At 50.9% G+C, this 56,658-nt stretch carries 65 protein-coding genes, 2 pseudogenes and 1 riboswitch (1 of these 68 only partly in view); of the genes and pseudogenes, 57 read left to right on the top strand and 10 right to left on the bottom strand.

Annotated elements, in window-relative coordinates:
- From rpoB to GX147_07940, 42 genes are all read left to right on the top strand, one after another.
- Positions 1-1,919, top strand: partial view of a DNA-directed RNA polymerase subunit beta gene (rpoB, locus tag GX147_08145; GenBank protein ID NLN60661.1) — the final stretch only. 2,191 nt of this gene lie to the left of the window's left edge; 1,919 of the gene's 4,110 nt are visible here — the last part of the coding sequence; the start codon falls outside the window, past its left edge; its stop codon occupies positions 1,917-1,919.
- A 77-nt stretch (positions 1,920-1,996) separates the two neighbouring features.
- On the top strand, positions 1,997-6,130 hold the full coding sequence (gene rpoC / locus GX147_08140) for a DNA-directed RNA polymerase subunit beta' (GenBank protein NLN60660.1): 4,134 nt from the start codon (positions 1,997-1,999) through the stop codon (positions 6,128-6,130).
- 82 nt (positions 6,131-6,212) lie between these two features.
- Entirely contained in the window at positions 6,213-6,584 is a 372-nt protein-coding gene (locus GX147_08135; protein NLN60659.1) for a 30S ribosomal protein S12, read from the top strand.
- A 14-nt stretch (positions 6,585-6,598) separates the two neighbouring features.
- The gene (gene rpsG / locus GX147_08130; GenBank protein NLN60658.1) at positions 6,599-7,069 is read left to right on the top strand and encodes a 30S ribosomal protein S7; all 471 of its coding nucleotides are present in this window, start codon (positions 6,599-6,601) and stop codon (positions 7,067-7,069) included.
- A 109-nt stretch (positions 7,070-7,178) separates the two neighbouring features.
- Positions 7,179-8,372, top strand: a complete 1,194-nt coding sequence (tuf, locus tag GX147_08125) for an elongation factor Tu (GenBank protein NLN60657.1) — start codon at positions 7,179-7,181, stop codon at positions 8,370-8,372.
- A 28-nt stretch (positions 8,373-8,400) separates the two neighbouring features.
- Positions 8,401-8,709 (top strand): 30S ribosomal protein S10, encoded by a 309-nt coding sequence (gene rpsJ, locus GX147_08120; protein ID NLN60656.1) that lies wholly within the window; start codon positions 8,401-8,403, stop codon positions 8,707-8,709.
- Between the two features lie 71 nt (positions 8,710-8,780).
- Positions 8,781-9,416 carry a 50S ribosomal protein L3 gene (rplC, locus tag GX147_08115; protein NLN60655.1) on the top strand — a complete coding sequence of 212 codons (636 nt, stop codon included), beginning with the start codon at positions 8,781-8,783 and terminating at the stop codon, positions 9,414-9,416.
- A gap of 16 nt (positions 9,417-9,432) precedes the next feature.
- Entirely contained in the window at positions 9,433-10,056 is a 624-nt protein-coding gene (gene rplD, locus GX147_08110; protein ID NLN60654.1) for a 50S ribosomal protein L4, read from the top strand.
- On the top strand, positions 10,056-10,343 hold the full coding sequence (gene rplW, locus GX147_08105) for a 50S ribosomal protein L23 (GenBank protein ID NLN60653.1): 288 nt from the start codon (positions 10,056-10,058) through the stop codon (positions 10,341-10,343). Before rplD ends, rplW begins: the two co-directional genes overlap by 1 nt.
- Before the next feature lie 20 nt (positions 10,344-10,363).
- Positions 10,364-11,185 (top strand): 50S ribosomal protein L2, encoded by an 822-nt coding sequence (gene rplB / locus GX147_08100; GenBank protein NLN60652.1) that lies wholly within the window; start codon positions 10,364-10,366, stop codon positions 11,183-11,185.
- 3 nt (positions 11,186-11,188) lie between these two features.
- Positions 11,189-11,470 (top strand): 30S ribosomal protein S19, encoded by a 282-nt coding sequence (rpsS, locus tag GX147_08095; protein NLN60651.1) that lies wholly within the window; start codon positions 11,189-11,191, stop codon positions 11,468-11,470.
- Positions 11,471-11,515: 45 nt separating this feature from the next.
- The gene (gene rplV, locus GX147_08090) at positions 11,516-11,848 is read left to right on the top strand and encodes a 50S ribosomal protein L22 (GenBank protein NLN60650.1); all 333 of its coding nucleotides are present in this window, start codon (positions 11,516-11,518) and stop codon (positions 11,846-11,848) included.
- Between the two features lie 20 nt (positions 11,849-11,868).
- Positions 11,869-12,510 carry a 30S ribosomal protein S3 gene (rpsC, locus tag GX147_08085; protein ID NLN60649.1) on the top strand — a complete coding sequence of 214 codons (642 nt, stop codon included), beginning with the start codon at positions 11,869-11,871 and terminating at the stop codon, positions 12,508-12,510.
- Positions 12,511-12,570: 60 nt separating this feature from the next.
- Positions 12,571-12,993: a 50S ribosomal protein L16 gene (gene rplP / locus GX147_08080; protein ID NLN60648.1), complete on the top strand. Its 423-nt coding sequence runs from the start codon at positions 12,571-12,573 to the stop codon at positions 12,991-12,993.
- Positions 12,983-13,177, top strand: a complete 195-nt coding sequence (gene rpmC, locus GX147_08075; protein NLN60647.1) for a 50S ribosomal protein L29 — start codon at positions 12,983-12,985, stop codon at positions 13,175-13,177. The genes rplP and rpmC overlap by 11 nt, the downstream gene beginning before the upstream one ends.
- A complete protein-coding gene (gene rpsQ, locus GX147_08070; GenBank protein ID NLN60646.1) occupies positions 13,177-13,434 on the top strand; it encodes a 30S ribosomal protein S17 in 258 nt (85 codons plus the stop codon). Before rpmC ends, rpsQ begins: the two co-directional genes overlap by 1 nt.
- Before the next feature lie 35 nt (positions 13,435-13,469).
- On the top strand, positions 13,470-13,838 hold the full coding sequence (gene rplN / locus GX147_08065) for a 50S ribosomal protein L14 (GenBank protein NLN60645.1): 369 nt from the start codon (positions 13,470-13,472) through the stop codon (positions 13,836-13,838).
- Positions 13,839-13,908: 70 nt separating this feature from the next.
- Positions 13,909-14,229: a 50S ribosomal protein L24 gene (locus tag GX147_08060; GenBank protein NLN60644.1), complete on the top strand. Its 321-nt coding sequence runs from the start codon at positions 13,909-13,911 to the stop codon at positions 14,227-14,229.
- Positions 14,230-14,240: 11 nt separating this feature from the next.
- Complete coding sequence (gene rplE / locus GX147_08055; GenBank protein ID NLN60643.1) at positions 14,241-14,786, top strand: 50S ribosomal protein L5; 546 nt, start codon at positions 14,241-14,243, stop codon at positions 14,784-14,786.
- A gap of 45 nt (positions 14,787-14,831) precedes the next feature.
- A complete protein-coding gene (locus GX147_08050) occupies positions 14,832-15,017 on the top strand; it encodes a type Z 30S ribosomal protein S14 (protein ID NLN60642.1) in 186 nt (61 codons plus the stop codon).
- 35 nt (positions 15,018-15,052) lie between these two features.
- Entirely contained in the window at positions 15,053-15,454 is a 402-nt protein-coding gene (rpsH, locus tag GX147_08045; protein NLN60641.1) for a 30S ribosomal protein S8, read from the top strand.
- A gap of 39 nt (positions 15,455-15,493) precedes the next feature.
- Positions 15,494-16,036 carry a 50S ribosomal protein L6 gene (rplF, locus tag GX147_08040; protein ID NLN60640.1) on the top strand — a complete coding sequence of 181 codons (543 nt, stop codon included), beginning with the start codon at positions 15,494-15,496 and terminating at the stop codon, positions 16,034-16,036.
- Positions 16,037-16,069: 33 nt separating this feature from the next.
- Entirely contained in the window at positions 16,070-16,435 is a 366-nt protein-coding gene (locus tag GX147_08035) for a 50S ribosomal protein L18 (protein ID NLN60639.1), read from the top strand.
- A 28-nt stretch (positions 16,436-16,463) separates the two neighbouring features.
- Entirely contained in the window at positions 16,464-16,964 is a 501-nt protein-coding gene (rpsE, locus tag GX147_08030; GenBank protein NLN60638.1) for a 30S ribosomal protein S5, read from the top strand.
- A gap of 27 nt (positions 16,965-16,991) precedes the next feature.
- A complete protein-coding gene (gene rpmD, locus GX147_08025) occupies positions 16,992-17,180 on the top strand; it encodes a 50S ribosomal protein L30 (GenBank protein NLN60637.1) in 189 nt (62 codons plus the stop codon).
- A complete protein-coding gene (rplO, locus tag GX147_08020) occupies positions 17,177-17,620 on the top strand; it encodes a 50S ribosomal protein L15 (GenBank protein NLN60636.1) in 444 nt (147 codons plus the stop codon). The genes rpmD and rplO overlap by 4 nt, the downstream gene beginning before the upstream one ends.
- The gene (secY, locus tag GX147_08015; GenBank protein ID NLN60635.1) at positions 17,621-18,931 is read left to right on the top strand and encodes a preprotein translocase subunit SecY; all 1,311 of its coding nucleotides are present in this window, start codon (positions 17,621-17,623) and stop codon (positions 18,929-18,931) included.
- A 39-nt stretch (positions 18,932-18,970) separates the two neighbouring features.
- Positions 18,971-19,720 carry a type I methionyl aminopeptidase gene (gene map / locus GX147_08010; GenBank protein NLN60634.1) on the top strand — a complete coding sequence of 250 codons (750 nt, stop codon included), beginning with the start codon at positions 18,971-18,973 and terminating at the stop codon, positions 19,718-19,720.
- Positions 19,721-19,749: 29 nt separating this feature from the next.
- Entirely contained in the window at positions 19,750-19,968 is a 219-nt protein-coding gene (gene infA, locus GX147_08005; protein ID NLN60633.1) for a translation initiation factor IF-1, read from the top strand.
- A gap of 80 nt (positions 19,969-20,048) precedes the next feature.
- Complete coding sequence (gene rpmJ, locus GX147_08000; GenBank protein NLN60632.1) at positions 20,049-20,162, top strand: 50S ribosomal protein L36; 114 nt, start codon at positions 20,049-20,051, stop codon at positions 20,160-20,162.
- A gap of 27 nt (positions 20,163-20,189) precedes the next feature.
- Positions 20,190-20,558, top strand: coding sequence for a 30S ribosomal protein S13 (gene rpsM / locus GX147_07995; GenBank protein ID NLN60631.1), 369 nt, complete (start codon positions 20,190-20,192; stop codon positions 20,556-20,558).
- Between the two features lie 35 nt (positions 20,559-20,593).
- Complete coding sequence (gene rpsK / locus GX147_07990) at positions 20,594-20,986, top strand: 30S ribosomal protein S11 (GenBank protein NLN60630.1); 393 nt, start codon at positions 20,594-20,596, stop codon at positions 20,984-20,986.
- 74 nt (positions 20,987-21,060) lie between these two features.
- Positions 21,061-21,690, top strand: coding sequence for a 30S ribosomal protein S4 (gene rpsD, locus GX147_07985; protein NLN60629.1), 630 nt, complete (start codon positions 21,061-21,063; stop codon positions 21,688-21,690).
- A 58-nt stretch (positions 21,691-21,748) separates the two neighbouring features.
- Positions 21,749-22,750 (top strand): DNA-directed RNA polymerase subunit alpha, encoded by a 1,002-nt coding sequence (locus GX147_07980; GenBank protein NLN60628.1) that lies wholly within the window; start codon positions 21,749-21,751, stop codon positions 22,748-22,750.
- 47 nt (positions 22,751-22,797) lie between these two features.
- Positions 22,798-23,223, top strand: coding sequence for a 50S ribosomal protein L17 (rplQ, locus tag GX147_07975; GenBank protein ID NLN60627.1), 426 nt, complete (start codon positions 22,798-22,800; stop codon positions 23,221-23,223).
- Between the two features lie 167 nt (positions 23,224-23,390).
- Entirely contained in the window at positions 23,391-23,645 is a 255-nt protein-coding gene (locus GX147_07970; protein NLN60626.1) for a translation elongation factor-like protein, read from the top strand.
- 44 nt (positions 23,646-23,689) lie between these two features.
- On the top strand, positions 23,690-24,460 hold the full coding sequence (locus GX147_07965) for a 3',5'-cyclic-nucleotide phosphodiesterase (GenBank protein NLN60625.1): 771 nt from the start codon (positions 23,690-23,692) through the stop codon (positions 24,458-24,460).
- 9 nt (positions 24,461-24,469) lie between these two features.
- The gene (locus GX147_07960; GenBank protein ID NLN60624.1) at positions 24,470-25,750 is read left to right on the top strand and encodes a bifunctional folylpolyglutamate synthase/dihydrofolate synthase; all 1,281 of its coding nucleotides are present in this window, start codon (positions 24,470-24,472) and stop codon (positions 25,748-25,750) included.
- Between the two features lie 128 nt (positions 25,751-25,878).
- Positions 25,879-28,056 carry an LPS-assembly protein LptD gene (locus GX147_07955; protein ID NLN60623.1) on the top strand — a complete coding sequence of 726 codons (2,178 nt, stop codon included), beginning with the start codon at positions 25,879-25,881 and terminating at the stop codon, positions 28,054-28,056.
- Positions 28,057-28,221: 165 nt separating this feature from the next.
- On the top strand, positions 28,222-28,752 hold the full coding sequence (locus tag GX147_07950; protein ID NLN60622.1) for an AAA family ATPase: 531 nt from the start codon (positions 28,222-28,224) through the stop codon (positions 28,750-28,752).
- A 205-nt stretch (positions 28,753-28,957) separates the two neighbouring features.
- Entirely contained in the window at positions 28,958-29,767 is an 810-nt protein-coding gene (locus tag GX147_07945) for a matrixin family metalloprotease (GenBank protein NLN60621.1), read from the top strand.
- Between the two features lie 219 nt (positions 29,768-29,986).
- A complete protein-coding gene (locus GX147_07940) occupies positions 29,987-31,198 on the top strand; it encodes an MFS transporter (GenBank protein ID NLN60620.1) in 1,212 nt (403 codons plus the stop codon).
- 15 nt (positions 31,199-31,213) lie between these two features.
- Here the strand turns inward: GX147_07940 and lpdA are convergent, their stop codons facing one another.
- From lpdA to gcvT, 6 genes and pseudogenes are all read right to left on the bottom strand, one after another.
- Positions 31,214-32,563, bottom strand: coding sequence for a dihydrolipoyl dehydrogenase (gene lpdA, locus GX147_07935; protein NLN60619.1), 1,350 nt, complete (start codon positions 32,561-32,563; stop codon positions 31,214-31,216).
- Between the two features lie 12 nt (positions 32,564-32,575).
- On the bottom strand, positions 32,576-33,433 hold the full coding sequence (gene lipA / locus GX147_07930; protein ID NLN60618.1) for a lipoyl synthase: 858 nt from the start codon (positions 33,431-33,433) through the stop codon (positions 32,576-32,578).
- 15 nt (positions 33,434-33,448) lie between these two features.
- On the bottom strand, positions 33,449-34,888 hold the full coding sequence (locus GX147_07925) for an aminomethyl-transferring glycine dehydrogenase subunit GcvPB (GenBank protein NLN60617.1): 1,440 nt from the start codon (positions 34,886-34,888) through the stop codon (positions 33,449-33,451).
- Positions 34,889-34,903: 15 nt separating this feature from the next.
- Positions 34,904-36,238: pseudogene (locus GX147_07920) on the bottom strand (aminomethyl-transferring glycine dehydrogenase subunit GcvPA).
- Positions 36,239-36,264: 26 nt separating this feature from the next.
- On the bottom strand, positions 36,265-36,672 hold the full coding sequence (gcvH, locus tag GX147_07915) for a glycine cleavage system protein GcvH (GenBank protein ID NLN60616.1): 408 nt from the start codon (positions 36,670-36,672) through the stop codon (positions 36,265-36,267).
- Positions 36,673-36,741: 69 nt separating this feature from the next.
- The gene (gcvT, locus tag GX147_07910; GenBank protein NLN60615.1) at positions 36,742-37,896 is read right to left on the bottom strand and encodes a glycine cleavage system aminomethyltransferase GcvT; all 1,155 of its coding nucleotides are present in this window, start codon (positions 37,894-37,896) and stop codon (positions 36,742-36,744) included.
- A gap of 391 nt (positions 37,897-38,287) precedes the next feature.
- On the opposite strand from gcvT, the gene GX147_07905 reads away from it, so the two are divergent.
- The 9 genes from GX147_07905 to GX147_07865 all read left to right on the top strand — a co-directional run bounded on the left by GX147_07905 (position 38,288) and on the right by GX147_07865 (position 46,985).
- Positions 38,288-40,033 (top strand): PAS domain S-box protein, encoded by a 1,746-nt coding sequence (locus GX147_07905; protein NLN60614.1) that lies wholly within the window; start codon positions 38,288-38,290, stop codon positions 40,031-40,033.
- Positions 40,034-40,261: 228 nt separating this feature from the next.
- On the top strand, positions 40,262-40,447 hold the full coding sequence (locus tag GX147_07900) for a hypothetical protein (GenBank protein NLN60613.1): 186 nt from the start codon (positions 40,262-40,264) through the stop codon (positions 40,445-40,447).
- Between the two features lie 54 nt (positions 40,448-40,501).
- Positions 40,502-40,753, top strand: coding sequence for a hypothetical protein (locus tag GX147_07895; GenBank protein ID NLN60612.1), 252 nt, complete (start codon positions 40,502-40,504; stop codon positions 40,751-40,753).
- A 199-nt stretch (positions 40,754-40,952) separates the two neighbouring features.
- Positions 40,953-42,464, top strand: a complete 1,512-nt coding sequence (locus GX147_07890) for a glycosyltransferase (protein ID NLN60611.1) — start codon at positions 40,953-40,955, stop codon at positions 42,462-42,464.
- A gap of 219 nt (positions 42,465-42,683) precedes the next feature.
- Entirely contained in the window at positions 42,684-43,145 is a 462-nt protein-coding gene (locus tag GX147_07885; protein NLN60610.1) for a hypothetical protein, read from the top strand.
- A 325-nt stretch (positions 43,146-43,470) separates the two neighbouring features.
- Complete coding sequence (gene rplM / locus GX147_07880; protein NLN60609.1) at positions 43,471-43,902, top strand: 50S ribosomal protein L13; 432 nt, start codon at positions 43,471-43,473, stop codon at positions 43,900-43,902.
- 27 nt (positions 43,903-43,929) lie between these two features.
- Entirely contained in the window at positions 43,930-44,334 is a 405-nt protein-coding gene (gene rpsI / locus GX147_07875; protein ID NLN60608.1) for a 30S ribosomal protein S9, read from the top strand.
- A gap of 45 nt (positions 44,335-44,379) precedes the next feature.
- A complete protein-coding gene (locus tag GX147_07870) occupies positions 44,380-45,417 on the top strand; it encodes an N-acetyl-gamma-glutamyl-phosphate reductase (protein NLN60607.1) in 1,038 nt (345 codons plus the stop codon).
- A 77-nt stretch (positions 45,418-45,494) separates the two neighbouring features.
- A complete protein-coding gene (locus tag GX147_07865; GenBank protein ID NLN60606.1) occupies positions 45,495-46,985 on the top strand; it encodes a cysteine--tRNA ligase in 1,491 nt (496 codons plus the stop codon).
- Between the two features lie 70 nt (positions 46,986-47,055).
- On the opposite strand, the gene GX147_07860 is transcribed toward GX147_07865, so the two are convergent.
- Positions 47,056-47,484: a universal stress protein gene (locus GX147_07860; GenBank protein ID NLN60605.1), complete on the bottom strand. Its 429-nt coding sequence runs from the start codon at positions 47,482-47,484 to the stop codon at positions 47,056-47,058.
- A 227-nt stretch (positions 47,485-47,711) separates the two neighbouring features.
- Here GX147_07860 and GX147_07855 point away from each other — a divergent pair, with 227 nt between their 5' ends.
- The 6 genes from GX147_07855 to GX147_07830 are packed head-to-tail and all read left to right on the top strand — an operon-like array spanning position 47,712 to position 52,600.
- Complete coding sequence (locus tag GX147_07855; GenBank protein ID NLN60604.1) at positions 47,712-48,656, top strand: ATP-binding cassette domain-containing protein; 945 nt, start codon at positions 47,712-47,714, stop codon at positions 48,654-48,656.
- On the top strand, positions 48,653-49,363 hold the full coding sequence (locus tag GX147_07850) for an ABC transporter permease subunit (GenBank protein NLN60603.1): 711 nt from the start codon (positions 48,653-48,655) through the stop codon (positions 49,361-49,363). Before GX147_07855 ends, GX147_07850 begins: the two co-directional genes overlap by 4 nt.
- A 6-nt stretch (positions 49,364-49,369) precedes the next feature.
- Positions 49,370-50,968 (top strand): GldG family protein, encoded by a 1,599-nt coding sequence (locus GX147_07845; GenBank protein NLN60602.1) that lies wholly within the window; start codon positions 49,370-49,372, stop codon positions 50,966-50,968.
- The gene (locus tag GX147_07840) at positions 50,965-51,930 is read left to right on the top strand and encodes a DUF4340 domain-containing protein (protein ID NLN60601.1); all 966 of its coding nucleotides are present in this window, start codon (positions 50,965-50,967) and stop codon (positions 51,928-51,930) included. The genes GX147_07845 and GX147_07840 overlap by 4 nt, the downstream gene beginning before the upstream one ends.
- Before the next feature lie 48 nt (positions 51,931-51,978).
- Entirely contained in the window at positions 51,979-52,185 is a 207-nt protein-coding gene (locus GX147_07835) for a cytosolic protein (protein ID NLN60600.1), read from the top strand.
- 40 nt (positions 52,186-52,225) lie between these two features.
- Positions 52,226-52,600 carry a cyclic nucleotide-binding domain-containing protein gene (locus tag GX147_07830; protein NLN60599.1) on the top strand — a complete coding sequence of 125 codons (375 nt, stop codon included), beginning with the start codon at positions 52,226-52,228 and terminating at the stop codon, positions 52,598-52,600.
- A gap of 166 nt (positions 52,601-52,766) precedes the next feature.
- Here GX147_07830 and GX147_07825 read toward each other — a convergent pair whose 3' ends face one another.
- From GX147_07825 to GX147_07815, 3 genes and pseudogenes are all read right to left on the bottom strand, one after another.
- Positions 52,767-53,795, bottom strand: coding sequence for an energy transducer TonB (locus tag GX147_07825; protein NLN60598.1), 1,029 nt, complete (start codon positions 53,793-53,795; stop codon positions 52,767-52,769).
- Positions 53,738-55,843 carry a TonB-dependent receptor gene (locus tag GX147_07820; protein ID NLN60597.1) on the bottom strand — a complete coding sequence of 702 codons (2,106 nt, stop codon included), beginning with the start codon at positions 55,841-55,843 and terminating at the stop codon, positions 53,738-53,740. Before GX147_07820 ends, GX147_07825 begins: the two co-directional genes overlap by 58 nt.
- Positions 55,844-55,870: 27 nt before the next feature.
- A riboswitch (cobalamin riboswitch) is annotated at positions 55,871-56,071 on the bottom strand.
- Positions 56,072-56,307: 236 nt separating this feature from the next.
- Positions 56,308-56,658, bottom strand: a pseudogene (locus tag GX147_07815) (ABC transporter ATP-binding protein).

Below are 56,658 nucleotides of genomic sequence, written 5' to 3'. Positions count from 1 at the left end.
GGGTGGTGGAAAGCGTCGACGCCCTGCGCATTGTTATTCGCAGCGACGAGTCTGGCCGTGACAGCACCGATACGGGTGTGGATATTTATAATTTGGTCAAGTACCATCGTTCCAACCAGGATACCTGCTTCAACCAGAAACCTATCGTAGAGAAGGGAGCACGTGTGAAAACAGGCGATGTCATTGCCGATGGTCCGGCTGTCGACAATGGCGAACTGGCTCTGGGGCGTAATGTCATGGTTGCTTTCATGGCATGGGGTGGCTACAATTACGAGGACTCCATACTGGTCAGTGAGCGGATTGTCAAGGAGGATGTCTATACATCGATCCACATTGAAGAGTTCGAAACCATGGCCAGAGACACCAAATTGGGAAAGGAAGAAATTACCCGTGACATTCCCAATGTTGGTGAAGATGTTTTGCGGAACCTCGATGAAGACGGGATCATTCGCATGGGTACAGCGGTGAAAGCAGGTGATATTCTCGTCGGCAAGGTCACGCCGAAAGGCGAAACACAGCTTTCGGCGGAAGAGAAGCTCCTTCGCGCCATTTTCGGGGAAAAAGCGAGCGATGTGAGAGATACTTCCCTGCGTGTGCCGCCAGGAGTGGAAGGGACCGTTATTGATGCCAAGATCTTTACTCGGAAGGGGACGGAAAAGGATCGTCTTTCCCAGTTTATCGAAGAAGAAAGCATAGAACAACTGAGAAAAGATCGAGATGATGAAATCCGTATCGCTACAGAAACGGTCAAAAAGAAGATTTCAGAACTGTTGACCGGCAGGGTTGCCGCCGGGAAAATTATGGATGCAAAAAGACGAACCGTTCTGAAAAAAGGGGATACTATCACGGCCGAAATACTCAATGAGATTCCTCTGCCGTTCTTGCGAGAAATCTCTGTATCCGATGGGGATGAAATCGAGAAAGAGATAGACGTTCTGCTGTCGAATTTGGCGCGGAAGGAAGAGGTGGTACAAGACTACTTCGATCAGAAACTGGAAAAAATCAAGGCCAGTGATGAGTTACCTCCAGGTGTGATCAAGCTGGTAAAAATTTATGTCGCGATCAAGCGAAAATTATCAGTAGGCGACAAAATGGCCGGTCGTCACGGGAACAAAGGAGTCTTGTCGCGTGTTCTGCCGGAAGAAGACATGCCTTATTTCGCTGACGGGACGCCGGTAGATATCGTGTTGAATCCTTTGGGTGTACCATCTCGAATGAATGTGGGGCAGATTTTGGAGGCTTATCTTGGCTTGGCCGTCAAGGGAATGGGTGAACAGCTGACCCACTTGGTGGAAATGGAGACCGATTCTGACAAGATTCGAAAGGAGCTTAAGAATCTTTACGAGATGCCCGAGTTCAACGCATTTGTGGAACAGGCGCCGCCGGGGAAGATAATTGAATTTGTGGAAGATCTTAAAAAGGGCGTTCCTGTAGCATCCCCGGTTTTTGACGGTGTCGAAGAGGAAGAAATCAAAAAAATCATGAAGGCTGCAAACCTGCCCGAACGAGGCCAGACGATATTGTTTGATGGCAGAACGGGCGAGCCTTTCGATCAGCCTATTACCGTTGGAATGATTTACATGCTCAAGCTCCACCATCTGGTTGATAACAAAATTCATGCGCGATCCATTGGTCCCTATTCCCTGGTTACACAGCAACCGCTGGGCGGCAAGGCCCAATTCGGCGGACAGAGACTGGGGGAAATGGAGGTGTGGGCCATGGAGGCCTATGGTGCCGCCTACTCCTTACAGGAATTCCTTACTGTTAAAGCCGATGATGTGACGGGGAGAACCCGAATGTATGAAGCCATCGTCAAGGGTGAACACACGACTGAACCGGGTGTCCCCGAATCCTTTAACGTGTTGGTCAAGGAACTGCAAAGTCTCTGTCTTGACGTCGAATTAATTGAGGAGGAGTAATCAGCTTAGTGAGGACGACAGTGTGATCGACCATTCGCAAGTGATTGCGCGTAACGATGCATCAGGAGATATAATCCGTGGAAGACGTTTTTAGTTATTTTGAGAGACCGAAAGATCCAATTCGGTTCAATGCCATAAAAATAGCCATCGCTTCGCCCGATCAGGTACTGTCGTGGTCCTACGGTGAAGTGAAGAAACCGGAAACAATCAATTATAGGACATTCAAACCGGAACGGGACGGTTTGTTCTGTGCAAAGATCTTCGGTCCCGTGAAGGATTATGAGTGCCTTTGTGGTCGCTACAAGCGGATGAAACACAAGGGAGTGGTCTGCGAAAAGTGCGGTGTTGAGGTCATTCAGTCCAAGGTGCGTCGTGACCGCATGGGCCATATCACTCTGGCCACACCTGTGGCCCATATCTGGTTTTTGAAAAGCCTGCCCAGCCGTATTGGGAGCATTCTGGACCTGACCCTCAAAGAACTGGAAAAGGTCCTTTATTTTGAATCCTGGATTGTCCTGGACCCCAAGGATACGCCCCTCAAAAAAAAAGAGCTCCTTTCCGAGGAAGATTTCAACGACCTCCAGGACCAATACGGGGAAGACGCCTTTGAGGCCGGTGTCGGAGCCGAAGCGATTCGGAAACTGCTGGAGGAAGTTGATCTGATCCAGCTTGACATCGAAATTCGGGATGAATTGAGGGCCACCCCGTCGGATACGAAACGTAAGAAACTCATCAAGCGTTTGAAAGTTGTCGAGGCACTGAAAAAGTCGGGAAATCGACCCGAGTGGATGATTCTTACGACCTTACCTGTTATTCCACCCGATCTGCGTCCTCTGGTTCCGCTGGACGGCGGACGTTTTGCGACGTCGGATCTGAATGATCTTTACCGACGAGTGATCAACCGTAATAACCGTTTAAAACGATTACAAGAATTAAATGCCCCGGAGATCATCATTCGCAACGAGAAAAGGATGCTCCAGGAGGCGGTGGATGTACTCTTTGACAATGGACGGCGCGGTCGTGCCATAACGGGGACCAACAAAAGACCCCTCCGCTCTCTGTCGGATATGCTTAAGGGGAAACAGGGACGTTTCCGCCAGAATCTTCTGGGAAAACGTGTTGATTATTCAGGCCGTTCGGTCATTACGGTTGGGCCCGATCTGCGTCTTCACCAGTGTGGCCTGCCGAAAAAAATGGCCTTGGAGTTGTTCAAACCTTTCATTTACAACCGCCTGCAGGAGAAGGGATATGTGAATTCCGTCAAGAGTGCGAAAAAAATGGTGGAAAAAGAAACGGCGGAAGTATGGGATGCCCTGGATGAAGTGGTCCGGGAGTACCCCATTTTACTAAACCGGGCGCCTACGTTGCACCGGTTGGGGCTTCAGGCCTTCGAACCCATTCTGATCGAGGGCAAGGCGATTCAACTGCATCCACTGGTCTGCGCCGCGTTTAACGCTGACTTCGACGGCGACCAGATGGCCGTCCATGTGCCTCTCTCCATTGAAGCTCAGGCGGAAGCGCGTATTCTCATGATGTCGACGAATAATATCCTGTCGCCGGCCAATGGCAAACCCATCATTATTCCCAGCCAGGATATTGTCTTGGGGATTTATTATCTGACCCGGGAGCGTCCTTTCGCCAAAGGGGAGGGGATGATTTTTGCCGATCCGGAAGAAGTGCGACAGGCTTTGGATGCGGCCGTTGTCGAATTGGGAGCGAAAATCAGGGTGCGGATCAATGGCCTGTTCCATGACACGACAGTGGGGCGTGTGATCCTTTCTGAAATCGTACCCGAACAGATACCCTTCGATAGCATCAACAAAGTCATGAACAAGAAGGAACTCGCCAATTTGATAGGCGATTGCTATCGGACCTGTGGCGATAAAACAACGGTGCTTCTGGCGGATCGCCTGAAAGATCTGGGGTTTAAGTATGCGACATCTTCCGGTGCATCTTTTACGATTCATAACCTGATTATTCCAGAAAGTAAAAAAAATATTGTTAACGGGGCCGATCGAGATGTGCTGAAGATTCAGAAAAGGTATATGGATGGCTTGATCACGGATGGCGAACGTTACAATATGGTGATCGACATCTGGGCACAGGTGACGGAGAAAATCGCCTCCGACATGCTTGAAGGAATCGGGACGGAAGAGGTGGTCGATCTCGACGGTAAAACATTTAAAACACAGAGCTTCAATCCTGTTTACATGATGGCTGATTCCGGTGCCAGAGGGAGTAATGTTCAGATCAGACAACTGGCTGGAATGAGAGGGCTGATGGCCAAACCATCCGGAGAGATTATCGAAACCCCCATTACGGCAAATTTTCGGGAGGGCTTGACGGTACTTCAGTATTTTATCTCAACCCATGGGGCTCGTAAGGGGCTTGCCGATACGGCGCTGAAAACAGCGAATTCCGGCTATCTGACCCGGAGGTTGGTTGATGTAGCCCAAGACTGTATTATCACTGAACGCGACTGCGGCACCGTTGACGGTATTTATGTGAATGCTCTCATGGAAGGTGGAGAAATTATAGAGCCAGCCGGAGAAAGGGTATTGGGACGCGTTGCCTTGGAGGATATCCGGGATCCTTTTACCGGGGAGATCATTGTACACACCAACCAGGAGATCGATGAGGTATTGGCGGAAAAGATCGATTCCGCGGGGATTGAGAGCGTCAATATCCGGTCGGTTCTGACATGCAAGTCCAAGCATGGAGTCTGTGCCATGTGCTATGGGCGTGACCTGGCACACGGTCATCTTGTCAATATTGGCGAGGCAGTCGGCATTATTGCCGCCCAGTCCATTGGTGAACCGGGGACCCAGCTTACCATGCGCACTTTCCATATTGGTGGTACGGCAAAATTTGATGAACACTCTACACTCGATGCCCGTCACAACGGTGTGATCCGGATTATCAACCTTGAACGGGAAAGAGGCGATTTGGCTCTTACCAAAGACGGGTCCGAACTGGTTGTCATGAAAAGGAACGGCGAAGTTCACGTTCTGGATGAACAGGGGCGAAACCGGGGCAAATACACGGTGCCCTATGGCGCCCGCCTGAAATTGAAAGAGGGCGATACGGTCAAAAAAGGGGATCGGATTGCGGAGTGGGATCCATTTTCCATTCCGATCCTTGCCGAGGTTGACGGCGTGGTGAAATTCGGGGATATCACTGAAGGCAAAACCATGCAGGAACAGGTGGACGAGGTGACCGGCCTGTCCCGAAAAGTGATTGTCGAATTCAAGGGCGGCGATCTGCGGCCTCGCATTTCTCTCAAGGACGACAAGGGGAAAACGGCCAAGGTCCAGGGGACCAATGCCGTGGCCCGGCATTTCCTCTCGGTCGGTGTCAACATCGTTGTTTCCGAGGGAGATAACGTGGTGGCTGGGGACATTCTTGCGAAGATTCCCCGCGAGACCCAGAAAACCAAGGATATCACAGGTGGTCTGCCTCGTGTGGCCGAACTCGTCGAGGCGAGGAAGCCCAAGGACTATGCCGTGCTCAGCGAAATTGACGGGGTCGTATCTTATGGGAAGGATACCAAGGGAAAGCGCAAAGTTATGGTTATCCCAGACATCGGTGACGAAAAGGAATACCTCATCCCCAAGGGGAAACACATCAGTGTCCAGGAGGGTGATCGGGTGTCGGCCGGAGAACCCCTTATGGATGGGGTTCAGAACCCTCACGAGCTATTGAATATCAAAGGTGAAAAGGCTCTCGCACGGTATTTGGTTGATGAAATTCAGGAAGTATATCGACTCCAGGGCGTAAAGATCAGCGACAAACACTTGGAAGTCATTGTTCGCCAGATGCTCCGTCGCGTCAAAGTGACCAATCCCGGCGACACCAGCTTTATCAACGATGAACAGGTGGAGCGTTACCGTTTCCAGGAAGAGAACAGGGCGGTTATAGAGCGGGGGGGGAAACCAGCCATCGGCGAGCCGATGTTGCTTGGCATTACCAAAGCGTCTCTTTCCACTCAGAGCTTCATTTCTGCCGCCTCTTTTCAGGAGACCACGCGCGTACTCACCGAAGCAAGCCTTGCCGGCAAAGTGGATTATTTGAGAGGGCTCAAGGAGAACGTGATCATGGGTCGGTTGATTCCGGCGGGGACGGGTTTGGTTATGTATCGTAAACTTGGAATTCATATGGAAGACGATGCGCAGTACGTTGAGGATCTGCCTTTGGGTGAGAATAATGGTTAGAAAACGCTTGACATTCATTGAGTGAATTGATATTGACACGGGCTTCATTGCCTTGGGTAGAGATTGGGTTTCGGGAGGAAGAATGCCTACAGTTAATCAGTTGGTCAGAAAAGGACGGGAGAGGCTTGCAAAGAAGGCGGCAACGCCGGCGCTGGCTGGTTCGCCACAGCGCAGAGGCGTTTGTGTGAGGGTTTACACAACGACGCCCAAGAAGCCCAATTCGGCTTTAAGAAAAGTGGCGAGAGTACGTTTGACAAGCGGTTATGAGGTAAGCTCTTACATACCAGGGGTTGGACACAATCTCCAGGAGCACTCCGTGGAGCTGGTCAGAGGGGGGAGAGTCAAGGATTTGCCCGGTGTCCGCTATCATGTTGTTCGCGGCACTCTTGATTCCGTCGGTGTTGCGGATCGGAAGCAGGGTAGGTCCAAGTATGGAGCGAAAAAACCGAGCTAAGCGGAGACAGGATAATGCCCAGAAGAAGAGAAATTGCAAAACGGGAGATCCAAGCGGACCCTAAATACAATAGCAAATTGGTGGCCAAGTTCATCAACAACCTGATGAGATGCGGCAAGAAGAGTGTGGCGGAGTTCATCCTTTACGGCGCTTTCGATATCATCGAAAAGAAACTGAAGGAAGCGCCCCTTGAGGTATTCGAAAAGGCCGTCAACAATGTTAAACCGGTGATTGAGGTCAAATCTAGGAGGGTAGGTGGATCGACCTATCAGGTGCCGACCGAAGTCGTCCCCTCAAGAAGGGTTGCGTTGGGTATCCGCTGGCTGATCACCAACTCGCGGGAGCGTTCTGAGAAAACGATGAGAGAAAAGCTGGCGGCGGAATTTATCGATGCAGCCAACAATCGAGGCGCCTCTATCAAGAAGCGGGAAAGTGTACACAAGATGGCGGAGGCAAACAAAGCATTCGCTCATTATAGATTTTAATTTCTGTAATTTCCATGCGGATACAGTAAATTCAGGGATAAAGTAAGCTGGTTAAATCGACAACAAATCAATAAAAAAGAATCACTCAAACCTGAAGGAGGGGATTAAGATGGCTAAGAAAAAGTTTGAAAGGACGAAGCCGCATTTAAATATTGGAACAATTGGTCATGTCGATCACGGCAAGACGACCCTGACCGCCGCTATTACAAAAACCTTGGCGAAAAAGGGATTTGCGGAATTCAGGTCTTTCGATTCGATTGATAATGCCCCGGAAGAGAAGGAAAGGGGCGTTACCATCAACATCACCCATGTTGAATATGAAACGGCAAAACGGCATTATGCCCACGTCGACTGCCCCGGTCACGCCGACTACATCAAGAACATGATTTCGGGTGCCGCCCATATGGACGGGACGATTCTTGTCGTTGCTGCCTCCGATGGCCCCATGCCCCAGACCCGGGAGCACATTCTCTTGGCGAGACAGGTGCAGGTACCCTATATCGTCGTCTTCATGAATAAAGTCGATCTGGTTGATGACCCGGAATTGCTTGATCTGGTTGAACTGGAGCTTCGCGAGCTGCTGAATCAATACGAATTCCCCGGTGATGATATTCCCATCATCCGTGGATCGGCCCTGAAGGCTCTTGAAGCGGAAGATCCCGATTCTCCGAATGTGCAGTGCATTATGGATCTCATGGATGCCGTAGACAGCCACATTCCGGACCCCGTAAGGGATCTGGACAAACCCTTCTTGATGCCGGTCGGCGACGTTTTTACCATTTCCGGGCGCGGTACCGTTGTTACGGGCAGGGTGGACCGCGGTATCATTAAGACCGGTGATGAAGTGGAAATCGTTGGAATCCGCCCAACTGTCAAAACGGTCTGCACAGGTGTGGAGATGTTCCGTAAGACCTTGGATGAAGGACGAGCCGGGGACGATGTGGGGCTCCTCCTTAGAGGCACGAAGCGCGAGGAAGTGGAACGTGGACAGGTTGTGGCGAAGCCTGGTTCCATCACTCCCCACACGAAGTTCAAGGCTCAGGTTTACATTCTGACCAAGGAGGAAGGGGGACGTCATACCCCGTTCTTCACGGGTTACAGGCCCCAATTCTATTTTAGAACGACCGATGTGACCGGTGTCGCCAACCTGCCTGAGGGCGTTGAGATGGTGATGCCCGGTGACAACGTGGAAATGAGCGTTGAATTGATTACCCCGATTGCTATGGAGGAGAAGCTCCGTTTCGCTATCCGTGAAGGTGGCAGAACCGTGGGTGCGGGTGTGGTCAGTAAGATCATTGCATAAATTTATGAATGGGATGTAACGGAAATCAATGAAAGATCAGAAAATTAGAATTCGACTTAAGGCCTATGATTACAAACTGCTTGACCGCTCGGTTGAGGAGATTGTGGAGACAGCGAAAAGAACCGGTGCTGCGGTGGCGGGGCCGATTCCTCTGCCGACGGAGATTAACAAGTACTGTGTAAACCGCTCACCCCATGTGGACAAAAAGTCACGGGAACAGTTTGAAATTCGTACGCATAAGCGTTTGATAGACATCATTGAACCGACTCAATCTACGGTGGACGCCCTGATGAAGCTGGAATTGTCTGCTGGTGTGGATGTCGAGATCAAGGCGTGACGGCATTAAGCAAAGATCTTTCTTAATGGTGGTGTTTGGAATTTGTAACGAGAAAAATAAACGAGAGAGTGATGAAAAAGGGACTGATTGGCAGAAAGCTGGGTATGACGCAGGTGTTTGCAGAGGATGGAGAGGCAATACCTGTCACGATCATCGAGATGGAACCGTCTGTGGTCATCCAGAAAAAGACGGTGGCGAAGGATGGATATGATGCCATTCAGCTGGGATATGGGAGGATTAAACAATCCCATGTGACCAAGCCCCTTCAGGGGCATTTTAAAAACACCGGCAAGGGCACTTTCCGGTATTTAAGAGAAATGCCTGGGAATCCCGAAGAATACGAATTGGGTGAAGAGATCAAGGTGGACATATACAGTTCCGGTGAATATGTGGATATCACAGGAACTACGAAAGGTAAGGGATTTGCCGGTGTTATGAAAAGACACGGATTCGGGGGTGGTCGGGCTTCACATGGCTCGATGTTCCATCGTGCCCCGGGATCCATCGGCGCAAGTGCCGATCCAGCCAAGGTCTTCAAAGGGACACGCCTACCGGGCCAGATGGGTAATGTAAGGAGTACGGTCAAAAACCTTCAGGTATGTGCGATTCGGCCGGAAAAGAATATCATGCTGGTCAAAGGGGCCGTGCCCGGAGGTAAAAACGGCCTCCTGCTTGTCAAACAATCCATCAAATCGAGAAATAAGTAGAACTGGAGTAAAGAGCATGCCGACGGTTGAAGTGTATAATACTGACAGGCAGAAGGTGTCGGAAATTGAGCTGAGTGATGCGGTGTTCGGTGGTGACGTGAATCAGGATGTGATTTATGAAGTCGTCCGTATGCAACATGCATCACGAAGGAGAGGTACATCCAAGACAAAGGGAAGAAGCGAAGTAAGGGGCGGCGGGAGAAAACCGTGGCGACAAAAGGGAACCGGTCGGGCTCGTGCAGGAACGAGGCGCTCGCCTTTGTGGAGGGGAGGCGGTGTCGTTTTCGGGCCACAGCCTCGCACCTATGCGTTCAAAGTGCCCCGCAAAGTACGTAGGAGAGCGTTGATTTCTGCACTCAGCATGAAATATCGGGAAAATCTGATGTTCGTTTTGAAGGATTTCCCGATGGACGCGATCAAGACAAAAAAATTCAAGGAAGTCATGGACCGTTTTGGATGGGGGAAGACGCTGTTTGTGATTGATCAGTCATATCCCGTTCTCGAGATGTCTTCTCGGAATCTGAAAAATGTTAAGATGATCAGATCGGAAGGGATTAACGTGTACGATTTGTTGGACTATAGGGACATTGTCTTCTTGGAGCCCTCCGTTAAAAAGATAGAGGGGGTGTTATTAGCCTGATGGAACGGTATCGGAGTATAAAAAGGCCTCTCATTACGGAAAAGAGTACGCTCGAGAGAGACGAATTAGACAAGTATACATTTGAAGTGGATCGACGAGCGAATAAAATAGAAATCGGTCAGGCTGTTGAGAAGTTATTCAAAGTCAAGGTTCTGAATGTTCGTGTAATGAATATGCGGGGAAAGAGAAAGCGCGTTGGCAGGAACATAGGGAGAACGCAAGATTGGAAAAAAGCGATCGTCAAGCTTGTACCGGGGAGCAAGATTGAAATATTTGATGGCGTATAGTTCCGAGGAGAATATAACGGATGGCGATTGTAAAGTATAAACCCACATCACCGGGTAGACGGTTTCAAACCTGTTCGGATTTTAAAGAAATTACCAAGGCAGAGCCGGAAAAGGGTTTGCTGCGGCCTATTAAGAAGACAGGGGGGCGTAACTGTCATGGGCGCATTACCATGCGCCGCATGGGTGGCGGCCACAAACGACGTTACCGGGTCATCGATTTCCGGCGCGATAAGGATAGTGTTCCGGCCAAGGTCTTTTCGGTGGAGTACGATCCCAATCGAACCAGTCGCATTGCGTTGTTGCATTATGCCGATGGTGAAAAGAGATATATTATTGCACCGGCCAAGCTGTCGGTTGGAGATCGAATTATCAGTGACGAAAAAGCGGATATCAAGCCGGGGAATGCAATGCCCCTGAAGAACATTCCTTTGGGGTCGCTTATTCATAATCTGGAATTGAAAGTCGGCAAGGGCGGACAATTAATCCGCAGTGCCGGTTCATATGGACAGTTAATGGCCAAAGAAGGAGACTATGCTCAAGTGAGACTACCCTCTGGTGAGGTGCGTAAGGTTTTTATTGAATGCCGAGCCACGATAGGCCAGGTGGGTAATATCGAAAATGAAAATATAAGCATAGGCAAGGCGGGGAGATCACGCTGGCTTGGTGAACGTCCCAAGGTGAGAGGGGTGGTCATGAATCCAGTTGACCATCCGATGGGAGGCGGGGAAGGCAAGAGCTCGGGCGGCAGGCACCCCTGTACGCCTTGGGGTATCCCGACGAAAGGTCATAAGACGAGAAGAAATAAGAGGACCGACAAGTATATTGTAAAGAGAAGGGGATAAGAAGTGGCGCGCTCAATACGTAAAGGCCCGTACATAGAAGAGAAACTTATTGAAAAAGTTAGGAAAGTCGAAGGATCGGGAAGCAAGGCGGTTATCCAGACGTGGTCGCGCCGTTCAACCATTACGCCGGAATTGATCGGACATACTTTTGCGGTTCATAATGGAAAGAAGTTTATTCCGGTGTTCGTAACAGAAAATATGGTGGGGCACAAACTGGGTGAATTTGCACAGACCCGAACCTTCTATAGCCATGCGGGGGACCGGAAAACCAAGGTTAGGAAGTGAATGATTCACTGGCACATGGCCGATATGATTGGAGTCTTTAGGGATATGGAAGCAAGAGCCGTTGTTAGATATGTCCGGATCTCACCTCAAAAGGCGAGATTGGTTGTTGATTTGATCAGAGGGAAGCGTGTTGAGGAGGCCCTTAGAATACTGGATTTTACGCGAAAGAAAGCTTCGGGTATTGTGACGAAACTACTGAAATCGGCCGTGGCGAATGCGAGCCAGAATCCGGATATCGATGAAAATATTCTGTACATAAAGAAAATATTTGTTGACCAGGGGCCGGTCCTCAAGAGATGGCGGGCCCGTGCTCAGGGAAGAGCGGCTTCGATAAAGAAGAGAATGAGTCATATTACGATTGTATTGGATGAAGCGTAAGTATTTGAGGAGGTGGAGGTTTGGGGCAAAAGGTTAATCCGGTTGGGTTACGGCTAGGCGGGATCAAGACATGGAATTCTTCGTGGGATGCGGAAAAGAAGTATGCTGAGCTGCTTCACGAAGATCTGAAGGTCAGAAAGTATCTCAAGAAGAAACTTTACAACGCGGGTATATCCAGAATCGGAATAGAAAGGGCGGCCAACAGAGCTAAAGTCAATATCTATGCCGCTAGGCCCGGAGTGATTATCGGCAAGAAGGGCGCTGAGATTGAAAAGCTGAAAAAAGACCTCGAAAGAATTACGAACCGCGAAATTATTCTTAATGTGCTGGAAATCAGGAAACCGGAGATTGATGCCCAACTTGTTGCTGAAAACGTCGCTTTGCAACTTGAAAGAAGGGTGGCGTTTCGCAGAGCGATGAAAAAATGTGTAACATCCGCTCTGAAATTTGGCGCGAAAGGGATTCGGATCAATTGCGCCGGACGATTGGGAGGCGCGGAAATGTCCAGATCGGAGTGGTACCGGGAAGGCCGGGTCCCTCTGCATACGCTGAGGGCAGATATTGATTGCGGCTTCGCGGAGGCCCATACGGCGTACGGACAGATCGGTGTTAAAGTTTTGATTTTTCATGGAGAAGTATTGCCGAATCAAAAACCGGCATAATGGAAATACGGACCGGGTTTCCGGTTCTAAAACAGGCATTTCAGTTGCTGAGGGATAAACATGTTAGCTCCGAAAAGAGTAAAATACCGGAAGATGCAAAGAGGGCGTATGGGGGGCAAGTCGATCCGGGGTGGGACAATCGCTTTTGGCGAATTTGGACTGCAGGCGTCCGAGTGCGGCTGGATTACGGCACGACAAATCGAAGCGGCGCGTATTGCTATGACACGTTACGTTAAAAGGGGTGGTAAAATTTGGATTCGGGTGTTTCCGCAGAAACCCGTAACGAAAAAACCCGCGGAAACCCGTATGGGTAAGGGTAAAGGTGCTCCGGAAGAGTGGGTGGCCGTTGTCAGGCCGGGTGCTGTTCTCTATGAAATGCAGGGAGTAACGGAAGAGGTTGCCCGCGAGGCGTTCCGTTTGGCAGCACACAAACTTCCCATTACGACTAAATTTCTCGTTAGGGAGATCATGAATGAAAATTAGGGTGATAAAAGAGCTGAGTAAAGACGAATTAGATCAGAAGCTTGGCGAGTTAAAAGAAGAATATTTCAAGCTCAATTCGAGGCATGCGTCCGGCCAGCTGGAATCGACCGCCTCACTGGCAAGCATTCGTAAGGATATCGCAAGGGTCCATACTGTTCTCAGGCAAAGGGAGGCGCGAGGGTGATGACTGAGCGAGGGAACAATAGAACCATAAAGGGAGTTGTGGTCAGTGACAAAATGGATAAAACCATTGTTGTCTTGTCAGAAAGGCTCGTGAAACACCCTATTGTACATAAATATTTGAAAAGGCATAAAAAATACAAGGCCCACGATGAAGTAAATGCCTGTCGCATCGGTGATAAGGTGTTGATTATCGAATCAAGGCCTCTCAGTAGGGATAAGCGGTGGAGAGTGCGCGAGATCCTGGAAAAGGCGAAATAGCAGTTCAGAGAGAAAGACAGTAGAGAGGTTCGGCTATGATTCAGATGCAGACCATATTATCCGTTGCGGACAATTCCGGAGCGAAACGGGTTGCCTGTATCAAGGTACTCGGTGGATCAAAAAGAAGATATGCAAGCGTTGGTGATATAATAGTTGTCTCGGTCAAGGAGGCGTTGCCCAACTCCAGGGTTAAAAAAGGCGATGTCATGAGGGCGGTGATTGTGCGAACCGCAAAGGAAATAAAAAGGCCTGATGGCTCCTACCTAAAATTTGATGAAAACTCAGCGGTATTGATAACAAATCAGATGGAACCTATAGGAACACGAATATTCGGGCCTGTGGCAAGAGAACTACGGGCGAAGCAATTCATGAAAATCATATCGTTGGCTCCGGAAGTACTGTAGTGGGATGATCACAATGAGATCGAAACGAATATAAAAAATGGCGCAAGCAGATAAAAAATGAGGAAAAGGAATGCAAGAGACAGGTGTGAAGAAAGGTGACCTGGTAGAAGTAATAACGGGTAAGGAAAAAGGCAAAACCGGCAAGGTTCTTCAAATCATTAAGAAGAAAGATCGGATCATTGTCGAAAAGGTCAACTTGCTGAAGCACCACAAGAAGCCGGATGCCAAGGGAAAAGGGGGCATTCTTGAAAAAGAAGGTTCCATCCATACTTCCAATGTGATGCTTGTATGCGGTAAGTGCAACAAAGCGGTTCGCTATGGCCACAAGGTATTGGATGACAACAAGAAAGTTCGTTATTGCAGAAAATGTAACGAGATATTGGATGCATAGGTCGTGAAATTATGGCAAAGGCAAGGCTGAAAAAATACTACGAAGAAGAAGTCGTTCCGGCAATGATGAAGGAGTTTGGCTACAAGAGCATTATGGAAGTTCCCAGAATCCAAAAGATTGCGATCAATATGGGGCTGGGAGAGGCCATTCAGAACATCAAGTCGCTCGATAGCGCGATGGAGGAGATTGCTAAAATAACGGGTCAGAAGCCGGTAATTACCAAAGCGAGACGTTCCATTGCAACGTTTAAATTACGCCAGGGCATGTCTATTGGCTGTCGGGTTACGCTCAGACGGGATAGAATGTACGAATTTTTTGATCGCCTGGTTAGCGTGAGTTTGCCACGCGTACGTGATTTTCGGGGCATATCGCCGACATCTTTTGACGGGATGGGCAATTTCACGTTGGGGATTCGTGAACAGATTATATTTCCGGAAATCGAATACGATAAAATAGAAAAGGTCAGGGGGATGAATGTGGTCATCGTGACATCCGCCAAAACGGATGAGGAAGCCCGGTATCTCCTTAAATTATTGGGGGTTCCTTTTAAACATTGATAACGTGATTGTCAGAATCAAATGGATGGCTTAAGGAGCGTGGGAGTGGCGAAAAAATCATTGATCGCAAAAGCTAAAAAGGAAAAAAAATTTTCGGTCAGGGACTACAATCGTTGTCCTCTTTGCGGACGATCAAGGGCATATTACAGAAAATTCGATATGTGCAGACTTTGTTTAAGGGACCTTTCGTTAAAAGGCGAGATTCCCGGCGTTATTAAATCCAGTTGGTAGATGCAGATGAAACGGCGGAACAAAGGAGTATTCATATGGGTATGACGGATCCAATTGCAGATATGATTACGAGAATCAGAAATGCGGGTCGGGTACATTTTAAAAGCGTCGATGTATTTTCCTCACGGATGAATCAGAATATCGCCAGAGTGCTAGTCAACAGTGGTTACATCAGCGGCTTTGAGCAGAAAAAGGATGACAAAGGTCGTATCGTACTGAGGATATACTTGAAGTATACGGGAGACAAGAAACCGGTTTTTACTGACCTGCAACGTGTGAGTAAACCAGGACGCCGTGTTTATCTGGGTAAGGATGAGATACCCAAAGTCCTCAACGGCTATGGAATCAGCATTATTACCACGTCGAAGGGCGTCATGACGGATAAGGAAGCCCGAGCATTGCATGTCGGGGGCGAAGTTCTTTGTAATGTATGGTAACTGAATCAGTTCGAGTAAAAATAATGGGGTGATTTTTTCATGTCAAGAATTGGGAAAAAAATCATTGAAATACCGAGTGATGTTTCGATCAGACTGGATGGCTCCTTCGTTGAGGTGCAAGGTCCGAAGGGTACGTTGACGAGAATTCTCCCTGAAGGGGTTGAATTGGTTCTTGAGTCGGGAAACGCGGAAGTCAAAAAGTTGTCGGACACACGAAAAGCCGGTCAATATCAGGGATTGAGCAGGACGCTGGTAGCAAACATGGTAACCGGTGTCAGCGTCGGATATGAAAAAGCTCTCGAGATTTCGGGTGTTGGATATCGTGCTGAAATTGCAGATAATCTCCTGAAGCTGGCCGTTGGTTATTCTTCTCCAGTTGAGTACAGTGTGCCAGATGGTGTCAGTGTGAAAGTGGATAAACTGGTCAATATCGTGGTGTCCGGAATCGATAAAGAGTTGGTCGGTCGTGTTGCCTCAGAAATCCGCGGTGTTAAGAAACCCGAGCCCTACAAGGGTAAAGGGATTCGATATGTCGGCGAAGTGATTCGCAGAAAAGAGGGCAAGACCGTCGGTGCCAAGTAAGCGTTGCAGTACAGAGAAAGAGGGGTAAGGCAATTGTCGTCTAAGCGGATAAAAAAAATTGGGGATAAACGGGCGAAAAGAGTGCGGTCTAAAGTACAGGGGACGATGGAACGGCCGAGGCTCTCGGTTTTCCGAAGTGACCGGCACATATATGTCCAGGCAATTGCGGACGATGTCGGCAGGACGATTGTTCAAGCCTCCACCTTGTCCAACGAACTGGATCAGACAGTTCTTAAAGGGAAAAAAACCGATGCGGCCAAAGCTGTGGGAAAGGCGGTTTCCGCAAAACTGCTTGCAATGGGAATTACAAGGGTCGTCTTTGATCGAGGTAAATTCCTTTATCATGGACGCGTCAAAGCACTAGCGGAAGCTGCACGTGAGGGTGGATTGCAGTTTTAGTGGGCAAATCAATAATACGCTGAAGGGAATGGCCTTGAATAAAAGAGAAATTAGAGAAGATGAACTTCTTGACAGGGTGATTGCAATAAATCGTACGGCAAAAGTGGTCAAAGGCGGGAGGAGATTCAGGTTTAGCGCGATCGTGGTTGTAGGCGACGGCGATGGATCCGTTGGTTCGGGACTGGGCAAGGCTCAGGAAGTGCCTGAAGCGATTCGAAAAGGAATGGAGCAGGCCAAAAAAAGCATGACAAAGGTGGCTGTTCTGAATAAAACAGTTCCTTATGAGGTTCTCGGCCACTACGGTGGTGGTAAGGTTCTTCTGAAGCCCGCTTCGGAAGGAACCGGCTTGATAGCCGGAGGGGCCGTTCGGGCCGTACTTGAGGTTGCAGGCATACACAACATTCTGACAAAATGTCTGGGGTCCCATAATCCGCATAATTTGGTTAAAGCGACGATCAACGGCCTCCAACAGTTGAAAGGACCCGAAGTCATTGCAGCCCAGCGGGGCAAGGCCGTTGAAGAGCTCTAGAGGAGAAGGAGACAGGGTGTGGCAAAAATGCTCAAGATCACGCAGGTGAGAAGTTATATAGGGAGGCCGGAGAAACAGAGGAGGATGCTCCGGGGCCTTGGTTTAGGTAAAATGAATCGAACCGTGGTTCTCGAAGACAGACCTGAAGTGCGTGGTGTGATTGATAAAATACGACATCTGGTAAAATACGAGGAAGTTGAGGGGAAAGAGATATGAATTTGGGGACGCTGAGACCGCCGGATGGATCGCGAAAAAAAAGGAAAAGAGTTGGCAGGGGTTCAGGGTCCGGTTATGGCGGAACGGCGGGGAGAGGTACGAAGGGGCAAAAGTCCAGATCGGGGGGCAAGGTGCGTCCGGGGTTTGAGGGAGGGCAAATGCCTCTTGCTCGGAGACTCCCTAAGCGGGGGTTTCGGAACTTGTTCCGTAAGGAAATCATCGCCGTCAATATTGAGCAGTTGAATCGTTTTGAGGAAAACACAGTTGTGGATGCGGAACTCCTTTTAAGGAGCGGTTTGATCAAGAAAACAGGCGATGCAATCAAAATTCTGGGTAAAGGTGAAATAAAAGTCCCCCTGACCGTGAAGGTTGACATGATCAGCAAGGGAGCACGAGAGAAAATCGAAGCAATCGGCGGATCTGTGGCAGAGGTCGGGTAATTGTTAGACGGCTTTAAGAATATATCGAAGATACCGGAACTGCAAAAGAGGATTCTAATCACTTTTTCTCTTCTGGCCGTCTACAGGGTCGGTGCTCATGTACCGACGCCGGGAATCGATACGGTTGCATTGGCCGCGTTTTTCGAGCAGGCCAAAGGATCGCTTCTGGGACTCTTTGATATGTTTGCCGGGGGCGCCCTGAGCAATCTGTCTGTTTTTGCCCTCGGGATCATGCCTTACATCAGCGCCTCGATTATTCTGCAACTACTCACGATTGCCGTACCTCACCTGGAAAAACTCTCCAAAGAAGGGGAGGCAGGGCGAAAGAAGATCGTTCAGTACACACGGTACGGAACAGTTATATTGAGTATCATTCAAGGGTTCGGTATTGCCGTTGGTCTGGAAAATATGGCGGGTCCGACGGGTGCATCCATCGTGATAACGCCCGGGTGGGGATTCCGTTTGATGACGATGCTTACCCTGACTGCAGGGACCGCATTCATCATGTGGCTGGGTGAACAGATTACAGAGAGAGGCATCGGAAACGGCATATCCTTGATTATTTTCGCCGGTATTGTTTGCCGGGGACCGGAAGCCATTCTGAATACATTTCGTCTTTTATCGACCGGCGAAATGGGAATATTTATCATCCTGTTCCTTTTGATTATGATGATCAGTGTTGTCGGTTTTATCGTTTTTATGGAAACCGGTCAGCGGCGGGTTCCCGTTCAGTATGCGAAGCGGGTGGTGGGGCGGAAAATGTACGGAGGGCAATCAACTCATCTGCCCTTGAAAATAAATACATCAGGTGTCATACCGCCTATTTTTGCGTCATCAATCATCATGTTTCCGGCAACCATCGCAAATTTTATTCCCCATCCCTGGATGAAAACGGTGGCGGATACCCTGGTGCCGGGGCGGGCGTTCTACGAACTGATGTACGTAGCTTTTATTATCTTCTTCTGTTACTTCTATACGGCGGTTACATATAACCCGGTGGATGTTGCGGAAAATTTGAAAAAGTACGGTGGTTTCATACCTGGAATCAGGCCAGGTAAGAAAACGGCGGATTATATTGACGATGTGCTGACGAGACTAACATTCAGTGGGGCGCTCTATGTTTCGGCGGTTTGTGTGCTGCCGAGCATCTTGATCAGTTACTTCAACGTACCTTTTTACTTTGGTGGTACGGCGCTTTTGATTGTCGTTGGTGTCGCCTTGGATACGGCTGGACAAATAGAAACCCACCTTTTGACCAGGCAGTACGAAGGGTTTATGAGGAAGGGGCGAATCGCCTCCAGAAGGCGTTGATTTGAGAAGAGAATACAACGAGGTCGCATGGTGGGTCATATGGTAATATTGAAGCGGCCTGAAGAAATTGAAAAGATGCGGGCCAGCAATCGTATCGTTGCCGTAATTCTGAACGAGTTAAAGGCACGGGTAAAACCGAGAATCACCACAGGAGAGTTGGACCGGTACTCGGAAGAACTCGCCAAGAACAAAAAAGCGAGTCCCGCGTTTAAAGGCTATCGTGGATATCCCTTCTCGTTATGTGCTTCCGTGAATTGCGTCGTCGTGCATGGGATGCCTTCGGAGCAGGTTCTTGTTGATGGCGATATTTTGAGCATGGATTTTGGAATTTACTACGGGGGTTATTACGGCGATGCGGCGATTACAGTTCCAGTCGGGAAGGTTTCTGCCGACGCAATAAAGTTGATGCGTTGCACCGAGGAAGCTCTTTACAGAGCTATTGAGCAAGCTGTGCCGGGTAACAGGTTGGGAGATGTGTCAGCAGCTTGCCAGGAAAAGGTGGAAGCTTCGGGTTATTCGGTTGTGCGGGATTATGTTGGTCATGGGATTGGTAGACAGCTCCATGAAGAGCCGCAAGTTCCGAATTATGGTACGAGGGGCCGAGGCTTGAAGTTGAAAGCTGGCATGGTTTTGGCGATTGAACCGATGGTGAACCAGGGGACCCATAAAGTAAAGCTCCTGCAGGATGGCTGGACCGTGGTTACGGAAGACGGGGCTTTGTCTGCCCATTTCGAACACACTGTTGCCATTACCGAAAAAGGTCCCGATATTCTAAGCCAGTTACAGTAAGATGATCGTAGAAAGATGACGGAAACGGGATGGCCAAAGAAGATGCAATAGAAGTCGAGGGCAGAGTGATCGAGCCACTTCCAAATGCTATGTTCCGCGTGGAACTGGAAAACGGACACAGAGTCCTTGCTCACATTTCGGGTAAGATGCGGATGCATTTTATCAAGATCCTTCCAGGAGACAAGGTGACGGTGGAACTTTCACCTTATGATTTGACGAGAGGGAGAATAACCTACCGTTCCAAATGAGTAATAAAGAAATGTTGTTTTGTAACGCATAAGACTTTATGGTTCGTAATGCTTAAGAACCCGGGCAAAGGAGTGAGATCATGAAAGTAAGGTCATCTGTAAAGAAAATATGTGATAAATGTGTCATCGTGAAAAGACATGGTGTTTTGCGTGTTATCTGTGAGATTCCAAAGCATAAGCAGCGTCAAGGTTGATTTGCCGAAATAGGAGGAGGTTATCAGGTGGCAAGAATTGCAGGAGTCGATTTACCAAGAAATAAAAATATGGAAATTGCATTGACCTACATTTATGGTATCGGCAGGTCAAAAGCGCGGGAGATACTTGATAAAGCGGGGGTCAGTTATTATACCAAGACGGACAACCTGGCGGATTCAGAGGTGAGTTCCATTCGAGGTATCATTGACAAGGAACATAAAGTAGAAGGTGATCTCCGGCGTGATGTGTCCATGTCAATCAAGCGGTTGATGGACATCGGGACATATCGTGGTCTGCGTCATCGAAAAGGTCTTCCTGCAAGGGGTCAGAGGACGAGAACAAATGCTCGGACAAGGAAGGGTCCCAGAAGGGCCATTGCCGGAAAGAAGAGATAACAAAACTGATTCAACGAGATTGATCTGGAGGCAGTATGGCGAAGCCGGTTAGAAAAACGGGAAAAAAGAAAGAAAAACAGAACATTCCGGAAGGAATTGCCCATATTCAATCTAGCTTTCACAATACGATTGTGACGATTACGGATTTGGGAGGCAATGTTATTTCTTGGGCCTCTGCGGGGATGCAGGGTTTCAAAGGTTCCCGAAAAAGCACCCCCTTCGCGGCCCAGATGGCGGCAGAAGATGCGGTCAAAAAAGCTAAAGAACATGGTGTGCGACGGGTTCAAGTCTATGTCAAAGGACCTGGGTCTGGCAGGGAGTCTGCGTTAAGGTCCCTGCAGTTGGCGGGATTGACAATCAGTCTAATTAGAGACGTGACGCCCATCCCCCATAACGGCTGTCGTCCGCCAAAGCGAAGAAGGGTTTGATAGTTTTTAATATATTAAATAATATCATAAACATATACAGCGGATATTTCAATTAATGTGTGAGGGAGGCGGTCTTGGCAAGATATTGCGAGTCTGTGTGTAGGCTATGCCGTAGGGAAGGGTTGAAGCTATTTCTCAAGGGAGATCGTTGTTACGGTGAAAAATGTGCGTTCGAGCGCAGAGGCTATGCCCCTGGAGAGCATGGCGAACGCAGGAGAAAACAGTATTCGGATTATGGATTGCAACTACGGGAAAAACAGAAACTTAAAAGAATGTACGCAGTCCTGGAGAAACAGTTTGCCGGTTATTTTGAAAAGGCGGACCGACAGAAGGGTATCACCGGTACAAATCTGCTTCTATTGTTGGAGAGAAGATTGGATAACATGGTGTTCAGGATGGGATTAGCAAATTCCAGGGCGGAAGCGCGCCAGCTTGTGAGGCACAATCACTTTCTCGTGAACGGGAAAAAGGTTAATATTCCTTCTTATCTGGTAAGAGTTGGTGATGAACTCTCGGTTAAGGAGAGCAGCAGAACCGTTGTCCGGATACTGGAAGCGTTGAACACTGTGGATCGCAGGGGTGTCCCTCAATGGCTGGAACTGGATAAAGAGAACTTCAAGGGAACGGTAAAGATGTTGCCGGAACGTGAAGAATTGGTCATGCCGATTCAGGAACAACTCATTGTAGAACTTTGCTCGAAATAACAACAATTGAATGTGAACTAAACGGTTTCGAAAACCCAAAGGCCAGAGGAAGTAAACCATGCTAAAAAACTGGTACAATTTGATCAGACCCAAGCGGATTGAAATCGATGGGTCCACCCATTCGGAATCCTATGGCGAATTTACGGTTCAGCCGTTGGAGAGAGGGTTCGGTACGACGCTTGGGAATGCCCTAAGAAGGGTTCTTTTATCATCCATTGGTGGGGCCGCGATTGTCTCAGTTAAAATCGATGGCGTCCTTCATGAGTTTTCAACGGTACCTGGGGTGAAAGAAGATGTAACGGATATTGTGCTGAATCTCAAGGGCGTTCGCCTGAAAATGCATCAAGAAGAGCCCAGAACGATCTATATTGACGCCTCCGGTGACAAGATCATTCGGGCAGGCGATATCATCACAGACGGCACGGTAGAGGTGCTTAATCCGGACCATCATATTGCGACCTTGTCGGAGGGTGCCACAATGAAGGCCGAAATGGTCGTTAATATCGGTCGTGGCTATGTCCCCGCAAAAAAAGAAAGGGACCCGGACCAGTCTGAGGGCACCATTAATGTCGATGCGATATATTCCCCCATCAGGAAGGTCAAATATACGGTGACCTATGCCCGGGTTGGACAAGTTGCGGATTATGACAAGCTGATTCTTGAAATCTGGACGGACGGTAGTGTCATTCCCGAAGATGCCATGGCTTATGCGGCAAAAATTCTAAAGGATCAGTTGGATGTATTCATTAACTTTGATGAAACTGAAAGCGAAGTCGAGGAAGAGGAAGTCGAAGAAGAACAGGATATGAACGAATATCTCCTGAGGCCGTTCGACGATCTCGAGTTATCCGTGCGTTCGTCAAATTGCCTTAAAAACGCTGGAATACACCTCATCGGTGAACTGGTTCAGAGGACGGAGCCGGAAATGCTGAAAACGAAGAACTTTGGGCGGAAGTCCCTCAATGAAATCAAGGAGATTCTTGCGGAAATGGGGCTTTCATTTGGAATGAAACTTGATTTCCCACCCTGGAATCAGCCGAAAAATGACCAAGTAGATTAGGGCGGGCAGAGAATATCATTACGTATATCTGAGAAAGGGAGTTTCTCATGCGTCACGGATACCAAAAGAAGAAAATGGGTCGCCCCACTGCTCACCGGGAGGCCATGCTAAGAAATATGGTTACGTCCCTGCTGAAGCATGAAAAGATAACGACGACGGATTCTAGGGCGAAGGAATTAAAAAAACTCGCGGAGAAAATGATTACTCTGGGGAAGAGGGGTGAGCTGCATGCCCGGCGTCAGGCCTTGACGGTTGTCCGTGAGCGGGATGTTGTGGAGAAGGTATTCTCCGAGTATGCGGAACGCTATCGTGAACGTAAGGGTGGCTATACCAGGATTATAAAGCTGGGATTTAGAGCAGGAGACAATGCCCCCGTGTCGGTTGTGGAATTTGTCAAGGACCCGGAAGAGGTTAAAACAAAAACGGAAGCAAAGACCAAATCCAAGGCAAAGGTTCCGGTGGAAAAAACCTGAGATTGCCGACCGCCTTGCCGGCCGCAATAATGCAATGCGAAAAAGGCAAGTAGCGCTACTTGCCTTTTTTCTTGTCATTGAAATAAAGATGTTTATACTGCGGGGGCAGACATCACGAAATCGTTTCTGTATATCGTGGGATGATGAAAAATAGAAGGAGGCTGGTTATGGCGGAAGAAAAAATTGGCGAAGTAGTGAAGTTTTTCTCCAAGCCGAGCGTTGCTGCGATTAAAATCACCGCGGGAACCCTTTGTATCGGAGATACCCTGAAGTTTATCGGCCACACCACGGATTTTACGGAAGCCGTCGAATCTATGGAAGTGAATAACCAGAAGATTGAGAAGGCCGTAGCCGGTGATTTTATCGGTTTAAAAGTCAAGGATCGGGTTCGCGAAGGAGACGAAGTCTTCAAAGTGACTTGATTTTTGTTTTCGTCGGTAAAATCAAATAAATTGTGGAGCGCAAGATGGAAATCAGGGTATTGGGGTGTTACGGGTCCCACCTGCCCGGTTTTGGCACAACTTGTTTCCAATTGGACACCAAGACGCTGGTTGACGGCGGTACGATTACGTCCGTCCTCACCCTTGAAGAGCAGTTGCAGATCGAGTATGTATTCTTAACACATGCCCATCTCGATCATATCAGAGACATCATGTTCCTCGTGGATAACATCTTCTATTTGCGGCGTCCTTTTCCCCTGGTTTTGGTAAGCACCCCGGGTATACTCGAAACGGTTCATAACCACTTGTTCAATGGGCAGATATGGCCCGATTTTTCCTTAATACCTTCCCCGGCCAATCCGGTCTTGAGACTGCAACCCATCCAGGCCGGAGAACCCTTGGCCGCCGGATCTTGGATGATATCGGCTACACCGGTCAACCATACGGTCGAAACCGTGGCATATACGGCGGTGTCAAGAGAGGGGGCAGTCATATTCATTGGTGACACTGGTCCGACAGAGGCTATCTGGCAGGAGGCCAACAGATGTGACAATCTCAAGGGGATTTTTATTGAAGTATCATTTCCCAACAGGATGGAGGAACTGGCTGCTCTTACCCGTCATTTAACTCCCCGCACTCTGAGCCGGGAGTTGGAGAAACTCCGTCACAAGGAGGCGGGGGTCTATGTTTTTCACCTCAAACTCCAACACGATGCGGAAATCACCAGGGAACTTCTCGAACTTCCCCAGAAGAAAAAGATTCACATCCTTCGGGACGGTGAAAAAATTCGTCCTTAGGATTCCCCAATGCCACATCACATCATGAACGATGAGGATACCAGGACTTATTTAATCGGCCTTGGGGGTAACGGGATTCGCTATGACTTGGTACCTTTCAAGCATCTGCTCTCCAAGCTGAATCGTCCCCACAAAGCATACGATACGATCCTCGTGGGCGGTACGAATGGGAAGGGATCCATCGCTTCCATGATCGCCTCCATTTTGATAAGGGCGGGGTATAAGGTTGGCCTTTATACATCACCGCATCTTGTCGATGCCCGGGAAAGAATCCAGGTTAATGGTGACATGATCTCCCCAAAGGAGCTGAATCGATGCGTGGCGGAGATCAGGGCGGTAGAAGAACCGGGGACGACGTACTTTGAATGCCTGACCGCCGCCGCTTTTGTATATTTTTGTGCGAAACAGGTTGATTTGGCGGTGCTCGAGGTCGGTATGGGTGGCAGACTGGATGCCACCAATGTTGTCGATCCCCTTATCTCCGTCATTTCCAATGTCGGGTTGGAACATACGAATTATCTGGGCAGGACTCTTCAGGATATTGCCCGTGAAAAAGCGGGTATCATCAGGGAGAAGGGTTTGTGTTTGACTGGAGCGAGACAAAAAATCGTCCGGCAGACTTTGCTGAGGCGGTGTCAGGATCTCGGGGCCACGCTCCTTGAACTTGGCAAAGATTTCAAAATACGCCGCACGACAGGCGGTACGTTTTCTTATCAAAGTCTGAAATGGCACATGCGGAACTTGAGAACCGTCTTGACCGGGGACCACCAAATTCGGAATGCCGCCTTGGCTATCGCTTCGGTTGAAGCCTTGACCACTCGAGGCTATGTTTTAAAAAAGGAACACATCCCGGCGGGTCTTGGGTCCGTTAAATGGCCCGGTCGTTTGGAGATGGTCCAGAGCAGGCCCACCGTACTTCTTGACGGCGCACATAATCCGGCGGCAATCTCTGCTCTTGTCTGTGCTCTGCGACAATCTTATTCATGGCGCAGGCTGATCGTTGTTTTTGCTGTGCTAAGCGACAAAAAATACCGTGAGATGATCAGGCGTCTCTGTGTTTTGGCTGATGAAATGATCATTACGCTTCCGAATGCGGAACGGGCCGTATCGCCGATACAGCTTTTGCCGATTGCCGCCTTGCATTGTCCGCAAGTGAAAATCGTCTTGCCGGCCGGGGAAGCGCTGCGAAAAGCGGTCGCAAATGCGGGAGAGGATGATCTGGTCTGTGTATGCGGATCGCTTTACCTGATAGGAGAAATGAAGGGATGGCTCGCCTCTTGTTTGTCATAGCAAAGCACCGATTTTCTCCGGTTCATTTTGACTAAATTAAGCAAACCAAAATCCGAGAGAGACGCCTGATCATGACGAGTGGAACGCTGAGGATTTGGAAAAAGAGCATAGAGAGAATGGGAGCAAGCTTGCTTACAAGACTGTTGTCTATCATGATTGCGTGGCTTCTCCTGGTTCCTTCATATTCTTTTTCTGCATTTGACGACGGCCTGAAAATCAAGGAAGGTCCGGTCAACATCCAGGCCGACCGCCTGATTTATGAGGAAAATGATGAAAGTTATCATGCCGAAGGTGATGTACTGATCACGTATCCTGGAGGAACCCTGAAGGCCGACCGGATCATCATGCGAAGGGCAACCCATACGGTTTACGCTGAAGGCAATGTGGTCCTGAGAACTGATCAGGATATCCTCGAGGGCGAAAGCGTTACGTTTAATATCGAAGCCAAAACGGGAACCGTTGACAACGGAAGGATGTTCATCGACAAGAATCATTTCTACATTTCCGGTCGGCAGTTTGAGAAAAACGGGGAAGCAACTTATCAGGCAAGGGATGCCGCGGCCACGACGTGTGATGGCCCAAACCCGGCGTGGTCCCTAAGGGGGCAGGAACTCAATGTGACCATCGACGGATACGGCACGCTGAAAAAAGGCACCCTTTGTGTCGGGAAAGCGCCCATTTTCTATTTCCCATACCTTTTATTTCCGGTAAAAACCACTCGGCAGACAGGCTTCCTCCTTCCTTACCTCTCCCATTCGAAAAACAAAAATGGCGTCGATGTGGAAATCCCGTTCTATTGGGCTATTTCCGAGAGTACGGATGCAACATTCTACCAGCGTTATATGAGCAAACGTGGATTCAAGGAAGGGATCGAGTTTCGATATTTCCCGACGACGGAGAGCTCCGGTGTGATTTACGGGGATTATCTTTATCGGGATCGCCTGAGGAAAGATGAAGCGAACGGCGTCATGTCCAGAAACTGGAATAAGGATCATGATCGCTGGTCTCTGTATTTGCAACATGAAACCGCGTTTGACAGCGAAGGGTATTATCTGCGGGCGGATGTCGCCCGTGTGTCCGATCACTGGTACTTCAAAGACTTTTCTTCCCGCAATTACTATCGGTCGCACTATGATGAAGGCGATGAGAATCGTTTCAAAAAAGTCTCATTCGAGGCGGATAAGTCCCTTCGTTCCCTGGATTCAAAGGTCCGTTTAGTCAAGGACTGGTCCCTTTTTAATCTGACGGCTTTGGCGCGCTATACGGATGACTTTACCAGTTCCTCAAATGAAAACACCCTGCAGCAGTACCCCGAGGTGACGCTCACGGCAGTGAATCAGCCTCTGCCCGCGACGCCCCTGCGTTTCGATATGGTGACTTCATACGATAACTATTACCGTAGCGAAGGGCACAGGGGATCCCTTTTCGATTTGCGGCCCGCTCTGACGGTGCCCCTCAGTTTGGGACCCTATGCCCATATTCTGCCGAGATTTGAGTGGCGTAGCAGCTTGTGGGATGCGAGAGGAGACGGCCTGGCCGGTATTGATAAAACCGGGAATCACAGCGGCTACGTCGCCGGGGCTCTCGTGACCACGGAAATTCAGCGCGTTTATTCCATGGACAGCAAGTCTGTTCAAAAGCTTCGCCATGGGATCAGGGCGGAATTGGGTTACGCCTACAGTCCCCATGTCAACCTGAAAGACATGCCCGATTATGTGGATTGGATGGATGAGCAAAACGCTGTTTCCTGTGCTCTGATCAACACCTTCATGGTTAAAATGAGGGAAGGAAGCACGGGGCCAAAGTACAGGGAAATCATGAGATTGAAATTGGGCCAGACGTACGATATTGATGGGGTGAAACGGGAGTGGGATGATCCCGGCGCCAAAAAGCGTCATTTCGGGACTGCGGACATTGAACTCGATTTCAACCCGTATCCCTACCTGTCTCTGAAAAGCCGAAGTCACTATGATGTCAACAAGGGATCGTGGTTGCGTACCAACAACGACCTGAATGTTTCCACCCCCCGAGGTGACAAGGTTTCTCTTGGCTACCATTATACCCGGAACCTGCTTGAAGAAATTAATCTGTCCCTGACAGCCAAGATCAACAGGAAAATGAGCATGTCCGTGACGTTCAAGGAAAACTTGCTGGCGAGCAGAACCGTTGAACAGACCTACTCGTTGCTGTATCGGCATCAATGCTGGGGTGTGAGGATCGGATTTACCAAAAGCCACGAAGATCAACAGATTTTTGCGGGACTTTCATTATTCGGACTTGGAGGAGACGGGATGGGCTTGAACTAGGTATTGCGGTGTATCCCCGATTTCCAAGAGGTCTTCCCCATTCGTCCGTGACCGCCACATCTCCATATCACTATCCCCTCGACGTAACCATAGGGTGGGTAAAGATTTCCGGTTTCATCGAGAGAAACCCCAGCGTACACCGATTTGATTCGGATCGAGGGTAATATGATGAAAATATTTGTGATTGTTGGAATGCCTGCGGCGGGTAAGAATTTGGCCCGGGACTATGCGGCATTCCGGGGGATTCCCTATTTCGCTACAGGGGATTTGGTTAGAGCTGAACTTGTATCCCGTGGAATTGAGGCGACAGCGGAAAATATAGCATATATTTCCAATGAGTTACGCGGGAAAGACGGGATGGGGGTAACCCGGTTGGCCTTGGAAACAGCGCTGCAAATCAGTGCACCCGTTGTGATGCTGGAGGGGATGCGTTCCTGGCCGGAGATTACTCTGATCCGCCAGAAAGCCACCGCCGTCGTCATCGCTTTCCTGGCACCGATGGATCTACGCCGTCAGCGGATTTGTTTGCGTGGTCGGAGCGATGATTCTCCCGATGCCTTCCATGAGAGGGATCAGCGGGAAATCGATTACGGCGCGGCGATTCCCATTGCTCTGGCGGATGAATACATTCTCAATACAGATACGATGGATGCGGCCACTCAAAGATTGCATGATATCATCGAGAAATATCGTTAGCCGGTTCAGTGGCGTGATGGTGGATTGGGCAAGGAGGGATCGGGAGGAGTTTTCTAAGAACGGGCGCTGGTTCCGTTGTTCAGGGAAACGTTCGATTTTACGGTTTGAAAAGGGATCGTTTCGTTTGTTGCCCATCATTTTTCTTATGATTTTGGCCGCTGTGTTTCTGTTTCTTTTCAGAACAACGGGTCCCTGTAAGGAACCTTTGACCTATCGCATTGGCACGGTCGACGAGCGTTTTGGTTTCAGCCGACAGGAATTCTCCCGTCTGGTCGCAAAGGCGGCTTCCGTTTGGGGAACGCCGCTGTCACGTGAGCTGTTCCGCGAGGAGGCGAATGGAAAAATCGTGATCAGCCTCGTGTACGACTACCGGCAGGAAGCAATGGAAAAATTGAAGAAATTGCGTTCCGACATCCAAGATACCCGGGATTGCTATGAGGATTTGAGGGTGCGCTTCGAGGCATTAAAAGCGGAATTTGAGGAGAAAAAAAAGAATTTGGAAGAAGACTTGAGTAAATACAATGCTCAAGTAGGAGAATTTAATGATAAACATGAGTCCAGGCGGCGTCGTGGGGGGATATCGGACGGCGATGAGCAGGATTTCATGCGGGGAAAAGAATATCTGTATGCGCTTCGTACGCATCTGCAAGCAAGGCGGGCTGAACTGAGGCGCATGGCGGAGACCCTTGAAAGCATGACCGTTTCCATGGGGGAGATTGTCTCGGAGCATAATCTCGGCGCGATGTCCTACCGTGAGGAGGGTAATAGACTGGGCGAAGAATTTCAGAAGGGGCGATATGCCAAAGAGGGCATGAAAGAACACATCACCATTTATCAGTTCGATGGAGAAAAAGGCCTGATCCGGGTTCTGGTGCATGAGTTAGGTCATGCTCTGGGACTTGACCACAACGACTATCCTTATGCCGTGATGCACCGCCTCGTTCCTGATGGCGCATCCTTTGATCTGACTCCCGCCGATATTGCCGCTTTAAAAGATCACTGCCGTGAAAAGTAATCCGTCCGGAAACCTTGTCGGGTGTCGTTCTGTCATAAAAACACCTGATAAGCAAATGAATTCAGATACTTACGTATGAATTCCTTCCTGGATCGTTGTGATTGCTATCGCCGCGTTCGTTTTGTTTGTCCCCCTGACATCGTGTCTGTAACATGGCATTAAATAAATAATAGAGTTCGATGAGTCCATAATTGAACAACCCCTGAGTCCTCATACCCTATGTTGATATTTCGCGCCCTGTACTATCGAAACTACCGTCTCTTCTTTTTCGGTCAATGCGTTTCCCTGACCGGAATATGGATGCAGCATGTTGCGGTGACCTGGCTGGTCTATCGTTTGACCCATTCCGCTGTGCTCTTGGGAACGGTCGGGTTTCTGGGAATGATCCCTTCCTTTTTTCTAACACCTTTTGCCGGCGTCCTGTCAGATCGATGGAGCCGCTATCGTATTCTTCTTTTTACCCAGGTCGTTTCCATGGCGCAGGCCTTGGCGCTTGCTACGTTCGTTCTGGCCGGTTTTGAGCAGATCTGGCCTATCCTGTTTTTAGCCCTTGTCCTGGGTTGTGTCGGTGCCGTGGATATGCCGGTTCGGCACGCCTTCGTATCCGATATGGTGGAGCGGCGGGAAGACCTGGCCTATGTGATCGCTATGAACTCTGCCATTTTCAACTTTGCCCGCCTGATTGGGCCTCCCGTAGCGGGCTTTTTGATTGCATGGTCCGGTGAGGGGGTTTGTTTTCTGTTAAACGGTTTGGGGTATATCGCCGTGATCGCCGCCCTTTGCAGTATGCGCATGGCACACAATCCCCTGCCAAGGATAACGCATGGCATCATTCGGGAGTTATGGAACGGGCTGGTGTATGCTTACCATGACAAGAGAATCCGGGCGATTCTCCTGTTAATGGCCTTGGGGGGGATTCTGGGTATCCCTTATGTGAGCATTATGCCCGTTTATGCGACTGAGGTTCTCCACGGAGGCCCCCGAACCTTGGGACTCCTGATGTCCGCCATGGGCGCCGGCGCCCTGGTCGGGGCACTTTACTTTGCCGCAAAACCTCCGAAAAGAGACCTGATGAAAGTCATTCCTCTGGCAATAGCGGGTGTCGGTGCCGGTTTTATTGGGTTGGCCGCCTGTCGTTCTGTCACCTTGGCGCTTGGTTGCATGTTTTTAGCGGGTCTGAGCATGGCCTTCCATTTCGCCGCGAGCAATACCGAAGTCCAGATGGTTGTCGAGGAAAGCAAGCGGGGAAGGGTGGTGAGCCTGCTCATCTTTTCAATTATGGGGTTCCTGCCTTTCGGCAATCTTCTTGCGGGTGTTTTGACCGATCTCCTCAATATCCAGTTGGTCTTTCTGGCCGGTGGTATGGGATGCATGCTTGGGGCAGCTGCTTTCGCAATCAAAATGAAGCGAGGCAATCCATCTGTTCACTGATGTATTTTGGACGGCCTAGTTGTGACAACCAAGCAACTCGGAAAGTGTTGGATGCGGTATAATCCAGTTTTTCAGTTCACGCTCGGTCATTTTGTTGCCCACAGCGAGACTCAGGGATGAAATGAGATCGGGTGCCTGTTCGCCGGCTATGGCGGCACCGATGAGACGGCTTTCGTGAAAGATTGTCTTGACGAATCCCCTACCAAGCAGTTCGGTCCGTGCGATCATATTGGCACCGTAATCTTTTTTTCTGACTTCGGCGTTGATGCCCAGCTCACGGGCTCTTCTCTCCGTGAGGCCGACCCGGGCCACGGGAGGATGTGAATAGACGACAACGGGAACGGCATCATCCGTGTAATGTGTGTCTGATTCGCCGAAGAGGCTCCGAACGACGGACCTTCCCTGGGCTACGGCCCGGTGAGCCAGCAGGATGCCCCCCGTGACATCGCCGACGGCATAAATTCCCGGCACAGACGTTTCCAGACGAGAATCGATTCCTATCCCCCTGCTGCTGTAGGCGATGCCCAATCGTTTCAGTTCCGTCTCCCTCAGGTGAGGGAGACGGCCCGTGCAGACGAGGACATACTCTGCTGAAAGCTGCAAAGTCCGCTCTCCTTGGTGCGTCTCCAACGTCACATGTCCAGGCGCTTCAACGATCTCCTTGACAGATGTGGCCGTATGAATTTCGATCCCCTTTTTTTTCATCTCCCCTGTCAGGTAGTCAGCGACGTCGGGATCCTCGTAAGGCAGGATCTGTGCAAGACATTCGATCAAGGTTACTTGCGTTCCGACCTCGGCCAAAAATGTCGCAAATTCTACGCCGATGGCGCCGCCGCCGATCGCGATCAGACTTTTCGGCAGGGTGTCCATCTGCAGGAGGGTGTCCGAGTTGATGACACGGGTGCTGAAAGGGATATGCGGCAGAGGGGAGGCCTTGGATCCCCAGGAAATAACCACGTTACTCCCTTTCGCGTGGACCGTTTTGCCCAGTGAATCGGTTACGGCAACTTCGCCGGGTGCCACAATCACGGCCTCTCCTTCCAAGGTTGTAACCCCCTGGTCCTGAAGGGATTTACGGATACCCAGGGTCGATAGTTGGATCATTTGGCGCTGATGACGCCGGGCGGCGCTGAAGTCAAACCGGACATTTTCCACGGTGATTCCGAGCCTTTTCCAGGACTCGGTTTCCAGGTAACGACGGCTGCAGGCCAAGAGGGCTTTTGTGGGAATGCAGCCCCTGTGCGTGCAGGTCCCCCCCCATTCTCCGTTTTCGATGATCAGGACCTTCCGGCCCAGGTGCGCCGCCTCCAGAGCGGTGGCATGTCCTCCCGGACCCGCGCCGATGACGATCAGATCGTAGCTCATGGTTTTTCCCTTTCACATACCCGCCGCATGGTAAGAACTTCGGACGAGGGGACCCGCCATGACGGATTCGAATTTCATGTCCAGCGCAATCTGCCGGAAATCGGCGAATTCGTCGGGATGATAGTATTTTCGGACCGGCCAGTGGTTTCGTGTCGGTTGCAGATACTGGCCGATGGTCAACCGCTGACAGCCTGTTGCCCGTAGCTCTTCCATGAGCCGGATGATCTGGTCCTTATTCTCGCCAAGACCGACCATAATGCCGCTTTTGGTGATAATGTCCTGGGTGTGTTCACGTACACACTGCAGGAGTTCCAGTGATCGGCGGTAATTGCCTGCCGGTCTCAATGTACTGAAAAGACTTTCACAGACCTCCATGTTGTGGTTGATCACTGCTGGGGCTGCTTCCATAACAGTCTGAAGCGCCGAAAATGAACCCTGGAAATCAGGAATCAATACCTCGACAGTGCAGGCGGGATAGGCCTCCCCGATCCGCCGGATGCAATGCGCGAACTGAGATGCGCCGCCGTCCGACAGATCATCCCGGCTGACCGATGTCATAACAACGTAAGAAAGGCCAAGATGTCCAACGGCCGAGACAAGACGCTCCGGTTCCTCCGTGTCCACTGTTTCCGGATTGCCGTAACGCACGTTGCAGTAGCCGCAATTACGGGTGCAGCAATCTCCCAGGATAAGGAATGTGGCCGTTCCCGACTGGAAACATTCCGCCATGTTGGGACAGCGTGCTTCCTGACAGATCGTATAAAGACGGCAGGCGGAAAGCAGACGGCTTATTTCCCTCATCTCACCTGCCTGTGGCAGACGGGTTTTCAGCCACGGTGGTTTTTTCACGATTGGAGCGGCAACGGTCATCCAGCCTGTCTCCCGTTATTCAGACCAGCAGATGTTCGGTTTCCGTGCGGCCAGAACATCATCCAGGCGTTTGACTGCTGTTGTATACGGAGCCCCCCTGACCAGACCCGGATTTTCTCGTACCTCCTTCGCGATGGCGATCATGGCGTCGCAGAAGGCGTCCAGGGTCTCTTTGCTCTCTGTCTCTGTGGGTTCGATCATAATCGCTTCCGGCACGATCAGGGGGAAATAGATCGTCGGCGGATGAAAACCGTAGTCCAGGATCCGTTTGGCAATATCCAGGGTGTGGACTCCGTGGCCTTTGGCCTGGCGGCTTCCGGAAAAAACACATTCGTGCATACACGTCCGTTCATAAGGGAGGTCATAATACGGAGTCAGGCGCGCCTTGATGTAATTAGCGTTCAGGACGGCCATGTCGCTCGTCTGCTTCAGGCCCGCTGCGCCGAGGAGGCGCAGGTAGGTGTAGGCTTTCACCATGACGTTGAAGTTTCCGTGGAAAGCCTTCATGCGGCCTATCGTGTCGGGATAGTCTTCCCGCAGGGTATAGCGGTCGCCATCCCTGACGATGCGGGGCACAGGAAGGAAGGGCGTCAGTTTCGCGCCGACCCCGATGGGACCGCTGCCAGGTCCCCCGCCGCCGTGAGGGGACGAAAAGGTTTTGTGGAGGTTGATCTGGATCAGATCAAAACCGGTGTCACCGGGACGGGTTCTCCCGAGGAAGGCGTTGGCATTGGCCCCATCGCAGTAGAGGAGTCCTCCCCGTCTGTGGACGATTCGGGCCACATCGACGATGTTATTTTCAAAAAGGCCCAGGGTATTCGGATTGGTCAGCATCAAGCCTGCCGCGTCTTCCGTCATGGCCGACTCGAGTGCATTCAGATCTACTCCGCCGTCCGAACCGGAGGGGATGGTTACGGTTTCAAAACCGCAGAGGGCGCCGGATGCGGGGTTGGTGCCGTGGGCGGTGTCGGGAATGAGGAGGCGGTTCCGCTTTTCACCCTTTTTCTCGAAATATTTGCGACAGATCATGATGCCCGTCAGCTCCCCCTGCGCCCCGGCGGAGGGCTGGAGGGCAAAATCGGCCATGCCGAAGAGTTCGCAGAGCATCGAACGGAGCTCATCCATGAGAGCAAGGTTCCCTTGGCAGAAGGTCTCCGGAGCGTACGGATGGAGCCCAGTAAATCCGGGTAGTTTTGCCACCTCCTCCGTAATCTTGGGGTTGTACTTCATGGTACAGGAACCCAAGGGGTAAAATCCCAGATCCACGCCAAAATTCCGCCGGGAAAGGGCCGTGTAGTGCCGAACCAGGTCTAGTTCGCTCACTTCCGGCAGATCGACATCTTCCCGGAGGAATCCCTCGCCGATTGCCTCGTTCAGAGACACCGGGGGGACGTCGTTGTCGGGAATTTCCGAGGCTCTGCGACCGGGTTGACTTTTTTCGAAGATCAGATCCATTTCCGTTTTCTTTCCCTAAGAGAGTTGCGCCGCGATACCCACGGCCCGGTCGATGTCTTTTTTGCTGAGCATTTCCGTTCCACAGAGTACGAGACCGTTTGGCAGTTCGGGATAGTCATGAGCCAGAGCATAGCCACCGATGATACCCGCCTTCCGCCAGGCGGTGTTGACCTGATCGGGATCCCGGCAGTTTAGGACGAATTCGTTATAGCAAGGGCTGGGAAAAGGCGTCTCCCAGCCGGGGAGGGCGGCAAGTCTCCCCTTGAGATACATGGCCTTGTAAACGTTCAACTCCGAAAGCTTTTTGAGGTTTTTCCCCAGACTGACCAGGTAGACGGAAGCCGCCAAGGCGCACAAAGCTTCGTTCGTGCAGATGTTGGAGGTGGCTTTTTCACGCCGGATATGCTGTTCTCTGCCTTGGAGGGTCAGGACGAAGCCCCGGTTGCCGTCTTGATCAACGGTCATGCCGGAGAGCCGACCGGGAATCTTACGCAGCAGTTTGCCCGATGCGGCAAAAATGCCCAGATAGGGGCCGCCGTAGTTTAGGGGATTGCCGAAGCTCTGGCCTTCACCGCAGACGATATCCGCGCCCCATGCCCCGGCGGGTTTCAGAAGCCCCAGGGATGTCGCGTCGGTGAAAGCGGCTATCAGGAGAGCCCCGGTGCTGTGTGTAACCGGTTCGATTGCCTGAAAATCCTCGATAATGCCAAAAAAATTCGGACTCTGGACACAGACGGCGGCGGTCCTCTCGTCGATGGTGTCCGTGAGCGCATGCGTATCGACCCTGCCGGAGACGTCGTAGGGGATCTCCACCAATGTGTAATCGTTCGCGGCGCAATAGGTGGCGACGACTTGGCGGTATTCGGGGTGAACAGTCCGGCTGATGAGGATGTTGTCACGGTTTGTGGTTTTCCCGGCGAGGACAACCCCTTCCGCCATAGCGGATGCCCCGTCTTACATGGAGGCGTTCGACACGGGCAGGCCCGTGAGACGGGCGATCATTGTTTGGTATTCATAAATGGCCTGGAGTATCCCCTGGCTTATTTCCGCTTGATAGGGGGTGTAGGCCGTGTAGAACTCGGCGCGACCGATGATGTGGCCGACGACGGCCGGGATATAGTGGTGATAGGCCCCGGCTCCCATGAGGGTCATGGTGGGAACTGTGTTTTGCCCGCTCAAGTCCAGCATGTGCCGCCAGGCTTCCTGTTCGGAGAGAGCGCGAGGGAGATCGGGCAGTTCGGAGAGCCTGCAGGTCTCCGGGATGTCCTGAAAAAGATCATCAACACTGGCAACCCCGATCGTTTTGAGCATGTCCGCGGTATCGCCCGGTGTGTGCGGCGTATAAATCATGAGTTCACCTTGATTGATGGTTGTCGTTAATGGTCCGCGTCTTTTCCCGTTGCGGTCAGAGCAGTGTAAGCCGCCGCGTTCATGAGGCTATCCAGTTCCGCCGGATCGGACATGGTGATTTTGACGATCCAGCCAACGCCAAAGGCATCCTCGTTGACCAGCTCCGGTTTGTCCTGCAAAACGTCGTTGACGGCGGCAACTTCACCGCTCACGGGGGAGTAGATATCGGAGACGGATTTTACCGATTCGATGACCGCGACCGGATCCATCTGTTTGACCTTTTTTCCCACATCCGGCAGTTCCACGTAAACGATGTCCGTCAAGAGATGCTGGGCGTGGTCGGTGATGCCCATGGTGATGGTGCCGTCCCCGTTATCGAGGGCCCACTCGTGTTCTTTTGTGTAACGCCGGTCGTCCGGGTTGGATTTGGTCATACAATCCTCCTTGCCAAATGCTGAAATCGTTTCCCTTTATACGGTAAACGGGACTCGTTCAAGACTAAGTTATGTCGGACGCCTGTAAAAGGGAAGTCTGACCACTTGGGCGCGGGTCGGCCGGTTCCGGATCTCGATATCGATTTCCGTGCCGGGCTCCTTCATGCTCGGAGGCACGTAGGCAAGACCGATAGCCCGGTTAAGTGTTGGAGTGAAGGTGCCGGAGGTGACGACACCAACATCTTGTCCCTCCTTGAGAACCCGGTAGCCGTGGCGGGCGATTCCCTTGTCCACCATTTCAAAGCCGATGAGTTTTTTCCCGATGCCCTCAACCTGTTGGCGTTGCAGGGCGTCGCGACCGATGAAGGGCTTGTTCAGGTCCACGACCCAGCCGTAAAGCGCCTCGAAGGGGGTGCTGCCCTCGTCAATGTCACTTCCGTAGAGCATCATGCCGCATTCAAGTCGCAGGGTGTCCCGGGCGCCCAGTCCGGCAGGAAGGAGACCATGGTCCGTTCCGGTTTTGAGCAGCAGATCCCATATTACAGTGACGTGGCCGGCTTCGGTATAGATTTCAAAACCGTCTTCGCCGGTATAGCCGCTTCGTGAAATGAGGGTCTCGATGCCGGCAATATTGGAGAAAACGAAATGGTAGAACTTCACCGTTGAAAGATCAGCGGGAACGTGAGGCTGTAAAATAGCCGCTGCTTTCGGCCCCTGGAGATCGATTTTGCCAATGGTATTGGAACGATCGGTCACCGAAATGTTGGTGAATCCGTATTCTTTTTTGACTTTCAGAATCCAGGTCAGATCCTTTTCCCTGCTTCCGGCATTGGTCACAAGACGGTAGTGCTGATCCCCCAAGAGATAAAAAGTCAGGTCGTCCAGAATGCCTCCCCGTTCGTTTGTCATGACGCTGAGTTTCAACTGACCGATCTGCTGTCCCTCCAGATTTCTGGACAGAATGAGCTGGAGAAAATCAAAAGCGCCCGGGCCGGTGATATCGATTTCACCCATGTGGCAGATGTCGAACAGGCCGGCCCCTTCCCGGGTTCTTTTGTGTTCCTCGATTATGCCCGTGTAATAGACCGGCATGGTCCAGCCGGCGAAGTCGATCATGGTCGCCCCCAGGGCGAGATGACGTTCATGAAGGGGAGTTTTTTTCACGGGTTTGACGGTATCTCCTTGTGTGGTCGATGCCGAGGTTGTGGGCTTTGTGCAAACCAGGTGAAACAATGGCGGTTAAAAAAGCCGTCTCCGGGAAAAATCACGTCCGTGCTCCTTTTCGGATCAACAAAATAAGTCTGGATCGCCCCTATTAAGTTAGTGTATTAAATGATGTGCCGCACGGCGCGCCAGTTACGGTTTGTGGCGCATGAAAATCCGCCCGACAGGTTGGAATTACTATAAGGAGTGGCATATTTCAAGACCTAAAATGTGGGTTAACCCAGGGTTGTTTACATTTTCGGGGGAACCAGACGGGGCAAATGCCTCAGAAGGAGATGACCCCGATGGTGATACAAAAGAACACAGGCCTGCCCCCGTTTCAGAGACAGGAGCTCTACCGCTATCAACGGGATTATTTGTCCGGTTGGCGAAGGGGATACCCGATGCAGCCATGAGGACGGGAATCATGCGGGATGAAAAGAAAACGAAAGCCCAGTTGATCAGGGAATTGCAAGAGGCAAAGAGCCTGTTGGCCGAAGCACTGGCTTCAGGGCAATCTCATCAGAAGTCCGATTTTTTACAAATTCTCGTCGATACAATCCCCATTTCGATTTTCTACAAAGACACCAACGGGATCTATCTGGGCTGCAACAGGGCGTACGAAACCTTTCTTGGGATGGGAAAAGAGGCGATTGTCGGCAAAACCCTTCATGAGATCTTTCCATCGGATTTGGCGGATAAATACACGGAGATGGATACAAACCTGTTCCATGATCCAGGAGAGCAGGTTTATGAATGGCAGATATCTGATGCCGACGGCAGGCTGCGGGATGTCATTTTCAGCAAGGCGACCTTCTATGATGAGCGAGGTGTTCTGGCCGGACTTGTTGGGGTCATGGTTGACATCACGGAGCGGAAAAAAGCCGAAAAAAACCTGGCGGAGGCGGAGGAACGATATCGCAGTATCGTTGAAAATGCCGTAGAGGGTATTTTTCAGTCTTCGCCGGGGGGACGTATCCTCAAGGTTAATCCGGCCCATGCCCGCATGTTTGGATACGAGACTCCGCAGGAGATGATCGACGCCATTGACGATATCGGACAGGGACATTATGTTCATTCTGAAGATCGTGATAAATTTCGGAATATTTGCGATACGGAAGGCTTTATTCACGGTTTCGAAGTGGGGTTTAATACCAAAAACAAAGAGGTGATATGGGTTTCTTTAAATGCGCGGGCCGTCAGGAACACCGCTGGCAATATTCTCTATTATGAGGGTTTTTCGCAAGATATTACCACACGGGTTTTAGCCGAAAAGGCCCTCAGGGATTCAGAACGCCTGCTGTCAGAAATCATCGACTTTTTGCCTGATCCCACTTATGCCATCGATCGGTCGGGCCGTGTTTTGGTCTGGAATAAAGCCATCGAAGACATGACCGGGGTGAAGGCGGCCGATATGGTCGGACAGGGCGACCACGCGTATGCCGTCCCTTTTTATGGTTTGCCGCGGCCCATGTTGATTGATCTGCTGTTCAAACCGGACGATGCCGTTGAAGGTCTGTATGACGAATTTATAAGAGAAGGTGACGTCATCCTGGCGGAAAGCAGAGGCGTGTTTGCCGGAAATCTCCGTGTTCTGTGGGGCAAGGCCGCTTTTCTCTACGATACTGCAGGGGAGATTGTCGGAGGGATTGAATCCATTCGTGATATTACGGAGCGGAGGATGACGGAGGAACAATTAAAACAGAGGGGGCGGGAATTGCTTACAAAAACAATCACTCTCGAAGAAATAAACGTTGCCCTGAAAGTCCTCCTCGATCAACGGGAAAAGGATAAAAGCGATATGGAAGATGACATCACCCTGAACGTGCAAAAACTGGTGAAACCCTACATCGAAAAGCTCAGGAACTCCTCACTTCCTCCCAGGGAAGCGGCTTATATCAGAATTCTGGAAATGTCTCTGAATGATATCGTTTCTCCTTTTGCCAACAAGTTAACAACGAAACTGGGCGCGTTAACGCCGAAAGAGATTGAGATTGCCAAACTTGTAAAGGAAGGCAAAACAACTAAGGAAATCGCAGAACTGCTCGGCAGTTCGATTCGTGCCATCGAGTTTCACCGGCACAATATCCGCAGAAAGCTGGATTTGAAAAAAACCAACAAGAACCTGAGATCTTACCTGATGTCCCTGACATCGTAGCAGGATATACCTGATATTAACCCGTTGATTATCCCGTATTGTCAATCTTACATTGAGGAAATAATATATAAACGACTCATTTATTCTTTGGTACTCTTTACGGCCATGTGTTCAGAATGTTTTGTTACAGGGCTTGCAATGAGGTGAAGAATAACGCGTATGCGAGCGGAGTCATGGGGTTAAGGGAGAATTGTAATTTGATGGTTCGCGAGAAGGGAGGGGAATGACATGAAAGTGGGCATTGGCGAAAAAATGACTGTCACCGCGACCAGAACGGCTGATCCCGCTAAATTGGATAAAGGTGTTGATGTTTCAGCAACTGAGACCGTTTTGCACACCGAAGACAGACAAAGGAATATTCCGGAAGACCAAGTCGGCCAATGCGATAACCTGACTGCATCCTATTGGGGTTAATTCAATTGGTTCCCATTTCTACTCGCTTCCATTCTGTTGAGGAGGTTTGTGCCGATGCGAAAGATAAGGTGCGCATACTGTGGAAGAGACGGGAAAATAGATGCATGGGATCAGGGCGAAACGAATGAATCCTCAACCTTGTTCAAGTACCTGGGACACAATCCCCTGTCTGGACATATGCATTTTCAATGTCCCTTCTGTGGGATTGTATCCCTTATCAGTCCCATGGCGGTTCTGAGAGATGAGGCGCTGATTGCCGACTATTGCCACTTACGGGAATCCGGCAAGGTATGGTCAAATATTTAGCACCCGGAAAAAGCATACATCCTATCCGGCATGGAGAAGGTCGTTGAGCTGACATATTCCACATCCAACTAAATTGTTTGCCACAATTCCCCTGTGCCGGTGAGGTCGGTGGATAAATTTATGTCGGTTGTTCCCTGGTGGAATATGATTTCAAACGGTGACTCTTCCAGAAGAGTCATAACCGGATGAGGACCCGACCATGAATGACAAGACCACCGTACTGCTTCTAAGCCCGGAAATAGGCAGATTGCCGCAGGATATGGGAACGCTCGCACGGTTTATTTCTGGGAAAAGCGGTGGCATGGGAGAGGTCGTGGCGGCGTTGTGTGAGGGCCTTCGGGAACGGGGCATTGACTTCCATCTGGGAACACTGAACTTAAAAAAACGCTTCAAGGAAGAATGCGGGTTAAATGAAGAACAATGGCGTGATATCCGTTATAAAATCGATCCGGACCGGATCCATCTGGTCAACGCCTCTTTCATTGCCAATTTAATGAGTGCCTACTCGGGAAATCCCCTGTTAAATGCGGCGACATTCCAAAAACAGATGGTCCAGCACTTCATCAAGACCATCAGGGCGAAAAGTGGTGGGAAGCTTATCATTCACAGTCACGACTGGATGGCGGGTGGCGCCATTACCGCCTATGCCAAGGCAACGGGCTGCCCGGTCCTCCATACCATTCACAATGTTCATACAGGTCACATTCCCCTGGACATGCTCTTCGGCGTCGATATCGATCTTCTCCACGACTTTTTTTATATGTCCAATGAACATGGACAGCAAACGATCGACTGTCAGGCGACGGCCATCAAAAACGCGAGCCTGATCAATTTCGTCGGTGTTCAGTTCATGTATGAAATCCTGGAAGATTATTTTCTCGATCGCACCGTTCTTTCCCCGGCCGTGCGTCAGGAAATCAAGGTCAAATACAACCATGGGGCCACTTTGGCCATCCTCAACGCGCCATCACGACTGATGTATCCGGAGGTCTGTCCTTTTCTGGTGAGGAATTACGGACCTGATGATGACGTGTTTGCCGCCAAGAGGAAAAATCTGGTCGCGTTCCAGCAGCGAACCGGGCTGATCGTCAACCCCGAGGCCATTCTTTTCTATTGGCCTTCACGGCTTGATCCAAGCCAAAAAGGAGTGGAGCTCCTGGAGGATGTCGCCCTGCGCTTCGTGATCGAGAACGGGGATGCTCAAATTGCCATTGTCGGGGACGGGGTGGGGAGGGACAGAACACATGAGGCAATTCTTGGACGAATCGCCATGGCATCGGGGGGCAAGATAGCTTACCATCATTTTGAAGAATCACTGTCCATGCTCGGGTATGCTGCGGCCAACGACGTCTTTGGAGCGTCGCTTTATGAACCATGCGGTCAGATAGATCAGATAGGCAATCTTTTTGGTGCCACGGCGACGAACCGTGACACCGGGGGTTATCACGATAAAATTCACGAATTAAGGCTCGACAGCGAGGAGTCGGATCTTGGGGCGGGAAATGGTTTTCTTTTTCGGGATTACGATTCCGGGGGACTCTCCCATGCCCTGTCGAAGAGCATACGCTTTCACCGGCATCCCGCCAGGCTCCGGGAACGTCACATCAAGCATATCATGAGAGAAACCAGGAATCTGTACAATCTCTCCAAGATGATAGGTGAATACGTAGCCGTCTATGAACGTCTCAATGGTAACAAGTCCCTGGCCTGATCAGGATTCCGCACCCGCCTTACAACGGCTCGCCCATTCCTTAAGTTCAACTTTATTCAATGGAAAAATTCTGTTGTGCAAAGACCCGAAATGGAGTAAAGCGGGGGTGTTTTGGGAGTGCATGGTTTTTCATGCAGACCATGCAATTGTCAACAAAGACCAATAAACAGGTGGTTCTGACCGGATATGCTTGCTTGGTGGATTGAGGAACCAACAATATTGGCTTGTAGTTGCCCTACGGATCGACAGCTTCTCATGCTTTACCGGGAAGGGTTCAGAGTCATCGTTTCCCTGATTGACGAGCGTGAGGAACCCCCTTTATATGATCGAAAAACCGCGAACGACATCGGTTTCATACGTCATAACATCCCTGTATCGGAAGGAGGCAGACCCTCGGTAAGCCAGGTGAAGCGATTTATGGAATTGGTGTGTGAGGCTGGGCCTGACCAACGGATCATCGTTCATTGTTTGAGTGGAGATAGCAGGACCGGCGCCATGGCTGCGGCATGGTGGGTGTCCCGGGGGATGTCTGAAGAGGCCGCACGACAGCAGGTTGCCGTCCGAAGGCAAGCGTCGACGCGCATTAACTGGCAGCGTTTGCATGGTGTTTTGGTACGAGACGAAACAGGGAAAGGGGAACATTTGGATTCTGAATCTTCGGGGGAGCGCCGGGGAGTGTAACGTCACGACCCGGGCCAGTGAACTGAAAACAGCCTATTCGCTTCCGATATGCGTGACTTGCCATCCGAGGTCTGATCTGTGGGAGAATTCATGAAAATGTTCCCACCGTGGCTGAATGAGCGGAGTTCGACTGAGAATACCGAAAGGGGCCCCGAAAATATGTATCGTGAAGGAGGCGGGCTCCTCTGGCGGATTTGCGAGTCTTCGGACTGAAGAGCAAGCGTAGGCTTTTGCGGAAACATCCTGCCGTCTGAAGGTTTTTCCTTGACAAACGACGTAAAATTGCGTAGCGTCCATGTTTCAATTTTCAGAGGCTGGTGCAGTTATGACTACATACAATGCAAAAAAAGGTGAAATCCAAAGGGGTTGGTTTCTTGTCGATGCGGAGGGTCAGGTGCTGGGCAGGCTGGCAACGGAGATAGCCGCGCGACTGAAGGGGAAGCACAAGCCCGTCTATACGCCTCACGTGGATACAGGGGACTTCATTGTCGTCGTCAATGCCGGCAAAGTGGTTCTCACAGGCAACAAATTGAAAGACAAGATTTACTATCATCATACCGGTTATCCGGGAGGTATTAAATCGATATCTGCGGGGAAGCTACTTCAGGAAAAACCCGAAGAGGTACTACGAAAAGCTGTCAGGGGGATGCTGCCTAAAAATACACTGGGGCGGGCCATGCTGAAAAAGCTTAAAATCTACGCGGGCAGCGACCATAATCATGCTGCCCAGTGTCCCAAAGTCATTTCCTTTGGTTGATAACCGATTTTTCAATAGATATTTTTTATGGAGATACGGATAATGGAAAAACGCTTCTATGCGACGGGAAAAAGGAAAACAGCCATAGCCAGAATATATATGAAAGAAGGCGCGGGAGCGATCACGGTCAACAAACGTGCATTTGACGATTATTTTACGCGGGATAGCCTGAAGATGCTCATTCAACAACCCCTTGATGCGGTTGGAAAACGCGGACAGTTTGATTTTTTCATTAATGTTCGCGGCGGCGGCATGGCCGGTCAGGCAGGTGCCGTCAAACACGGCATTTCCAAGGTTCTCGTGGAATACGATCAGGAGATGCGCACCACTCTGAAGAAGATCGGTTTCCTGACCCGGGATTCGCGGATCAAGGAAAGAAAGAAATATGGTCAGCCCGGGGCGCGGAAACGCTTCCAGTTCTCGAAACGTTAATCCGGAAGGGAGGCCAAGGCCTCCCTTTTTTTTGGAGGATTCAAGATGAAAATAGGGATATACGGAGCGAGCGGTTATACAGGGCAGGAACTGTTGCGTCTGCTTGTTTGTCATCCCGATGCGGAATTGATATTTGCCACCTCCCGCCGGTTTGCGGGCCAACCGATATTTACCGCCTACCCATCCCTCATTGAGCTGACGGATCTTGATTTTCTGGATGCGGGGCCGGAAGAAGTGGCGCAGACGGTGGAAGTCGTTTTTCTGGCTCTACCGCACGGGACATCCATGAAGATCGCTCCGGTCTTCCATCGTGCCGGATGCATCGTCATTGATCTCAGTGCCGATTTTCGCCTGCATAATCTGGCCGTGTACGAAAAGTGGTACGGAAAGCACGAGGCCCCCGACCTCATCTCCGAGGCCGTGTACGGGATTCCTGAATTATGTCGGGACCAGATCAGAAGATCCCGTTTTGTCGCAAATCCCGGCTGTTATCCGACAAGTGTTATCCTCGGCATGGCGCCGTTATTGGATACGGACTGGATTGATCGATCCTCCATTATTGTGGATTCAAAGTCCGGAACCAGCGGGGCAGGGCGAGAACCCCAGATGGGGAGCCTTTTTTGTGAAGTGAACGAAGGACTCAAAGCCTATAAAGTCGGAGGGCAGCACCGTCACATTCCAGAGATGGAACAAATCCTCTCGCAACTTTCCGGGGAGCCGGTTACAATTTCATTTACCCCCCATCTGTTGCCCGTTAATCGGGGAATCTTGAGTACGATTTATGTGGATCTGCTCCGCTCCGTGACTGTTGACGATCTCGTGGAAAAATACAATAAGTTTTACCGGGAAGAAAACTTTGTCCGCATATTCCCTAAAGGCATGTTTCCTAATCTTCTGTGTATCAAGGGAACAAATTATTGCGACATCGGTCTTGCCGTTGATGGGAGAACGAACAGGGCGATCATCGTTTCGGCGATCGACAATCTGGTCAAGGGCGCAGCGGGCCAGGCGATTCAAAACATGAATCTTATTTGCGACCTGCCGGAAGAGGCGGGTTTGACGCTGGTTCCTCTCTTTCCCTGAGCCCGGTCGGTTTAAGGCCCCCTCATCGTTTCTTATGATTTTTTGCCGATTATGATGGTGAAAGAGTGGAGGATGGTATGGCATCGACATTGAAGGTTTACAATACCCAAACCAGAAAGAAGGAAGTATTCGAACCTCTGACAGCGGGCAAGGTCGGCCTTTATGTCTGTGGCATAACGGCCTATGATACCTGTCATATCGGTCACGCACGATCTGCCGTGGTGTTTGATGTCATCGCCCGGTTTTTCAGATACCGGGGCTATGAGGTCACCTTTGTCAAGAACTTTACCGATGTGGATGATAAAATCATCGGCAAGGCGAATGCTTCAGGGCGCAGTATTGAAGATGTCGCCGAGCAGTATATCCTTGAACACAATGAGGATATGGATGCCATGGGGGTGCAGAGGCCGACGGTAACACCCCGGGCAACGGATCATATCGGTGACATGGTCCGCCTGATCGAGATGCTTCTGGAGAAGAACCTGGCTTATGTGTCAGATGGCGATGTGTATTTTTCGGTCGAAGCCTTTCCCGGATACGGCAAGCTCTCGGGCAGGGGGCTTGAAGAAATGATGGCGGGCGCCCGGGTCGATGTCAATGACAAAAAGCGCAATCCTTTGGACTTTGCTCTCTGGAAGGGGAGCAAGGAGAATGAACCCTGGTGGGAAAGCCCATGGGGCAAAGGAAGGCCGGGTTGGCATATTGAATGCTCCGTCATGAGTCAGAGGTATCTTGGTGATACTTTTGATATTCACGGTGGAGGCGCGGATCTGGTTTTCCCGCATCATGAAAACGAGATGGCCCAGTCCGAGGGGGCAACGGGGAAACCCTTCGCCCGCTACTGGATGCATAACGGCTTTGTCCGGGTCAATCATGAGAAAATGTCCAAATCCCTAGGCAATTTCTCGACCATACGCGAGATGCTCAAACAGCATCATCCGGAAACCCTGCGTCTTTTCATCCTGCAGAGCCATTATCGAAGCCCTCTGGATTTTTTGGAATCATCCATCCATGAAGCACGGCTCGGTCTGGAACGTTTTTATTCACTTTTGAAATCAATCAAGGATATCGTATCGGCAGCCCCGGACGCAGCAACACCGCCTGCCGAAAGTTTTATGAAACCGGCGTCCGAGATGGTTGACCGCATCCGTCTGTTCAGGGTTCAGTTTATCGAAGCGATGGAAGATGATTTCAACACGGCCCGGGCAATCGGGTACCTGTTTGACATGGTCAGGCAGGCCAATAATTTTCTGGAGTTGGCCGGAAAGGATGTGACTTCAGCCGAAAAGGTCGGCGATGCCCGAATGGTCGGGGAGGTCATGGAGGAAATCGGTGGGGTGCTCGGACTCTTCCAGGAGGATCCGGACAAGTATTTTCACCTCGACCGGGAACGGGAAGTTGCCAAACGGGCGTTGGATATAAACGAGATCGAACGGCTTCTGGAGAAACGAAATGTTGCGAGAAGCCGAAAAGACTGGGCTGAAGCCGATCGGATTCGCCATCACCTGGTCGCCCAAGGGATCATCTTGAAAGACGGCGCAGACGGCACGACCTGGATGGTGGCGTGAAGACTCTTTAAATAGTTTAAGCCCCCGGCGGATATGATCCATAATCCCCGAGGGCTTTTCTTGATCGACCCTACCTGATAATGGTTACGGCGCAGTGGGCATATTTACTGACGTCATCGGCCACACTTCCCAGAAGCATCCTCTTAAAACCCCGGTGTCCCCGATGTCCCATAAAGATATAGTCCACCTGCTTCTCTTCGGCGATTCTGACGATTTCTTCTGCAACCGGACCCGCGGCCAGGATGGTTTTGCAGGTCACACCGTACTCGGCGAGGTTATTTTTGGCCTGCTCGAGGATTTTCTCGCCTTCCTGTTTGCGTTCGCGGTAAAGGGGTGTGTCGGGAAGCGTTTTGTAGGGTATGATATCCTCTAGAACATGAATCAGCGTCAAATCACATCCGGACAATTGTGCGTATCGGCCGCTGTGTTTCAGGACGGTTTCCGAAATGGGAGAGCCGTCAATGGCGGCAAGAACCTTGATAACCCTTTCTCCTGCCATGATCATTCCTCCTTGAGAGTGAAAATAAAAATCCCTCTCATTCTCCGATAAATTCTGTTATTAGTCAACATAAAGTCTTGATAGAATCGGTCGGTACTGTGAAAAAAGACAAAGCCCCATTGTAAATGGCTGGCGATCATGGTACTGAATAATCCCCGTGTAGACTTGAAATACGCATTCAGCAGCGGTTCCTTTCGGAGTGTATTTTCTGTGGAGACAATCCGGCCATGATTGAAATGGACCAGATCACCAAGCGTTACGGAGAAACGGTAGCCGTAGATCGCCTGTCCTTCCGTGTGGCAAAAGGGGAGATTCTGGGTCTGCTCGGCCCGAACGGTGCAGGGAAGACAACGATTATGCGGATCCTGACGGGATATCTTGCTGCGGATGACGGGAAAATCAACGTTTCCGCGTGGCATCTCCCCGAACAATCCTTTGAGATCAGGCGTAAAATCGGGTACTTGCCGGAAAGCAATCCCCTTTATCCGGACATGGGGGTCGTGGATTATCTTTCGTTCATCACTTCCATGAGAGGCGTGACAAGGAGGGACCGCAAAAGACGGGTTGACGAAGTGATTAAAATAGCCGGATTGGAGAAAATGGCCCACAAGAATATCGGCGAACTGTCCAAAGGTTATTGTCAGCGGGTTGGTCTCGCCCAAGCCATTGTTCACGATCCCGACATACTCGTTCTAGATGAACCGACGGTTGGTCTCGATCCCAATCAGATTGTGGAAATCAGGCATCTCATTCAGCGATTCGGGAGAGAAAAGACGGTTCTCCTGAGTTCCCATATTCTGCCCGAGGTCGCGGCGACATGCAGTCGAATTATTATCCTGAATCGGGGGAGGATCGTTGGTAGCGGCACCCCCGAAGAGATGTCCGTTCGTGCCCGGGGTGGCCATGCCGTCACATTTGCCCTGAATGCCCCTTCCGAAGCGGTTATAACGCGACTCAAAGCAAGCCGGCCGGTAAAGAACATTGAGTGTCTGGGTGAGGCGGGTGAGGGGATCTGGCGATTCCGGGTGATTACGGACGACGATATCGATATTCGGGAGACGATCTTTCGCATGGCTGTCGACAACCGGTGGGTGCTGACCGAGCTTTACCGGGAATCACTGTCCCTGGAGGAAGTGTTTCAGCATTTGACTGTGGAGGAGGTTGTCCCATGACCGGAGCGTTAGCCCTTTGTCGGCGGGAATTCAATGCCTATTTCGATTCACCGGTGGCCTACGTATTTATCATATCCTTTCTGGCCGTGACCTACTGGTTTTTCTTCCGCGGTTTTTTTGTCGGCAACCAGATTCAGATGCGGGGTTTTTTCTTTTTTCTCCCCTGGGTTTTTTTGATCTTCATTCCGGCAGTGACGATGCGGTTGTGGGCCGAGGAGAAGAAAATGGGAACGGTTGAAATCCTTCTGACCCTTCCGGTCAGGGAATACGAACTGGTCCTGGGCAAATTCATGGCCGGCTTCCTTTTTGTTTTCGCCTCCGTTTTCTTCAGTTTTTCTCTGCCTCTGACCCTGGGTTGCCTGGGCAAACTTGATTGGGGGCCGGTGGTCGGCGGCTATCTCGGGACATGTTTTTTGGGGGGCGCATATCTATCGATCGGCCTCTTTCTTTCCAATTTTACGAAAAACCAGATTGTTGCCTTCATTTTAACGATTTTGTTATCCTTTATCCTTTTCATTCTGGGAGAGGACATTGTCCTCGCGAATCTCCCGGAATTCTGGGCTCCCTTCTTTTCCTTCATGGGACTCGGCAGGCACTTTAACAGTATCCAGCGGGGAATCATCGATTCTCGGGATATTATTTACTATCTTTCCGTCACAGGTTTCTTCCTCTTTATGAATGTTATCTATGTGACGAGGCGCAGGTAGCGATCCATGTCCGGTTGGCAACGAAAGATCCGTTTTCTCTTTGGTGACTCGATCCTGATCCTTGTGGTTCTGGGATTCCTTGTTTTGCTTAACTTTCTGTCCCATCGGCATTTCATGCGGCTGGATTTGACGGAAAATAAAATATACACGCTTTCCGAATCAAGCCGTAAAATGGTGAGCAATTTGAACGACCCGATAACCATTCAGTGTTTCTTTTCAAAGAAAATCCCGTCCGAACTCACCGCCTTGAGACAGCAAATCGACGATCTTCTCGAGGAGTACCGGGTGAACGGCAAGGAAAAAGTCAGGATAACGTACGCCGACCCGGCGCAAGACGCCCTTTTGCAGAAGCGTGTTCAGGCGATGGGTATCCCCCAGGTGCCGATAAATGTTTACCAGAAGGACCAGGCCCAGATTACCAACGTTTACATGGGGATTGCCGTTTCCTACGAGGACCGGCAGGAGATCATTCCCTTCGTCAGGGAGGCGAAAAACCTGGAGTATGATGTGACCAGCGCGGTTTTGAGACTTCTGAAAAATGAAAGGAAGCGTATTGTTTTTTTAACCGGAGGAGAGGAATACGATCTGAATGGAAACTTCGGAACCGTTCGGGAGATGCTGGCGCCTCTTTATGATCTGAACACGCTCCCCCCAGGGGCGGTCGATGCCATTCCCGACGGAACGGATCTTCTTGTGGTGGTTTCTCCCGAAAGGACTCCCGAAAAAACAAAGCGTGCCATCGACCAGTATGTCATGGGCGGGGGCAAAGTCTTCTTTCTGATTGACCGGGTCAACATAGACGGCGTCACCATGACGGCCTCGCGCCGAGTCAGCAACCTGGAAGACCTGGTTGAAACTTATGGGGTCAGGATTACCCAGGACCTGGTGCTGGACCGCTTTAACACGGCCATCAACTTCCGGACGGGATTTACAGTCCTCCGAGTTCCTTACGCCTTTTATCCGAAACTGGTGAAAGAAGGTCTGGCTGCGGATCACGTTATCGTGAACCGCCTGGAAACCATGAGTATGCCCTGGGTTGCAGCCCTGGAGGTGCTTGAAAAACCGCATGTCAACGCAACCGTCCTCGCCAGAACTTCATCGCACAGTTGGCTCCAGCGTGGGATGTACAACATCAGTCCCGCTCAAGAATTCAATCCGCCGGCGGGAGAAATCAAATCCTATCCCCTTATCATTCTTCTTGAAGGGAAATTTACCCGCTTCTACGCCGACTCGCCCGGTGGAGGAGACCACAAGCGGAATTCGGCTGCGGGAGAGACGGGGCTGCCACTCCGAAGTCAGGAAGACACAAAAATCCTGGTCATGGGGAACGCGCGTTTTCTTTCCGACGCATTTATTACCGCTCAGGGTAATGCGGAATTTTTCCTCAATGCCGTGGACTGGTTCACCTGGGGAGATGATCTGATCGGAATTCGCTCCAAGAAGATGTTGAGCCGGCCTCTGCCGATTCTTTCGGAAAAACAGAAGGTGCTGATCAAGTACGGAAACATGATCGGTGCGCCCCTTCTGGTCATTCTGATCGGTTTGGGCCGCTATTATCTGCGCCGGCGAAGAAGGACTGGCATCCTGAAGGAGAGAACGGAATGAAGGCCAGACGGAATCTGATTCTGCTCATCGCACTCCTTGCTGCGGGGGGAGTAGCCTTTTTTTTCGAGGGCTCTTTCAGTCTGCATGGAGGACCGTCCAAAGGCACTCTCCTGGTCTTCCCCGGTTTCGAGCCATGGAAAGTCAACAAAATTGATATAGGAAACGGCGATCTGGTCTTTGAAAATCTTGATGGAAATTGGTTCCTGGTTACGGAATCGAGACACCACCCTGCGGACCGTAAACAGGTTACCGCGTTATTGCAGGCGATTCGGGAATTGAAACGGGACAACATCGTTTCCGAAAACAGGAGCAAACACCCTCTTTTCGGGGTGAAGGCCGGTGAAGGAACGGAGATCGTTTTCTTCGACTTAGACGGGAAAAGGCTTGCCGGCTTTCTTGTCGGGATAAAGGGGCCGGATGGCTTGAGCGCCTATATCAGGAGAACGGATGGAGACGAGGTTATCCTGCAGCCCGGAAATTTGCGGGATCATCTCGACAAACCGGCGAAATTATGGCGGGAACGAAAAATATTCTCGCTAAAGAGTCATGACATCGTCGAGATGACTTTTCAGATCGAACAGGAAACCATTCTGTTGAATCGGGATACCCGGGGCGGATGGTTCATCGTGAAGCCTGTGGCCCGGAAAGCCGATGGAGGGCGGGTGGAACAGGTCATTTCGATCCTGAATGAACTGGAAGCGGCAGACTTTGCCGATTCGTTGAATCCAGGAGATGCAGGGTTAATCACGCCCCCGCTACGTTTGGCTGTTCGTCTCAAGGATCGTTCGATGAAAATGCTCCTGATCGGGTATCCAGCCAATGAATGGGGACATTACGCCATGACCGGCGAAGATCAGTCGGTTCTCGTCCTGCAAAACGGTGTTGTACGAGCGTTATTTCCGGAGATCAAGGACCTTGAGGCCTCGGTTATGGATGAGTCGGAAAATCCGTCGGCACAATGAAACTTTTTCGCCGGGAATCTGACCGTATCAGGAGGGGGGAGGTTTGCGATGAGCGATTGTCTTAAAGAAAAAAACATGACGCACTGTAATTGTTCCTACGAACCTTGCGTCCGGAAAGGCCGTTGTTGTGATTGTTTAACCTATCACCGCCGGAACAGGGAGCTGCCGGCCTGTTTTTTCCCGGATCAGGTGGAAAGGACTTACGACCGGTCCTACGAGCGTTTTGCCGGCTTGGTGGCGGCAGGACAGGTTTGAATGCATGACAGGTTACTGAATGAAAGTGAAGGAGGGGCTTATGTTTCAGATTGCTTCATACGAGACATTTCAGGATGGGCAGGTCATCTTTCAGGAGGGCACGCATGGAGACTGGATCTATGTGATCGAAGAGGGGGCTGTGGAGATTTCAAAAGAAATGAAGGGCCGTCGGGTGGTTGTGGAGGTATTGCCCCCGGGCGAAATTTTCGGTGAAATGGCCTTTATTTCCAAAATGCCACGAACCGCCACGGCGACAGCCATGGGGGAAACGACGGTGGGCATTGTCAACCGGGATTATTACGACCACGAATTCAACAGGATGCCCGAGGATTTCCGTCAGGTATTCAACACCATTGCGGCACGTTTGAAAAAAGCCACCGATGCGATCATTGCCGCCGCAATCCAGGAAGATTAATTCCCCTTGGGGCCCCTTCTCCATCGTTTCTTTCCATTATCATGTATCATGCTGATCTTCGGGCTTTCAGCAGAAAAAATACGTGTGTTTCGGCCCGTTGGGCTGTCGTATTGTCCCGGAACGGGAACACCTCTCCCGAGATCCGGGCGCCCGCCCGTTTTTCGTTTCATCTGCCCAAAGCCCCCTTCGGGCCTGTTGCCGTGTCGTGATGGTGCCAATCGTCTTTCAGGGAAAACCGGACGGGGATATCAACAATCACGGCCACGGGGGCGCCCAGGTGTCGGGCCGGCTCAAACCGCCAGGCTCGGACGGCCTTCATGGCCGCCCGGTCAAGGGCGGTGTAGCCGGAAGTTTTCCTGATCGTGATCTGTCCGACCCGACCGTTCGGCAGGATTTCAGCGCCGATCAGCGCCACGCCTTCATGCCCGCGGATTCTGGCTTCCGCCGGGTAAACGGGAGGAAGAACATCGAGATAACGCGGCCTCTCCTGCCGAAGAGCTGGCCTCGTTACCGGAGCAAGTTCCCCTCCCGCGGTGTTACAATCCCGGTTCCCCGGCATGCCCCCCTTCGATGTGACGGATCCTGCTGTCTGGGGCGTATGGGGGGATACGATTGGCATGTCCGTAACATCACCCGGCTTCCTCTCGGTGAGCAGGGATTTTGCATCCGGCGGCGATCCCATACGCGTTGTGTCCTTTACCGCCGACGTTTCTGATTTTTCTGCCCGTGTGAAAAAAGTGTTTTCCCCCTCTACCGCCGATACAGAGGGGGGGACAACCTGGCTTAGACCGATGCTTTTACCCGGAGGCGATAGGGTTATCTGGATAATTCCCTGTGTCGGTTCATTCCCCATCGAGACCAAAGGGGTTTTCACCACCACATACAGCATGCCCAAGGTCAGCAGATGCAGCAGCAAAGAAAACAAAACGGCGTGAAACACGAGGCCAATGCCCCGGGGTTTTTGGGGGTGAGCCGCACCCGTAAAAAACAGACCCTCTATGATCCGCACGTCCATCTTCCCTGTAAGTTCGGTGTCGTCATTATTTTGACAGGCGAAAAACATTTGAAAAGGCCTCGTCGCAAGATATTCCCTGGTTTGCCAGGAGGCGTTTTCCCCATCACCCGCCCGGATCTTTCTTAAAATTCGTAACTCAACCCGGCAAACACCGATCGGCCCATTCCGGGATATCTGCACCAGGATGTTTCCCAGGTGTTCTGGTCCGTGAAGCTCCCCATGTGGGTGTCGTAATCGACGTTAGCCAGGTTTGTGACGGCGAGAGAGAAAACATAACGACCGTGAAACCGTTGTTCGGCTTTCAGATCCATCGTCCAGTAGGAATCGAGCGTATAAATGACAGTTCGGGTGTCCGGATAAACCGTTGTTTCCGTGCGATAAACCAGCCGATCACTCACATATCGGATTGTCGCCGTCGCTGTCAGGCCAAATCCGTTTTTATAGGTCAGATCACCCTTGAACAACGCCTCCGGCGTATAGGCCGCCCTTCTTTTAACCATCACATATTGAAAATCCGGGGGAGAAAAGGGTGGCCACACGTAATCCTGCCGGGTATAGGCGCGATTTTTTTCGTCTGCATCCAGCCAGGTGTAGCTCAGCCCCAGGGTCAGATTGTAACAAGGGCCGATTTTAATCCCCGCTTCAACGCCCTGGGCCTTGTAATCCGCCAGGTTAACGGGACTGAATATCCCCTGTGAATCGGGTTCCCACTGGATTTTATCGTTCACGTCCCAGTGAAAATAAGAAAGAGTGGCGAATATTTTGTCATTAAGAGAGGATTGTTCCAACGTGATGTCACTGTGCCAACCCGTTTCCGGTTTCAGATCCGGGTTCCCCTTTGTGTAGGGATCTTCCGGCCAGTATAAATCATTAGGCGTGGGGGCCAGGAAATGCTTGCCGTGGTTAATCTTCAATGCCGTGTTTGGCCACGGGTTAACAATCAGGCCGAAGAAGGGGAGATTTTCGGAACCGAATGCCGAGTGCTCTTCCCGCCGGATCCCGGCGAATACTTTCCAGTAGTCTGACGGCCGGTACTGGGCCTCCGAAAAAAAGCCCCGCGTAAACAGGTGGGCGTGGGTGGCCGTTTTCCCGCTCCGGGCGCCGGAGCTGTCCAAGGCATGGGTTTTGCTCCCCCAGCGGAGGTCCCGATATTCCCCTCCCAGCAGAAGCGTTGCCCCGTCGAACGGATGAAGATCCACATGTCCGTCCGCCCCTTTGACTTCGTTGGTGATCCAGTTTTTGTTTCCGGAACCGTCGAAGGCATAACGGTTGTAATTATAATTTTCCATGTGGGTGTAATAGCCTTTGCCCTGGTAGCCCAGCCAGTGCCGGGGTTTACCCTTGATTTCCAGAACGACGTGTCCGTCCTGGTCTTCGCTGTAATCCAGAAGGCTTGCCGCCTCGTTGTCATAAAACTTCTTGCCGCCGATATAATAATCCGCCGTTCCCCGGGGCGGTTTGACGCCGGGCATGCCGTAAGTCCGGTCGAGGTAATCGCCATAGAGGCTGATATCGACGGCTTCGCTTTGTTCGAGGACCATCTTCAGGGAAACGTCGTTTTGACGCAAGTCGCTGTTAGAGCGAAACCCGTTTGTCTCCGCGCGGTTTGCCGTCAGGTAGTAACCGAGATTGCCGGCGACGAACATGCCCTGTTCGGCCCACAGGCGGTACGTGTCCTGCGAACCGTAACCCGCCCCGATTTTCAGATCCGTTTTATCCCGGTCGGGCCGTTTGGTGATGATGTTCACGACGCCTCCCATGGCACCCGAGCCGTAGAGAAGCGATCCGGAACCCTTGATCACCTCGATCCGTTCGACGTTGTTCAAGGGAATTTTACCCACGTCAGCCAGCCCCAGGGAGGGCGAATTGACATTGACGCCGTTGACGAGCATCTGGGTGCCGTTGCCCCGCATGCCGCGGATCTGGATCTCCTGGGCGGCTCCGCCGAAGTTGCCGTAGCTTCGCCAGTCGATGCCCGGTTCGTTGGCCAGGAGCTGCCCGATGGATTTCGCTCCCGATTTCCGGATATCCTCTTCATCCAGAATAACGACGGCGTTGGGAATGTCCTTGCGTTTTTCGGGGATTTTCGTGGCCGTGACGACCACTTCCTCCATCTGGAGGGTTTCCCCCGTGGAATGGCCTGTGGGCGCGTTTGCAGCCGCAACGGATTGTAGAACGAAAAAAATCGGAACCGCTGCCAAAAACAACAAAAAAAATCTTTTCATCATTCTTCTCCTTTCTTCCCCCTCGGGAAGGTGGTTATTTTTCCGTCGGATACGTCTCCTGGCTTGCGGCTGACTCCTACTTCCCGGCCCTTCCCGATTCTCTTGAAAGATAATCAGTGGTTCTTCCGGGTTTCGTTCCGCTCACAGTTGCGGGGCAGCACCGGCTTCAACCGGTTTCCGTTATCCGATGGTTCCTCTCTTCCAGGTGTCACCCGGGGACGGCCGGTCACGGGATGGTGATCGACGGTCACGGATAGGTGATACGCGGCTTCAATCCTCTCCTCCGTTATGACTTCCTCTGGAGAGCCCAGAGCCTGAATTTGTCCCTCCTTCAACAGAGCGATTTGTTTGCAGTAAAGGGACGCGAGATTAATGTCGTGGGTGACGGCGATCACCGTCATTCCCTGCTCCTCGTTTAGCCTCTGAACCAGATTCAGAAAATCGACCTGGTGGCGGATGTCCAGGAAAGCCGTGGGTTCGTCCAGAAGCAGGATCTGCGGCTCCTGGGCCAGAGCCCGGGCGATCAACACCCGGTGCGTTTCGCCGCCGCTTAGTTGATTCATATTTCGTCCGGCCAGTTGGAGGGTCTCGGTTTTTTCCATGACCCGCCTGACGATCGCATGATCCTCTTCCCCCTCGAAGCGCCACCGACCCAGATGGGGTGTTCGTCCCATGAGAACAACCTCCTGGGCCGTTAAGGAAAAAATCATGGGCGAAATCTGCGGCACCACCGCCACGATTTTAGCCAGGTCGATCCGTTTTATTTCCCCCACGGGTTTGCCGAAAAGACGGATTGCCCCCTCCGTGGGGAGGAGCAC

Source organism: Deltaproteobacteria bacterium (assembly GCA_012522415.1).
GTDB lineage: Bacteria > Desulfobacterota > Syntrophia > Syntrophales > JAAYKM01 > JAAYKM01.
Note: the sequence above shows the minus strand (reverse complement) of the source record. Positions and strands in the feature narration are given on the sequence as shown.

Excerpts from the sequence above, each read along its gene's own strand:
- GX147_07980 (NLN60628.1), top strand. The coding sequence starts at position 21,749 with ATGCTAAAAAACTGGTACAATTTGATCAGACCCAAGCGGATTGAAATC.
- rpsK (NLN60630.1), top strand. The coding sequence starts at position 20,594 with ATGGCGAAGCCGGTTAGAAAAACGGGAAAAAAGAAAGAAAAACAGAAC.
- rplF (NLN60640.1), top strand. The coding sequence starts at position 15,494 with ATGTCAAGAATTGGGAAAAAAATCATTGAAATACCGAGTGATGTTTCG.
- GX147_07845 (NLN60602.1), top strand. The coding sequence starts at position 49,370 with ATGTCCGGTTGGCAACGAAAGATCCGTTTTCTCTTTGGTGACTCGATC.
- rplB (NLN60652.1), top strand. The coding sequence starts at position 10,364 with ATGGCGATTGTAAAGTATAAACCCACATCACCGGGTAGACGGTTTCAA.
- GX147_08135 (NLN60659.1), top strand. The coding sequence starts at position 6,213 with ATGCCTACAGTTAATCAGTTGGTCAGAAAAGGACGGGAGAGGCTTGCA.
- GX147_07835 (NLN60600.1), top strand. The coding sequence starts at position 51,979 with ATGAGCGATTGTCTTAAAGAAAAAAACATGACGCACTGTAATTGTTCC.
- rpsG (NLN60658.1), top strand. The coding sequence starts at position 6,599 with ATGCCCAGAAGAAGAGAAATTGCAAAACGGGAGATCCAAGCGGACCCT.
- lipA (NLN60618.1), bottom strand. The coding sequence starts at position 33,433 with ATGACCGTTGCCGCTCCAATCGTGAAAAAACCACCGTGGCTGAAAACC.
- rpsQ (NLN60646.1), top strand. The coding sequence starts at position 13,177 with ATGACTGAGCGAGGGAACAATAGAACCATAAAGGGAGTTGTGGTCAGT.
- GX147_07860 (NLN60605.1), bottom strand. The coding sequence starts at position 47,484 with ATGGCAGGAGAAAGGGTTATCAAGGTTCTTGCCGCCATTGACGGCTCT.
- GX147_07865 (NLN60606.1), top strand. The coding sequence starts at position 45,495 with ATGGCATCGACATTGAAGGTTTACAATACCCAAACCAGAAAGAAGGAA.
- rpsI (NLN60608.1), top strand. The coding sequence starts at position 43,930 with ATGGAGATACGGATAATGGAAAAACGCTTCTATGCGACGGGAAAAAGG.
- rplN (NLN60645.1), top strand. The coding sequence starts at position 13,470 with ATGATTCAGATGCAGACCATATTATCCGTTGCGGACAATTCCGGAGCG.
- lpdA (NLN60619.1), bottom strand. The coding sequence starts at position 32,563 with ATGAGCTACGATCTGATCGTCATCGGCGCGGGTCCGGGAGGACATGCC.
- rplV (NLN60650.1), top strand. The coding sequence starts at position 11,516 with ATGGAAGCAAGAGCCGTTGTTAGATATGTCCGGATCTCACCTCAAAAG.
- rplO (NLN60636.1), top strand. The coding sequence starts at position 17,177 with ATGAATTTGGGGACGCTGAGACCGCCGGATGGATCGCGAAAAAAAAGG.
- GX147_07950 (NLN60622.1), top strand. The coding sequence starts at position 28,222 with ATGATGAAAATATTTGTGATTGTTGGAATGCCTGCGGCGGGTAAGAAT.
- rpsE (NLN60638.1), top strand. The coding sequence starts at position 16,464 with ATGGCCTTGAATAAAAGAGAAATTAGAGAAGATGAACTTCTTGACAGG.
- infA (NLN60633.1), top strand. The coding sequence starts at position 19,750 with ATGGCCAAAGAAGATGCAATAGAAGTCGAGGGCAGAGTGATCGAGCCA.
- gcvH (NLN60616.1), bottom strand. The coding sequence starts at position 36,672 with ATGACCAAATCCAACCCGGACGACCGGCGTTACACAAAAGAACACGAG.
- GX147_07895 (NLN60612.1), top strand. The coding sequence starts at position 40,502 with ATGCGAAAGATAAGGTGCGCATACTGTGGAAGAGACGGGAAAATAGAT.
- rplC (NLN60655.1), top strand. The coding sequence starts at position 8,781 with ATGAAAAAGGGACTGATTGGCAGAAAGCTGGGTATGACGCAGGTGTTT.
- GX147_07970 (NLN60626.1), top strand. The coding sequence starts at position 23,391 with ATGGCGGAAGAAAAAATTGGCGAAGTAGTGAAGTTTTTCTCCAAGCCG.
- GX147_07840 (NLN60601.1), top strand. The coding sequence starts at position 50,965 with ATGAAGGCCAGACGGAATCTGATTCTGCTCATCGCACTCCTTGCTGCG.
- GX147_08060 (NLN60644.1), top strand. The coding sequence starts at position 13,909 with ATGCAAGAGACAGGTGTGAAGAAAGGTGACCTGGTAGAAGTAATAACG.
- rpmJ (NLN60632.1), top strand. The coding sequence starts at position 20,049 with ATGAAAGTAAGGTCATCTGTAAAGAAAATATGTGATAAATGTGTCATC.
- GX147_07960 (NLN60624.1), top strand. The coding sequence starts at position 24,470 with ATGCCACATCACATCATGAACGATGAGGATACCAGGACTTATTTAATC.
- rplD (NLN60654.1), top strand. The coding sequence starts at position 9,433 with ATGCCGACGGTTGAAGTGTATAATACTGACAGGCAGAAGGTGTCGGAA.
- GX147_07870 (NLN60607.1), top strand. The coding sequence starts at position 44,380 with ATGAAAATAGGGATATACGGAGCGAGCGGTTATACAGGGCAGGAACTG.
- map (NLN60634.1), top strand. The coding sequence starts at position 18,971 with ATGGTAATATTGAAGCGGCCTGAAGAAATTGAAAAGATGCGGGCCAGC.
- GX147_07940 (NLN60620.1), top strand. The coding sequence starts at position 29,987 with ATGTTGATATTTCGCGCCCTGTACTATCGAAACTACCGTCTCTTCTTT.
- rplE (NLN60643.1), top strand. The coding sequence starts at position 14,241 with ATGGCAAAGGCAAGGCTGAAAAAATACTACGAAGAAGAAGTCGTTCCG.
- GX147_07905 (NLN60614.1), top strand. The coding sequence starts at position 38,288 with ATGAGGACGGGAATCATGCGGGATGAAAAGAAAACGAAAGCCCAGTTG.
- rplQ (NLN60627.1), top strand. The coding sequence starts at position 22,798 with ATGCGTCACGGATACCAAAAGAAGAAAATGGGTCGCCCCACTGCTCAC.
- rplM (NLN60609.1), top strand. The coding sequence starts at position 43,471 with ATGACTACATACAATGCAAAAAAAGGTGAAATCCAAAGGGGTTGGTTT.
- GX147_07820 (NLN60597.1), bottom strand. The coding sequence starts at position 55,843 with ATGATGAAAAGATTTTTTTTGTTGTTTTTGGCAGCGGTTCCGATTTTT.
- rplP (NLN60648.1), top strand. The coding sequence starts at position 12,571 with ATGTTAGCTCCGAAAAGAGTAAAATACCGGAAGATGCAAAGAGGGCGT.
- rplW (NLN60653.1), top strand. The coding sequence starts at position 10,056 with ATGGAACGGTATCGGAGTATAAAAAGGCCTCTCATTACGGAAAAGAGT.
- rpsH (NLN60641.1), top strand. The coding sequence starts at position 15,053 with ATGGGTATGACGGATCCAATTGCAGATATGATTACGAGAATCAGAAAT.
- rpmD (NLN60637.1), top strand. The coding sequence starts at position 16,992 with ATGCTCAAGATCACGCAGGTGAGAAGTTATATAGGGAGGCCGGAGAAA.
- GX147_07925 (NLN60617.1), bottom strand. The coding sequence starts at position 34,888 with ATGGATCTGATCTTCGAAAAAAGTCAACCCGGTCGCAGAGCCTCGGAA.
- tuf (NLN60657.1), top strand. The coding sequence starts at position 7,179 with ATGGCTAAGAAAAAGTTTGAAAGGACGAAGCCGCATTTAAATATTGGA.
- GX147_07890 (NLN60611.1), top strand. The coding sequence starts at position 40,953 with ATGAATGACAAGACCACCGTACTGCTTCTAAGCCCGGAAATAGGCAGA.
- GX147_07965 (NLN60625.1), top strand. The coding sequence starts at position 23,690 with ATGGAAATCAGGGTATTGGGGTGTTACGGGTCCCACCTGCCCGGTTTT.
- rpsJ (NLN60656.1), top strand. The coding sequence starts at position 8,401 with ATGAAAGATCAGAAAATTAGAATTCGACTTAAGGCCTATGATTACAAA.
- GX147_07855 (NLN60604.1), top strand. The coding sequence starts at position 47,712 with ATGATTGAAATGGACCAGATCACCAAGCGTTACGGAGAAACGGTAGCC.
- rpmC (NLN60647.1), top strand. The coding sequence starts at position 12,983 with ATGAAAATTAGGGTGATAAAAGAGCTGAGTAAAGACGAATTAGATCAG.
- GX147_07900 (NLN60613.1), top strand. The coding sequence starts at position 40,262 with ATGAAAGTGGGCATTGGCGAAAAAATGACTGTCACCGCGACCAGAACG.
- GX147_07850 (NLN60603.1), top strand. The coding sequence starts at position 48,653 with ATGACCGGAGCGTTAGCCCTTTGTCGGCGGGAATTCAATGCCTATTTC.
- GX147_07830 (NLN60599.1), top strand. The coding sequence starts at position 52,226 with ATGTTTCAGATTGCTTCATACGAGACATTTCAGGATGGGCAGGTCATC.